The sequence below is a fragment of the Nostoc sp. PA-18-2419 genome, from assembly GCF_005869855.1.
In the GTDB taxonomy this organism is placed as follows: domain Bacteria; phylum Cyanobacteriota; class Cyanobacteriia; order Cyanobacteriales; family Nostocaceae; genus Nostoc.
The window spans coordinates 230,686-288,356 of record NZ_SZNH01000005.1 but is presented as its reverse complement, the minus strand read 5'-3'; the positions used below and the strand labels follow the sequence as shown (position 1 = coordinate 288,356).

Sequence of the window (57,671 nt, the reverse complement as noted above, 5' to 3'; positions counted from 1 at the left end):
TCAACCGGACATGATATTAAATGTTGTCTTCACATTAACCCTCAGTTGTAAATCTATAATCATTGACAATATTCTGATTTGTTAAAGCAAGTATAAAATTATGCTAAATTTTACAGACAAAATGTTATACCAAGTATTGTGTAACACTTTGAGGTAAAAACTAGTAGAGTACAATAACTGAATAATGCTCAGCTATTTTTGATATCAAAGCAGGGTTTTTATAAATGAGCAACTTAACTAGTTCGGAAAACACTATAGTTAGTAGCACAGCAGCTATTAAGAGGCTGGCAAGGGCGATGATGGTTTCTGCTGGAGAGTTTTCATTGATATTAGCATGTTGCAATTGTCTTGAAAGACAGCAACAGATGATAAATCTGTTAACAGAATTCTCCTCAGCAGACATCGAGCAAATCCTGCTTACGCCCGCAGCCGAATCATTGTATACAATTATTACAAATACAATTGGTGCTACTCAACCCGAAGCTTTGATAGTACGAGGTTTAGAATCTGTAGTGGCAATTAATCAACTAATCATCAGTACTAACATTATGCGAGATCAGTTTCGCAAACAGTTTCACTTTCCCTTTGTATTGTGGGTAAATGATGAAATTCTGTGCAAGCTAGTTTGGCTAGCACCTGATTTCAAAGACTGGGCGTCTACTACTATTAGATTTGATTTACCTAATAATCAATTAGTTGAACCGGAACAGCAAGCGATTAGCGCCTAAGCAAGACATTTTGGATTTTAGATTTTAGCTTAGAAATAGTTTGAATTTGTCTGGCTTAGTGTGAATGCAACTGTCACAATAATTTTTCAGCCTTGCTGATTGATCGAAGAATTTTGTCTGACGCGTAGGCGAAGTAATGTGCCCTTGGAGTTTTGTACCAATACGGTTTAGTTAAAGGCTGTACAAAATTGCGGGTTTTCGAGACGCCATAAATCGCCGTCTCTACAAGCGTTTTGGTCTTATGTGAACTGTATTGGATTTTGTAAGCTGTTGTCCCTACAAGTTGCACTAGGTAAAATCTAGCTCAGGAACAAACAATCATTACACTAGCGTCTGTCTTTATATCTGCTTCAAAAGACAAATACTAAACTTATCCCAACTTAGTGAAGTGTCTGGGATTATATAGTTTCTTGTCCTGAGTCGCTAGATATTATTTCTTAGTTTTATAACTATTGACTAATAGCACTGTATTAGTATGAAACTCATGGCAAAATTTTATGTTAGCACCAATCAAGCACGAATTTTCACGGCTTTGATTTTGACTGGGATTTTATCTGTGACTAGCGGTTTAACATTGAGCAAAGATGCCGCAGCGGCTTCTGCAAACTTGTTACTAGAAACAAGCACTGATGTTTCTAAAGACAACATTAAATCAAATCGCTTGCCGCGTCCAGTAGCTAACGCAGTGCTGCAAGATTTAGCCCGCAGACAGGGAATTTCGACTAGAGAACTGAAAATTACAAACTATAATCAGCAGACTTGGCGCAACGGTTGCTTGGAATTACCTCAAGCGGATGAAATCTGCACCGAAGCCTTAGTTCCTGGTTGGCGGGTTGTAGTATCTGATGGCAAACAAAATTGGATTTATCATACCAATAGCAACGGGCGATCGCTACGTTTAGCTTCGGCAAATACTCCCTCAGACAAATTACCTGCATCAGTAAAAAATGCTGTTTTGCAAGCTGCATCTAGACAGCTGCAACAACCGATTTCTCGGCTAACGATTGTTGAGTTTCAACAGCAAACTTGGAGAGATGGCTGTTTAGAATTACCTAACGCTGATGAATTCTGTACCCAAGCTTTGGTACCAGGCTGGCGGGTAGTGGTTGGTGGAGGCGAACAAACCTTGGTTTATCACACTAATCGAACAGGTTCGATAGTTAAGCTCAATCAAAAGCCGAACCAAAGTACACTGACACCTGTACCAATTCCAGTTAGCGAGTTACCACCGCCCTTGGATCGAGATATAGTATTTCGGCAAATCTCCACTGGTGGCTTTACTGGTAGAACCTACGAGACTGTTTTACTCAAAGATGGGCGATTGATTCGCGTGCGGATTGGTGATGCTAATGATTCCGAGCGTAGTGTTCGCCGTGTTTCTTTGCAACAGGTACAACGATTTTTGCGATCGCTAGAACGCTATAAATTTACTCAATTCCAGAATCTCAGTTACCCAGTACCCAGCGGTGCTGCTGACTATATCACCTACACTCTCACTAGCCAAAAGAATACGGTTCAGTACAACGATATTTCTCAAGATAACCTGCCAAACGATTTACAAGGAGTAGTTAAAGCCTGGAATCGGGTTACAGCTAGCGCTCAATGATGAATAGGGATTGGGGATTAGGGACTGGGGAACTTGAGTGCCTCAGTTCCTTTTACTAGCGATTGTTTTAGAGCATACAATCAAAACGATAATTCGATTGTACCTGTGGTAGATGATGAAAAGGTTAGTAAAGTGGTGTGTTGGGTTTGATTGTTGGTGGAATATTCGCCAAAGTCGAAAGTCGGGGTTATTTTTCGTCATGGTTACCTTGAGTGTGGTAACTACGCTGATATTATCGTTGCCCTTAAATGCTCAAACTATTTCTCAGAGATTACCTGCGTCTGAGTTAAGGGGAGTGTGGTTAACAAATATTGATAGTGATGTGTTATTTGAGCGCGATCGCCTCAAGGGATCTTTGCAACGCCTTGATGAACTCAATTTTAACACCGTGTATCCGGCAGTTTGGAATTGGGGGTATACATTGTATCCTAGCAAAGTTGCAGCCAAAGTAATTGGGCGAGCGATCGACCCTACACCTGGACTGCAAGGGCGAGATATTCTCAAAGAAATTGTCAATGTGGGGCATCAACAAGGGTTAACAGTGATTCCCTGGCTTGAATTTGGCTTTATGGCTCCAGCTGATTCTTTATTAGCTAAAAATCGTCCTCAGTGGCTCACCAGTCGCAGCGATGGGACGCGGATTGTTAAAGAAGGCATACATAACCGCGTTTGGCTAAATCCTTTTCGCCCAGAAGTACAACAATTCATTCAAGATTTAATCATTGAAATCATCAGAAACTACGATATTGACGGCATTCAATTTGATGACCATTTCGGTTTACCATCTATATTGGGATACGATACTTACACAGTGGCACTTTATAAAAAAGAACATCGAGGCAAAGCGCCCCCAAAAAATCCACAAGATCCAGAATGGGTAAGCTGGAGAGCAAACAAAATCACCGACTTTACAAAGCGGGTATTTAAAGCTATCAAAGCCACTAAAAAAGATTGCCTCGTTTCTGTGGCACCAAATCCTCAGCGTTTCTCCTACGACTTCTTTTTAGCAGACTGGCAGAAATGGGAACGGCTAGGAATCATCGAAGACTTGGTATTGCAGATATATCGAGATGATTTGAATGTTTTTATTAGTGAATTAGAGTATCCAGAAGTCAAAGCTGCTAAAAAACATATTCCAGTAAGTATTGGTATTATGGTTGGTTTGAAAAACAAATTTGTGCCGATGCAAAAAATACAGACACAAGTGCAAAAAGTACGCGATCGCAATTTTGCCGGAGTCTCTTTCTTTTTCTACGAAACCCTCTGGAATATGAGCAAAGAAAAGCCCCAACAACGCCAGATTGGGTTACAGGAACTCTTCCCTACACCAACAACTTACCCGAATTTGCTAGCTGGCTGGAAACCCTCCAGTTGATTTTTCTAATAACTGCTAATTTCAAACTTTAGCTTGTTCAAAGTCCATCTATCTTTTGTTAAGAACCACTCTATTGCTGAAAACGTTCGACAGTGTGCTGAAATAGTTTAAAATATGCTTGCTGTAAAATAGTGATAGTCATCCTGGCACTTTAATTCAGATACAAAGCTTCTATTTTTAATAAGAAATTATCTTATTAAGCTCTGCTCATCCGAATCTTAGTACCATTCGACTCAGAGTACTATCCTATACCCAAACGTCCAGCCAAGCCGGGAGTTAGGGGTAACAGTGTAGTAATCATTAAGAATAAAGCCAAAAGACCTAAAGCGGCTCTGGCATCATCAGGTTCACTTATTTCATTCAAGCTGGGGCGTTCTAAATCTCGTTGCAACAAGAAAATCACGATCGCCCAGTACATAGCCAGAACATTACCAAGAGACACTAACACTAGTAAAATTAAAGTTGCCACAGTTGCGCGTCCAGCGGTTTTGCGTCCATAAATTGCTTGGACAATGCGACCACCATCTAGTTGTCCTGCGGGCATTAAGTTCAAAGCGGTAATTACTAACCCCAACCAACCAATTACCACTAAGGGATGAACACTTACCAAAGATGACTGCAAGGCAGAACCAAGCACAACTCGCGCCAAGCTTCCCACTAAAATCGACCCTTGGAAAAACTGATTTGGCAATTGAAATAAACTACCTGGGTGGGAAAGTAACAAGCCTGCAATCAGCATTACCAGAGAAACAATACCACCTGCGGCTGGGCCTGCCAAGGCGATATCAAATAATACCTTGCGGTTGGGTAATAGAGATTCAAAGCGAGTAATTGCACCAAAGGAGCCAATTTGCACAGCGGGTAGAAAGAACGGCCAGCTAAGGCGGATTTGGTGACGGCGAGCCAGTAACCAATGACCTATTTCGTGAGCTAGTAATATTGCAAATATGCCAGCACCTATGGGCAAAGCTTCTGTAAACCGTCCGGGATTGGCAAAGAAATCAAAATTCAGCAGTAATCCCCCAGCTTCTAAGTTTGTGGCAATTGTCGCTAGCAACAGAATACCTGCAAAAGCTTTTTGCGATAACCGCATCGGCTGCGGATCGTTGCGACTGGGTAGAACAATGACTACAGGCCTACCATCAGTATTTTCAACTAAAAACAAACGATAGCGATCGCTAAGCCGTTCTCGCAAACTTGCACTCAAACGGTTGTGAATTTCTTCTGGTTCTCCTCGCAAATTGCCTTTAAAAATCGCTCCATCTTGGTAGGGAATGGTTTCTGTGGCGAAAAATGTATCAATACCGAAAATGCTTTTAATTGCATTCAAGTCATCTTCTGGTATCGGTGGGATCTGCGGTTTGAGTTCTATTACTGCTGTTTGTGGGGAATTTTCTTCATTTGCGGATTCAACAGCAAGTCTTTGAGTTGCCCGTTGCTTGAGTATGGCATCTTGCCCAGCTTTGCGTAACTGGCTACCCAAGTAGATGTACAATCCAGCTGAAGTTACGACTAAGAACAATATACCTGCGATGTTGATGTAAATCCCTGCGGCAAACAATCCAAAAAACAGTAGCCACGGAGTCATCAACACCACCGACTGTAACCAGGCTAAGATTCCTAACTTTCCTAAAGGTCTGGCGCGATAAAAGCCCCAACCCAAAATGCCTAAAGCTACCGCTAGGATTACCGCCAGGATAGAAGTTTCTGATAAAGTAGACATCTCCAAACCTTTGCTATTGAGACTAAGCCAGAACAAGTCCGGTATTGCAGATACACTTATTAATGTATAACGTCGCCCGTCTTCTGCCCAATCTATCTAGTTTGGCGATGCACTTCATAAAGCGATCGCAATTTTAGAATATCCTGCCATTCTCGCTCTGTGAATGCTTGCGTGACTAATTCTATACCAAAGTACTGTTTTGCGGTCTCTGTCAGTGTATCCACAATCTTGACAATCCAACTATCCTGTTCTTCTGTGTTACAAAGCGAGGTATTCCAAGGAGCCGATTGTTCAAAGATTTTCTCAAATAAACCTTTGTCTGTAGATAAAATCATTGAGCCGTGTTGAAGAATAGTATTTCTTCCCTTGCGTTGGGCACTACCAATAAATTTACTTCCATCAGCTGTAACCAAGTCTGCCGCTGTTGCTGTATTAAAACAACTAGGATTGTGAATGTAACCCCGTGCAGCAGAACCATAATCTAATTCAACACCTAACCTTTGCCAGCCTAGGATCAGAAAGTTACAGATGTTTTCATAAGTACCCCAACTTTTTGCAGTACTAGCTGAGGTAATCAGAGCGTAAGTTAAGTCTCCTTGGTGGAGAACGGCTCTACCTCCGGTTGGCCGACGAACTAAATCGAGTGTTTGTCCTTGGTAAGTCAGATTATGCCACTGGGCAGGCCATTGTTTTTGCAGATGTCCCAAGGAGAGAGTATACGGACACCAGGTATAAAAACGCAAGGTAGGCGGATGCTGTCCGTTTTCACATTGGTTGAACAACCAAGCGTCAATCGCCATTTGTACTCCTCCTGATGTGTGAAGCATTGGGATCAAACGCCAGGTGGATGGTGAGGTTGCTAGTTTCATTTTTCAGCGTTGACAGAAAGCGGAATGATTTTGCTGGTTTTTGAGGGTGTTGCTGCAAGATAAGCTGTAAAACATTTAGTTTGCATATTCAGGTTGATGGGAAGATGGGGAGATAAGGAGATGGGGAGAGGAATTGAGCGACAATCCAAAATATGCAGTTTTTATGTGGAACAGCTGAGCAATTTGTCTGACGCAGAGCTGCAAAGAGGCACAAACTAATACCAATTTAAAAAAATAATGTGACAAATAGACGATTTGTAAAGACGCGATGCGTCGCGTCTTGAACTTGAAACAAGGATGTGTTGCAATCATTAATTTAATTGGTATAAGAGTTTAACAGGGCTTTATTTGAACTTTCATATTTCAATCCAAAATCTGTCTTGGAAAGTTTTCATATACGGAAGCCTGAGTTTTTGACTTTCGGCAAAATTGAAAATCTAAAATTCGCTAATCACAAAATCAAATAATTGATGCGCCATTTCTAATTTAGAACAAAGTGCAATTTCTACTTGATGTCCTTGGTTATCTAAAAATATCGCTTGATTACGATCGCTGCCAAAACCACTATCAGCCCGATCAATGGGATTAGCAACGATCGCATCTAATTTTTTATTCTGTAATTTTTCTAACGCTGAATTGACAATATTACCAGTTTGTGCAGCAAACCCAATTAATATCTGATGTGACTGTTTAAGTTCTGCTAATTGGGCAATTATATCGGGTACGGGTTCCAAGGGTAAAGCTTGGGGAAGCGATCGCTTGGATAATTTCTCTGTACTATAATCTCTGGGCTTAACATCTGCCACCGCTGCTGACATGACAATAATATCAGCGTTGGCTAGATATTCCAGCAGAGCGTGGTGCATTTGGTCTGCACTAATGACGGAAATTGCTTGCACTCCCAATGGTGCTTCCCAATTAGCTGGAGTGTGTACCAGAGTCACCCTTGCCCCTCGGTGGAGTGCTGCCTGGGATAACGCCAATCCCATTTTACCTGTGGAAGGATTGCCAATAAATCTCACCGGATCAAGATGCTCTCGCGTCCCGCCTGCACTAATTAGCACTCGTTTACCTACTAAATCTCGTTTGCCTTGGGTGTGTAACAGGGATTGGATATAAGCCAAAATTTCTGGAGGTTCTGCCATCCTACCAGCACCGACGCGATCACACGCTAATAAACCTGATGCTGTATTCATGCCATGATATCGGCTATCGATTGATAGTTGTTGCCAATTTCGTTGCACTGATAATTGTTCCCACATGTCCGTATTCATTGCTGGTGCTAACAGCACTGGACAAGTAGAAGCCAGCACAGTGTTTGTAAGTAAATTATCAGCCATACCGTAGGCTAACTTTGCTAATGTATTAGCCGTTAAGGGAGCAATTACTATAACGTCTGCCCATTCACCCAACTCAATATGCAAGGGGCGAGAGTAAGTTGGTTGCCAGAAATCATCATCTGTATATGCTTGATGACGAGACAGGGTTGCTACAGTTAGAGGCGTGATAAATTCTTGCGCCGAACGGGTGAGGATGACTCGCACTTCCACACCCGTTTGAAACAGCTTTGAAATCAGATCGCAGATTTTGTAGGCGGCGATACCGCCACCTATAGCAACTAAAACCCTGTTGAATTTTGGATTAGTCATAGTAAAAAGTTAGGAGGAAGTAGTAACTTAAGAGCAATTAGTTACTAATATTAATATCCAACTCCTAACGGACAAGGGTTAATCGCATCTCTACTGTCAACTACGCTTCATCGTAGGGTTCCAAGTCTAACAGATAAATATAGGGTTCCACTAACTCTGGACGCTGAAATGCGATCGCTCGCAGTAGATGCCAATCATTTAAACCCTCAAAAGCATTACTGTAGTTATCTAGTTCTAAACGTGTAGCTAACTGTTCTACATCTGCCGTAGTCATGGCAGCAATTTCTTTCCTGGAAATGCTTAGAGTTGTCATAATGCTTGCCCCTCCCTTATGCAGCATTCGCCTTCAGCATGGGTTAAGTTGCACTTAACGCAGCCACCCAATATATATTAATCATTAGAGGTCATTGATTTCGTAAAATTTTCCCGCATTTATACCATAATTTATAAAAAAATCGTAATCTTGACTAACTAATTGTATTCACTACGAAGTTGCGTAGCACCTTTAACGTTTGTGGATCTATTGCATGTCCAGTGTCAAATTCGTGATATTCTACTGCCACTCCTAAAGACTCTACAGTATCTCGCGCTTTCCACGCGGCTTTTAGGGGCACAACTTCATCATATCTACCGTGAGTAATTAAAATTGGGGGAATTCCACCTTTAACTGCTGTTAGTGCATCAGGATGTAAATACCCGCTCATGACAACTAAACCTGCTAGAGGCAATTTCGAACCGACATCTAAAGTCATTGCCCCACCTTGAGAAAATCCGCTCAAAATAGTCCGTGACAAAGGCACGCCAGTACTGCTTTCTAAAGATTGCAAAAAGTCTGTTAGCAGTTGCCGACTTTGTTTTAACCCTTGATACATATTCTCTCCCCTCAACTCATACCATGCCCTCCCTACAGAGGAATAGGGATGAGGAAAAGGTGCATTAGGTAATACAAACTGGTAATCACCTAAGTCGAGTAAAGGCAACAAAGATGCTACATCCTCAGCATTAGCACCCCAACCATGCAAAGTGACAATTAAACCTGCGGGCGGTTGAGAATTAGCTGTGGGGACACTAATAAATTGTAAAGACAGAGGTCTACTCCTAAAATTTTACTCTTTTAGTAGATCCTATCTCTTGAAGTAGACTTAAGTATTAGCAAGCAGATGCCACTTTGCCAGAAACATCCACCTTATTAGTTAAAGTTTTTACCAGGGTACTGGTTGACCAAGATGAAAAAAGCCACCACTAGGGCCATCGTCAGGGAGTATCGCTAACTCAACACCAGTTTTTGCTCCTTCTGCGATATCTATCATTGCGCCTTCACCGCCCAATTCAGTTTTCACCCAACCCGGATGAGCGCTATTAATTTTTACAGGAGTATTGCGTAACTCATGGGCTAGATGGATGGTGAAGGCGTTGACTGCTGCCTTAGAAGCATTGTAAGCAAATGGTTTAGAGTCATAAATTGGTGAACTGGGAGTAGCATGAAGTGTCAATGAGCCTTCGATACTAGACATATTGACAATTCGACCACTAGGACTTTTCAAAATTAACGGTAGCAGTACTTGAGTTAATTCCACTAAGCCAAAAAAGTTGGTGTTGAATGTCTGTCGAATAATGTCTATTGAAACAGAACTAGCATTACTGGTTAACCAGTCGCCATCCAAAAACACACCTGCATTATTAATCAAGATATCGAGTTTCCCAAAAGAGTCGCTAATCTGTTGAAAAGCAGACTGGATTTGAGTACTGTTAGTTACATCAACAGCGATCGCTTCAGCTGAAACTCCTTCATTATGCAAGTTACTGGCTGCCATTTTTGCTGCTTCTAAATTTCGGGCTGCGATCAAAATCGTCAATCCATGTTGTCCGAGTTGACGACTCATTTCCAATCCTATTCCCTTATTTGCCCCAGTAATCAAGGCTACTTTATTTTTGAGTTCGCTATTTCCCATCTTAGCCACTCCTATTGCTTTGACGATTTATGATGTATTTAAAAACACTATGTTTAAGCTTTGTTTAAATACTGGGCCAATCTTCACATGAAGTTCTAAGCAAGAAAACCTAGAAAAAGGCTAGGTTTTATTTATTAAACAGAGAAAAAAGGATGAACATGAGCGTCTTGACGTCTCAATCGAGTGATTAAAACTTTTATCTTTACGTCTTTGTGCCTCAGAAAGCGAGAATGTCTAAAAGCGAATGTATAAGACTAAATTTATACTTTTAATCTTTCTGTATATTTAGAGAATATACAAAAAGGACTGAAATGACTAAACAAATTTGGAATCCGACAATTCTCAATCAATAAGTTAGGCTACGTAGAAATCCTTGACCTTAATAGTTGAAGTGAATCAAGGCTTATGCAAAACTTGAGATCCTTTGCTTCACAATTTAGCATCTAAGGAATTGATTCATGGCGCATCTAGCACTGCTGAGTGTATCTAATAAAACTGGTTTAATTGACCTAGCCCGTAGCTTGGTTGAAGAATTCGACTTTGATTTAATCAGCAGTGGGGGAACAGCCCAAGCACTCAAAGATGCTGGACTCCCAGTTACCAAGGTTGCCGACTATACAGGTTCGCCAGAAATTTTAGGTGGTCGAGTTAAAACGCTGCATCCCCGAATTCACGGCGGAATTTTGGCACGGCGGGATGTTCCCCAAGATATTACAGATTTAGAAAATAACCAAATTCGCCCGATTGATTTAGTGGTAGTGAATCTTTATCCTTTTGAAGAGACTATTGCTAAACCAGGGGTGACATTACCTGAAGCCGTTGAACAGATTGATATTGGCGGCCCGGCAATGTTGCGTGCATCATCAAAAAACTTTACTCATTTGACTGTATTATGCGACCCGGCACAATATAACGAGTATTTAGAGGAATTGCGGCAAAATAACGGCGAAGCATCTTTAGAATTTCGCCAAAAGGCAGCTTTAAAAGGATTTTTGCACACTGCTAGCTATGACCAAGCGATCGCATCTTACCTCGCAGGCACACAAAACTACAACCTCAGCGGTACACAATTACAATCTCTGCGTTACGGTGAAAACCCCCACCAACCCGCCGCTTGGTATCAAACTGGTGCTACGCCAACGGGGTGGGCAGCAGCTACGAAACTCCAAGGCAAAGAACTGAGTTACAATAACTTGGTTGATTTAGAAGCTGCACGCCAAATTATTGCAGAATTTACTGATACACCAGCAGCGACGATTATTAAACATACAAATCCCTGTGGTACGGCGCTGGGAAGTACTATTTCACAAGCATATCAAAAAGCTTTTAACGCTGATTCTACTTCTGCCTTTGGTGGAATTGTGGCACTCAACCGTCCCATAGATGCACCTACAGCCAGTGAGTTGACTAAAACATTTCTAGAATGTGTGGTTGCACCAGGTTGTGAAGCGGATGCCCAAGAAATTTTAGGCAAAAAATCTAACGTGCGAGTTTTGATTTTACCAGATTTGAGCAGTGGAGCCAAAGAAACAGTAAAAGCGATCGCAGGTGGTTTCCTTGTGCAAACTAGCGATGACATAATCGCTGACACTAGTCAATGGCAAGTAGTCACTGAACGTCAACCCACTACTGACGAGTTAGCAGAATTGCTATTTGCTTGGAAGGTTTGCAAACATGTAAAATCGAATGCCATTGTTGTAACAAGCGATCGCACTACACTAGGAGTAGGTGCTGGTCAAATGAACCGCGTCGGCTCAGTGAAAATTGCCCTAGAACAAGCTGGGGAAAAAGCTAAAGGCGCAACTCTCGCCAGCGATGGATTCTTCCCCTTCGATGATTCAGTCAAAACAGCCGCAGCAGCCGGAATTACAGCTATTGTGCAACCAGGGGGAAGTGTGCGCGATCAAGATTCCATCAAAGCTGCTAATGACCTGGGTTTAGTTATGGTGTTGACTGGTGTACGTCACTTTTTACACTAACTTACTGGCTCTAATCTGGTGCAGTTTTAAAAGTGTCACTTAAAATACTTGCTCTTTGATGGAAGTAGTGATATCCTTCTTGTTGTGTGAGGAGCAAGTTAAAAGTAAAAAGCGCTTGAGGTGGCAACACGGCAACACTTCGGAGCGCTTTTTAATTTCCATCTAGAAATTGCATTGATTGTAGAATTTCAAAATTGTTATTCAATATACTTGCCTTTTTTTTGAAGTAGTGATATCTTTTAGTTGTGTGTGAGGAGCAAGTTAAGAATAAAAAGCGTTTGGGGTGGAAACACGGCAACACTCCCAAACGCTTTTTAATTTGTGTATAAAAATTAGATATTGGTGCAGTTTTGAAAGTGTCACTCACTACATTCGCTTTTTAATTCAGCAGTGATATCTTTTAGTTGTGTGAGGAGCAAGTTAAGAATGAAAGGCGTCTGGGGTGGAAACACGGCAACACTCCCAGGCGCTTTTTAATTAGTGATAGTCAACAATTAGTCATCAACTCCAAACGAAATAATTTATTTGTTGGAATTTCCTAACCCAAACTTACGTTTGTTAATCTTGCTGATTAGGTTAAAGTAAAGAGATATTTCCTAAGTAATTTACTAAATCATTTTGACTAAACAAATCTAACAGCGCCTCAGCTAACTCCTCTAGCTAAGCGATGGATAATCTACAAATCTGCTGTTCTTCTATCTCTGGCTCAATTGCATCTAACTGACGTGTTAGCTGACCCAAAATTATTTGTAACGCCTCCTGTTTCTTTCCTCATTGTTCTGTTTGTTGCAATTGTTTTTGTAGAATAAACTTCTTGCATAAATCAAAAAAGAACCCCAAAAAGCCTTTGAGTTAGGTCAAATATCTGGCTCTTAGAGGCTGGGGGAGGGTGTTAAGGGACTTTTGCAATAGGTCTATTATCTTAGTAAATCAGAGATTCTTGCATAATTTACTCGATGCAAATAACCATCTAGCAAAATCGGCTGGGCAGTTTTCGGCAAGATATTTACAGGTGTTATCGTAGAATAAAGTTTAATTATTTCTAAGTGGCTTAATTTATATATTGTTTGATAATATACTAATTGTGAAGTTTTGATTGAGAATGGTGTAAGATATCAGTTAATAAAAAAAGTTTCAAATTAATTACTATTGATTAATAACTAAATTATTATGCCAAACACTATTTCAATTACCGATTCTCTAGTTCCTAATCCTGTTCCGAAATCAGATATTATTCGTTTAGAAAATATATATAAAGTCTATGGCATTGGTGAAACTGAAGTCAAAGCACTGAACAATGTAAATTTAACTATCCACGAAGGCGAATATTGTTCGATTATGGGACCTTCGGGTTCTGGTAAATCCACAGCCATGAATATTATCGGCTGTTTAGACCGACCCACAGCCGGACATTATTACTTAGATAATATTGATGTAGCGCAAATGGATGATAAATCATTAGCACATATCCGCAACAAAAAGCTGGGGTTTGTCTTCCAACAATTCCATTTATTGTCCCAACTAACAGCGCTAGAAAATGTGATACTGCCGATGGTGTATGCTAATGTAAACCCAAAAGAAAGGCGCGATCGCGCTACAGAAGCGTTGATACGAGTCGGTTTAGCAAATCGCCTCAATAACAAACCAACTCAACTATCTGGGGGACAACAACAAAGAGTAGCGATCGCCCGTGCCATTGTCAACCGTCCTGTAGTACTTTTAGCCGATGAACCCACTGGCGCACTTGATTCGCGCACAACCCAAGAAGTCTTAGATATCTTTGGCGAACTTAATGCTACTGGAATCACTGTTGTTATGGTAACCCACGAACCAGAAGTTGCCCGTCAAACTCAGCGGATTATTTGGTTCCGTGATGGTCAAGTGGTAAACTCAAATCTGACTCCATCTGAATTAAGCCAGTTGGCTGTATCATAAATTTTTAATTTGCTGATTGCAAGATCTATCAATTTGTGTGCTGCAATGGTCGGTATGTCTGTTTGTTTAAAAATGATTCTACTGAATTTTATAAAAAACTTAGCTTTACTCAAACAGAAACTTGTATGGAGCAGGTACTTAGTAAATGGCTGGTGAATACATCATTAATAGATGGCTAAATAGCAAGCCTTATTGATTCGTAAAATATTGAAAAATAACATCCTGCACTTATTTAACAAGTGCAGGATGTTATTTTTCAAGGTTATAGATATGGATTTAGTCTAATTACAAACTTGAAGTTTTACCAGTTTGTGCTTGTGTCTCAATTGGCTTAACATCGGTATAACCCATTTCATCAGCTATTGTTCGGAACACCGAAATTTGCTCGTCAAAATCTAGTGCTTCAGTTTGCGAAAGCAAATCATTAATCGCTTGACTTGGCTTGTAGGTACCTGGTAAATCAACCACTTTATCACCCATAGCTACTGCCCAAGCATACCAAACTAATAGCTGGTTATTTTCTTTTATCGCCCCATAGGCACGAGAATATTCCGTATCTTTACGGTTAACAATATCCCGCATAATATTCAATTGCTCCTCATCGGATAAATCATAATATTTTCCTAGCAGAAGTGGTGCTAATTCAGGATCGGTAGCAGCAGGAGCAGCTGGAGTAACCGAATCACCCATTTTTTTATAAATCAAATAGAACCAAGCTAATTTTGCATCGGTATCTAAAGCGTTAAACTCATCTACCACTTTTTGAGTTTCACTACTTTGAGCTTGAGCAGTATTTTTATCGTAACTTGCACTCATAACTTGTCTCTAAATGTAGTTTAATAGACCAAATATAAGAGTTACCAAAGTCCTAGAATAAAATTCTACTATCGATAGAAAGAGTTATTATTTTTTGATAATTAAGTATTAATCTATCCTTTAATAGAGGTAAAAATCTCTCGTAAGGAAGTAATCAAATAGCAAATTACTTAGTTATACTTACCTCAAACAGCAAAAAAATTTACCTTAGGTTTTAATTATGCCAGATGAAATAAAAACCAATGTTAATGAAGCTCCTACCCATGATGCCCAATTAGCTGCGGACAGCATAGATAGTGGTGAAGAAGCAGCACCAAAGGTGGATTTTGACGCTGATTACGCAGCTGCTCAAAAATTGAGTGTTAGTGAAGTTGATCGCACAGGTAAGGGAGCAGCAGCAGCCGAAGCCGCAACTGGTCCTCAAAATAAAGTCCCTGAGGCAAAAGAAGTAAAAACCCAAGCGACGCAGTCAACTGGTAATCCAGATGATTACAAAGAGTTAGCTAAAGATGTTAAAAATTCTCAAACTGAGGGTGTGGCTAATGTCGATGATGAGTTAGTAGAACAGGCTTTAGAAAAAGGTCAATCAAAATAAATTTTCTCCAGCTTTTGAGAGTCGATAGTCAATAGTAAAATTTATACTATGGACTTTTGACATAAAAATTCAGCAATCAGGAGCGGAGCCGGAGACGCCGCACGGCTAGGCGTCAGAATTAGGTATTAATAGACAGTTTAGTAGAACTAATGTATTTATTAATCACAAGTTTTCCTAATTCTTCAACTATTCTGGCTCCTGAATTTCACCTTTTAATTATTAATTAAGTATACTAGTTTGAGATTTTTGAGTAAGAATCTAATCCTGTAAAAATTGCAAATTATTATATATATTACGAAGTTCATACAAAAGGAATAAGTTGCAATTGCATGTAATTTGCACGTATTTTGGTGTTGGCTGTTAGTAGTTGACAATTAAGAGCAGGGTCAAGAAAGTTAGAAAGTGACTATGCAATTTATCAAAAATTTACCACTGTTCTAGAGCGATCGCTATTGCTTGTTGCAAATCTGGAGTTAGTGCAAAGTTATATGCTAACTGCCGCAATTGTTGATGTGCAGCTTCTTTATCCAGATTTTTCAGTGCGGCGATCGCATGTAGTCTCACTGATGCATTAGAATCAGCTAGCAGCCAAATTAATGGTTGAATTGCCTGGATTTTTCCTAACTGTCCTAAAGATAGGGCGATCGCACTTTTAATATTGGCAATTTTTGTAGCTGGATGCGGCGATCGCAATATTTGTAATAAAATTTCTGCGGCTAGTGTTGTTAGTTGCGGCTTTTGCACTCGCCCTAAAACTGTGACAATTTCTTGCCACACTGTTTGCAATCTACTTTGATGAAATATTGTTTGTAAATATGCCAAACTCGATGGTGTCTCCATCCAACTTAAAGCCCGGATAGTTTCTAATTGCAACTTTATTGGTATCTGGGATGACAACAAATCAAATAAGTGTTTGGCAGCTTCATCGCAACCCATTCGAGAAAGGCTGACGACTGCTGCACAACAAACATCTAGGTTAATGTCGTATAACTTGGGTTGCAGTCTGGTGACTAAATCTAATGTTTGGCACAAGTCCGGGCGAAAGCCTAAACCAACTACTGCTGCACGTCTAACTATAGCAGCTAGATCATCCAAAGCATTTAACAACACTAGTGGTACGCGTTCGTCCTGAAAACTGCTTAGGGCTTCTATTGCAGCGGTGCGAATTTCAGCTTGCGGATCTTGGACTACACTCAACAACGGTAGAATAATTTCTGTTTGGGAAATATAACAAAGCGATCGCACTGCTAAAAGTCGTGTCTCTGGATCTGCTAAAAGTTGAGTTAGCGAACTAATAGCAACACTACCCATTTGACCCAATGCTGTAGTTGCGATCGCTTTGAGTTCTTCATCCTCATCGGTTTTCAATAATTCTACTAAAGCTACGATGGCATCTGGGTGCTGAAATTCCCCCAAACTCCGTGCTGCATACCAACGTAATTCTTCCTCTGTATCTTCATCTTTTAATATTTCAATCAGTGGTGGGATAGCAATATTTCCCAAATGAGTTAATATTTTAGTCATTTCCCAGCGTTGCTGAAAATCCCCCATCTTTAACATTGAAAGGGTTAATTTCAGCAGATATTCTCGATTTTTAATTATCTCTGGATGCTCAAGGTCTGCCCCGGAAATTAATTGTTGTAAATATTGAATTAGTGATGACCAATCAGCTGCATCATGTGCTGTTTGGGCTTGCGCCAAAAGCTGGTTGATATGATTCACGATTCTTTAAATTGTTTAACTTGGCTTGACTTCAACTGAACTATTCTCTATTTTGACGGCATAAGTTTTCAGCGCTTCTGTTGCTGGGCCTTTTTGCACTTTCCCATCAATACTATATTCCGAACCATGACAGGGACAGACGAATTTTTTGGCATCAGCTTTCCATCCCACCGTACAACCTGCGTGAGTACAAGTAGGGTTAACAGCAGTCAGATTTGCAGATTTAGATGTGCCGATTACCAACACAGGACCAGCAGGTGAGTTTTTCGCCAGCAATTGACCTGTTTTATCTAAATCTGCTGATGTACCTATTGTTTGCCAATCGGTTGATGCTGACTTGGTGCCAGCAGAACAAGCTGCGATCGCTACAGGTAGAGAACTCGCTAGCCAACCTAAACCTACCCAATTAATAAAATCACGACGTTTCATAACTGTTGAAATAATATCTAACGCTCAAAGCTTTTGAAAACAGATTTTTGACTCTGAATTAAACTATACCAGTCCTAAATAACCCCCAAGGACGACCACTAGGAAAATTTTTACAACTCAAATCGGATTGCTATATCGTAATCCAAAATCGCTTCAGTTATCTCAAATACCCTTTATGCAAGGGCTTGGCGTTACTTACTGGGAAATTTGATGCAAAACATGCATATATTTAATACATTTTCTGCATTTTTACTGAAAAACCGTAACATATTATACGATTTTAACAAAAATCTCACCTTAAGTTATGAGAATCGAAATTGTTACACGAACAATATCTAAACCTACTTGACAAATTCCCAAGATATCAATGACGACAAATTTGCCCGAACTAACCACGGATTTTAGGTTTTGCGTTGGATTGCTTTGGAGTATAAATAATCAGTCATAACCAAATATTAAGTTTTTCATCTCTAATCCTTGTAGACACAGCAAATGTTCAGACTACAAGTTGATTCATATTGGGCAATTAGCACAAATTTTCACGCTTATTAGTAATTTGCAACGAGAGTCAGCCTGATGACAGACATACCAACTACCACCAGCCTGAATAAATTCGAGAAATTCAAGGCAGAAAAAGATGGACTCGCCGTTAAGGCCGAGATAGAGAAATTTGCCGCCTTGGGCTGGGAAGCAATGGACGAAACAGACCGAGATCATCGACTCAAATGGCTGGGTGTATTTTTTCGCCCAGTCACCCCAGGCAAATTTATGATGCGGTTGCGGATGCCCAACGGTATTCTCACCAGTACTCAGATGCGTGTTTTAGCCCAAGTAGTGCAGCGTTACGGTGATGACGGTAATGCTGATATTACTACCAGACAGAATATTCAATTGCGGGGAATCAGAATTGGAGATTTACCAGATATCTTTAATAGATTTGACGCAGTTGGTTTAACCAGCGTCCAGTCAGGGATGGATAACGTCCGCAATATCACAGGTGACCCTGTGGCGGGGTTAGATGCAGACGAGTTATACGACACACGAGAGTTGGTACAGCAAATTCAAGATATGCTCACCAACAAAGGCCAAGGAAACCCGGAGTTTACCAATCTACCAAGGAAGTTTAACATTGCGATCGCTGGTGGAAGAGACAATTCAGTTCATGCAGAGATTAATGATTTAGCTTTCGTGCCAGCATTTAAGGAAGCAGGGGAGCAGGGGAGCAGGGGAGCAGGGGAGGAAAATTTCTCTCCTGCCCCTCCGCTCCTCTACTCCTGTGCCCATTCCGATCAAAAAATTTTTGGATTTAACGTTTTAGTCGGTGGCTTTTTCTCAGCCAAACGTTGTGAAGCGGCGATTCCTCTGAATGCTTGGGTAGCCCCAGAAGATGTGGTAGCTGTATGTAGAGCTGTTTTGCAAATTTATCGCGATCGCGGCTTACGTGCTAATCGGCAAAAATCCCGGATAATGTGGCTGATTGATGAATGGGGTTTAGAAAAGTTTCGGACTGAAGTAGAAAGCCGTTTGGGTAAATCATTGTTACTCGCAGCTGCAAAAGACGAAATCGACTGGGAAAAACGCGACCACATCGGGTTGTATAAACAAAAGCAACCAGGATTAAATTACGCAGGTTTGCATATTCCTGTTGGTCGGCTGTATGCCGATGATATGTTTGAAATTGCACGCTTAGCAGAAGTTTATGGTAGTGGCGAAATCCGTTTTACTGTCGAACAAAACATCGTTATCCCCAACATTGCCGACTCGCAATTAGCAATATTTTTAACAGAACCAATACTAGAAAGGTTTTCCATTAATCCAGATTTGTTAACGCGATCGCTAGTATCTTGCACAGGCGCACAATTTTGCAACTTTGCCCTCATCGAAACCAAAAACCGTGCCCTGGCAATGATTAAAGCCTTAGAATCAGAGTTAACCTTTAGCCATCCCGTGCGAATTCATTGGACTGGTTGCCCTAATTCCTGCGGACAACCCCAAGTTGCAGACATCGGTTTGATGGGAACTAAAACTCGCAAAAATGGCAAAACCCTCGAAGGCGTTGACATATATATGGGCGGCAAAGTTGGTAAAGATGCCCATCTTGGAACTTGCATTATTAAAGGCATACCCTGCGAAGACTTACAGCCAATATTGCAAGATTTACTCATCAAAAACTTTGGGGCAAAACTCAAGCAAGAAGCTTTAGTAGTTGGTAGTTAACTGGAGACACTTCGGGTAAGCTTCAGTGCATTGCTGGGGACTAGGAAATAAATATTTAAGAATACTTTGTTAGTGCCTAATACCCAATCCCCAATACCCAATAACTAAAGCTTTAAACTCCGTTAATGAGGCTTTGAACTGCATTAATGAGGCTTTGAACTGCATTAATGAGGCTTTGAACTGCATTAATGAGGCTTTGAACTGCATTAATGAGTATTTGAACTCCATTAATGAGTATTTGAACTCCGTTAATGAGGCTTTGAACTCTGTTAATGAGGCTTTGAACTCCATTAATGAGTATTTGAACTCCGTTTATGGAGTTAGGAATCTTCTCAGTCCCTAATCCCATCTCTCCTAGAAAGATAAATGCTAAAAAAATTATTTTCATTCAGCGATCGCTATCGCATCTTACATCAGACTTGGTTTGCTTTTTTTCTGACTTTTGTCTGTTGGTTTAATTTTGCTCCCTTCGCTACAACTATTGGTAAACAGCTTGATTTAGCGCCCGAACAAATCAAAACTTTGGCTATCTGTAACCTTGCTTTGACAATTCCGGCGCGGCTAATTATTGGGATGCTTTTGGATCGTTTCGGCCCGAGAATCACCTATGCAATGCTGCTGATGTTTGCGGCTGTTCCTTGTTTAGCGACAGCGCTAGCACAAGATTTTAATCAATTAGTCATCAGTCGTTTGCTGATGGGAATTGTCGGATCTGGGTTTGTCGTCGGTATTCGGATGGTGGCGGAATGGTTCCAGCCGAAGGAGATGGGAATTGCTCAAGGTATTTACGGCGGTTGGGGTAACTTTGGAGCTTTTGGTGCCGAGTTTGCTTTACCAATGATTGCAGTTTCTACTAGCTTTTTGGCTGGTGGTGCTTCTAATTGGCGATTAGCGATCGCTTTTACAGGAATTGTTGCCGCCATCTATGGTGTTATTTATTACAATAGCGTCCAAGATACACCCACTGGTAAAGTTTATAAGAAACCTCAGAAAAATGGAGCTTTAGAAGTAACCAGCATTAAAAGTTTTTGGGCGATGATTATCTCGAATTTCGGTTTAATTTTCGCCTTAAGTTTATTAGCTTGGCGTTTGGAACAAAAGAATATTCACTTCTTAACCTTGAGTCAAATGTATCTTGCTTGGTTGCTATTAGCAGGATTATTTATTTACCAAAGTTACAGAGCTTGGCAGGTAAACCAGGAACTTTTAACTGGCAAGAAAATTTACCCCCCAGCAGAACGCTTTCAATTTGGTCAAGTAGCGTTACTCGAATTTACTTACACAACTAACTTTGGTTCCGAACTTGCTGCCGTTTCCATGCTCCCAGCATTTTTTGAAAAAACCTTTGGTTTAGAACATGTTATAGCAGGCATGATTGCCGCAACCTATCCCTTTTTAAATTTAATTTCTCGCCCCAGTGGTGGCTTAATTTCTGATAAATTCGGCTCACGTAAATGGACAATGACAATTATCAGTGCAGGCATTGGTGTTGGCTACTTGATGGCACATTTTATTAGTAGTAACTGGCCAATTCCGCTGGCGATCGCAGTTACAATGTTCGCCGCTTACTTTGCCCAAGCCGGCTGCGGTGCAACCTATAGCATCGTACCCTTAATTAAGAAAGAAGCCACCGGACAAATTGCCGGCAATGTCGGAGCTTACGGTAATTTTGGCGGCGTACTTTACCTGACAATTTTTAGCTTAACTGACGCGCCAACGCTATTTAGCACAATGGGCTTAGCTGCTTTAGTCTGCGCTTTTATGTGTGCCTTTTTCCTCAAAGAACCGAAAAACTCCTTTGCTAATAATGAAAGTGAAATATCAGACACTTCGGCTACTATCTTCTTAACTGAAGAATAATCAACATCACCCAGAGACGCAGAGTCGCACAGAGTAAGAATAGCAATTATCAATTGTTCCTCAATACTCTCTTCATCTCTTCTCTGCGTCCACCGAAGTTCAGATGCCTCCGGCAAGCCCTACAGGTTCGGGGGATCGCAATCGACGGAAACCGCCAAGACTGCGACCCCCTCACCACAAAGCGTCTACGGCGCAAGCTGCCGCTCCGACTTCTCTGTGCGACTCTGCGTGAACTTATTCATTAAAAATTGCCATGAGTGAATTTACCAAAACCCTCTGTCCTTACTGCGGTGTCGGTTGTGGATTAGAAGTTTCGCCCCCAGCCCAACTTGGCAAAGCAACTAATCGAGATAACCAAGGAAATCCAATTTGGCGGGTGCGGGGTGATAAAACTCATCCATCAAGTCAGGGCATGGTTTGCGTCAAAGGCGCAACTATCACCGAATCTTTAGATAAAAATAGATTACATTACCCAATGGTGCGAGACTCTTTAGATGGAGAGTTTCGGCACATTAGTTGGGATGAAGCTTTAGATCTCATCACCCAACGCATTCAAACTGTGCGTTTCACTCAAGGGCCAGAAGCTATATGTATGTATGGTTCTGGTCAGTTCCAAACCGAGGATTATTACATAGCCCAAAAATTGATCAAAGGGTGTTTGGGGAGTAATAATTTTGATGCTAACTCCCGTTTATGTATGTCTAGCGCTGTGGCTGGATATATTCAAAGCTTTGGCTCAGATGGCCCTCCTTGCTGTTACGAAGACCTGGAGTTGACCGACTGTGCATTTTTAATTGGTACCAATACAGCCGAATGTCACCCAATCGTTTTTAATCGACTGGCAAAATATCATAAAAAGAATCGCAAAGTGAAAATGATTGTGGTCGATCCCCGTTGCACACCAACCGCAGAAGCCGCAGATTTGCATTTAGCGATTCGTCCGGGTACAGATATCGACTTGTTGAACGGTATTGCTCATTTGTTGATGCGTTGGAACTACGTTGATACGATGTTTATGGACGAGTGTACCAGTAACTTTCCGGCATACGCTGAGGTAATTCGTCACTATCCCCCAGAAGTGGTAGCTCATGAATGTGGAATCAGTATTGAAGATTTAGAAACAGCAGCTCGCTATTGGGGTCAATCAGAACGGGTGTTGTCGTTGTGGTCAATGGGTGTGAATCAATCTTCAGAAGGAACGGCTAAGGTGAGAACCATCATTAACCTGCACCTGATGACCGGACAAGTTGGCAAACCTGGGGCTGGGCCTTTTTCACTCACAGGTCAGCCAAACGCAATGGGAGGACGGGAAGCTGGGGGTTTGGCGCATCTATTACCGGGTTATCGGCTAATCAAGAATCCCCAGCACCGTGCAGAAGTTGAGGAGTTTTGGGGACTCAAACCAGGACAGATTTCGCCCCATCCTGGTTTGAATGCTTGGGAAATGATTACTGGGCTAGAAAATAATGCTGTCGGCTTACTATGGATTGCTGCAACTAATCCAGCTGTGAGTATGCCAGATTTAGATCGGACGAAGAAGGCATTGTTGCGATCGCCTTTCACCATCTACCAAGACGCTTATTATCCCACAGAAACCTCTGCCTATGCCCATCTTCTGCTACCAGCAGCCCAATGGGGCGAAAAAACTGGCGTGATGACTAACTCCGAACGAACGGTGACTCTGTGTCAAGCCTTCCGCCAACCGCCACCAGAAGCGAAAGCAGATTGGGAAATCTTTGCTGAAGTTGGTCGCCGACTCGGTTTTGCAAGAGAATTTAACTTTGCTAACTCGGCTGAAGTTTACGCAGAGTTTGCCCAACTAACTAAAAATCGCCCCTGCGAGATGACGGGTATCTCTCATGCACAATTACAAGCACAAGGCCCGACTCAATGGCCTCACCTGGAAGAGAGCAGAGGGAGCAAAAAAGCAGGGGAAGCAGGGGGAGAAACCTCTGGAAAGCGGCTCTACACTAACTTGTGCTTCCACACCCCTGACGGACGCGCTCGATTTGGGGCATATTACTCCAAAGGATTGGCAGAACCACCAAACCCTGATTATCCTTTTGTATTAACTACTGGACGAGTTTACGGCCATTGGCACACCCAGACACGCACTGGGCGGATTGAAAAAATTTGCAAAATGCATCCCGAACCATTTATCGAAATTCATCCGCGTGATGCTGCTGGCTTAGGTATTGTAGATAATCAGTGTGTAGAAGTGCGATCGCGTCGAGGTAAAGCTAAGTTTCCTGCTAAAGTGACAAAGGCGATCGCACCTGGTACAGTTTTTGTCCCCATGCACTGGGGTTATTTGTGGGCAGATAATGCCGAAGCTAATGCCCTCACCCATCCCGAATCTTGCCCTGATTCCCTACAACCAGAATTAAAAGCCTGTGCGGTGCAATTAATACCAATTTCTGTGGAAGTTACAGTTAAAAATTATCAACTCCAATCCTCACAATTGTAAGTTCTTAAGTATAACTCTCAATAAGGAATTGGCAATCAGCAATAGGTAATTTAGTCAATCATCAATAGTCGATAGTTATTATTATATTTTCTGTATTTCAATTCTTGACTGTTACCAATTACCATATCTAAAGAAGTAAAGTTTTTTATAACTAAAAGTTTTACTAGTCCCAAATTGAATCTAGAAAATAAAAATAGATAAGCAAAACCAACATTGGCCAGTTATCTTTTTGAATCCTCTAGGTTTCTCTATGGGATTTTATTTTTTAATTGGGTACAGCAGATGAAAAGGTTACTGAAGCTAATTTCAATAATTACCAAAGACCAGAACTTCATGTATATCATCGAAAACATTGAAGTGATAGTTTCTAAAGTTCTATCTATTTTAATGGTAATTGTAATTTTAGTGGCGATCGCTGATTTAGGAGTATTTATTTTTAAAGAATTATTCACTGTACCTTACGGCACATTTAACACAACACTATTTAAAATATTTGGCTTATTTTTAAATATTTTAATTGCTTTAGAAATCTTAGAAAATATTACAGCTTATTTACGAAAACACGTTTTTCAGGTAGAATTAGTTATTGTTACTTCTTTAATTGCTGTCGCCAGAAAAATTATTATTCTTGACTTAGAAAAAGTTCCTGGTATTGATATAATAGGCTTAGGCATTGCAATTCTCGCTCTATCGATTAGTTATTTAATAATTCGTCTGAGTAATTCCAAAGATACACCTTGAAGAAGAATTAAGAATCACACAGCAAAGCCAAAGAAACTCTAACAAGGCATTAGACTCAATCAGTTAAAATTAGCACTTACCAATTTTAAGTACTACTAACTTGAAAAGTTGTTAGTGGTCTTAAACCTGCTTATTCATTGGCTTGCAGATACGCCTTAGGTGCGCTATCCGCCAGTTGGACTTAAATACCCAACTGAATTTTGAATTCTATTTTGATAAATTTAGGTTAGTCGAAAACATTCTAATCAGCTAAATTTAAATATTTTATGACGATAGATTTCTTTCAATTTGAAGCAGATTTTGTTGATTCGCTGCGCTGTATTCCCATGCAGGTGCGCTATAAATTAGATACTTGTGGCATTAAACTAAAACTGTTTGATTGGAATCAAATGACTACAAAAGAGCGTCAAGCTTTAGTCGAATTACCTTGCGCTACAGAAACCGAAATTCAGTCTTACCGCGAGTATATCGAGCAGTTAATTTTACAACGTACAGGCATAGCAGTTGCCAAATTGCCTATAGAATCCCATCCTGCATGGCTGGACTCTGCTACTGTATCACCCAGCGTCCAGAAAAAAGCTCAAGAAATAGGGGTAGTCCTGACACAGCAAAAATGGGCAGCTTTAAGACCATTACAGCGTTTTGCCTTAATCAAACTTAGTCATTCAGCGCATGAAAACAAGAATTTTCCTAGAGCGATCGCAGAATTTAATCTGCTTTAATTAAGCTAAGTTGCTAATTATATAGTTGAGGCTATTAATGGGCAATAAGTAATAGGTAATAGTTTCTCTTGCCTTTTCTCAGAAAACCGTTGCCTTTCCCTGAGTAACAAATAACATACAAAGATGCGTTAAACTTTGTTAACTCGCAGCCTCCAGATAGTCCATTATGGCACAGTTAATGCTGTAATATATCGATAAATTCGCCCATAAGCGGATTAGCCGATGCGCGTCTATGCTGCACATTTTTGTATTAAGACTGTGATTAATCTTTGGTTATTCGTCATTTGTTCTCTATTTTTTATCCTTCCTTAAATAACAAGTCCTAACTTAATAACCAATGCCCATGCCCCATACCCAATTACAAATGACAAATGACCAATGACAAATGGCAAATAACTAATAACTGAGGATAGTAAAAACATGGCTGCAAAGAAACTTTTGATGTTGGTTGGGGACTATGTAGAAGACTATGAAGTAATGGTTCCTTTCCAGGCGTTGCAAATGGTGGGACACACTGTTCATGCAGTTTGCCCCAATAAAAAAGCTGGGGACAAGGTGCGAACAGCAGTTCACGACTTTGAAGGAGACCAAACTTACAGTGAAAAACCGGGGCACAATTTTACTTTAAATGCTACGTTTGCAGAAGTGAAAGCCGAAAACTATGATGCTCTAATAATTCCTGGAGGACGGGCACCAGAATATATCCGTCTCAATCAGCAAGTGTTAGAAGTTACCCGTCACTTTGCTCAAGCAAATAAACCTATTGCTGCTATTTGCCACGGCTTGCAGTTATTGGCGGCTGCTGATGTATTACAAAGTAAAAGATGTACTGGTTACCCTGCTTGTAGCCCAGATGTCAAGAGTGCTGGAGGCATTTATGTCGATATCCCTGTTGATGAAGCCATAGTTGACGGTAATTTGGTGACAGCACCAGCTTGGCCTGCTCATCCCCATTGGCTGGCAGAATTTCTCAGAGTACTGGGAACAAAGATTGAACATCCAGAATTAGCTAAAATTCTTTAAAGGCAAGATACTATAAATCTTTTAATTCAATCTTTGGGGTCGTTTCTTCCACTACTGCCTACTCCTGCGCCCCAAAGGTTAGTCAATCATTAATACATCACGGCGTAAATCAAGCAATCATTAAAAATTCCTAAAAAACCCATCTGATAGTACTTTTAACTTTTGAGTTTTGACTTTTGTGTTGCAATACTAGTGGCAAAAATAACTACCAATAAATAACTGGTAATTATATATTTTTTAGATGAAATTAAATGCAGTAAAAATTACTTTTTTAATACATTGCAGTAGATTGAATTTGCAGCTACGATGTCAAGAGTAGATAACCTATAAAATCTCAATTTATGCACCTAATAATCAAGGTTTGAGAGAAAACCTGAGTAAATGAAATACTTATTAACATTTAAATGAATGAAAAAGTTAAAATTTTGCATTTATAAATTTAAATTTATTAGCAGTAAGTGAAGCTATAGTGGATTTAGCAATGCTGCTGTTGATGTGGCTAAGGTTAGTCCTGCTACCAAATTATTTAAAGAATCAGTTTAGAAACGCACTTCTTATCAATGACAGGCAAAAACGCAAGACATAATGCATTTCTGCGGCTAGTGTCTGGAAATGGAGCAGCTTTGGGAGCGGAATCTCGCTTCTCGCTGTCCCCCAGTAAAGAGATAGTAATTGGACGCGACCCCAGTTGCCAAGTTGTCTTGGATGCCATGACGTACCGAATGGTATCTCGTCGTCATGCAGTGGTTCGCCCCCTGTCTTTATCTCCAGATAGCAAATTTAGCTGGGTACTTTGTGATTTGAATAGTGCTAATGGCACTTATTTGAATGGACAACGCCTGTATGAATGTCAAGAATTGCACCCAGGCGATCGCATTTCTTTAGGTTCTGATGGGCCGCAATACGTTTTTGAGTATGAGTTGACCTCTCAAGCTCCGGTGACAACTGTTAACCAGCTGACACCACTGCCTTCTGCAACGAACTACCACAACCACACGCAATTAAAGCAGCCTGATTCTGTTAGCTTCACTCAGCTTTTTCCGATTATTTCCACTGGTAAAGATTTAACTCGCAAAGCATACCTCGTACCAGGAATACTGACTGTAATTTTTGTAGTACTAATGTTTGCTACAGTCGGTCGTCCCCAAGCGAATCAAGTGATCGTCGCCACTTACATCGCCTTCGCTGCCTATTATTTTGTTTATCAACTTTGCGGAAAACAAAAGCCGTGGTGGGTGCTAATGGCTACGGCAATGGGTACGACGCTGATTTTGCTTAGTCCGCTGTTGGATTTCTTCATCTTCGTGTTTCGGGGTCTATTGCCTGGAAACTTGCCCTCACCTCAAGAATCTACCACCTTCACAGAGTTGCTGGTACGAATGTTTTTTGGTGCTGGTTTAATGGAAGAATTGCTTAAAGCATTGCCTGTACTTGGAGCATTTGCCATCGGGAGAATTTTGTCTTCACCTTGGCGCGAACGCGTAGGCGTTTGGGAACCTCTAGATGGTATTCTCTTGGGAACAGCTTCTGCTGTGGGCTTCACTTTATTGGAAACTCTTGGTCAATATGTGCCGGATATCACTCAAAATGTCACGCAACAAGTAGGTATCGGCGCTGCTGGTCAACTGGCGGGGTTGCAGCTGCTAATTCCGCGAATTTTAGGCTCTGTAGCTGGACACATGGCTTACAGTGGCTATTTGGGCTATTTTATCGGTTTGGCTGTCCTCAAGCCTAGTAGAAGCTGGCAAATTCTTTCTATTGGTTATCTGAGTGCTGCTGCACTCCACGCTCTTTGGAATGCTACCGGCTCGATTAATGCCTTGCTGTTAGTTATTGTTGGAGTGTTATCTTACGCCTTTTTGATGGCGGCAATTCTCAAGGCACGGGCGCTTTCACCGACGCGATCGCAAAACTTTGCTACGCGATTTCTTGGTCCCAAATAATTAATGGGGAGAATGGGGGATGAGGGAGTTCTGGAAGCTTTTGAAGTGGAAGTAGAGTAACTCCTAACTTACCACTGGCATGCCCAATTCCCAATTTCTAATCACTATTAAATATGTATGTCTTGGGATAGATGGTTTAATTTTCTAACTAGCCTATCCTTAGTCTAATTAGTATTTTTATACTTAAAAACTAAGAATCTGGGAGTGTTTAAAAGGCAATATAATACTAGCAGATAAATATACCTGTTAGAAACATTTGATTATTATAGACAAGAATAGCAACCTAAAATTACGATTCAGATTTGTATTTATCAACTTGACTCAAAGCATAATCAGCAATCGCCAAGCTGACCTTAGCTTGCTCTATCTCTGATAAAGCTGTCCATTCGCTATCATTAATATTACTAATGGTATTTGTTGGGTTATGTGATTCGCTACTTCGCATAGCATAAGCAAAAGGACGAGCTAAGACTAAAAGATCCTCTGCTCCCCAAGTCGGTAGTACTGTTTGAACGCACTCAACAAGTTGCTCGCCCCTAAATTGCTGAGGTGAAAATATCTCGGCAGCTTTAGCAGCAATGGTGTTGAGTAATGTTTGGGGAACGCAACTACAAAAATTATTACGCAATTTTTCTTGGAGATTAAGGACTAGAGACTGTTGTGGATGGTGATTATGGCTCTCATTAAAGGAGACACCAGACCAAAGTGTGTCTAGACGGTTATAAAAATTTTGCGAGCGCCTTGTCAGTTCTTCATCTATTAAATCTTGCATCCCAAAATCTTGTTCGAGTTCCTGAAAATAAGCTTCTGACTCTTCATCAGCCAGATTCCAAGGATAAGTAGCATCGTCTGGTTCTAGCAAGCCTTCTAAAAATTCTAGATCTACTTGAGACTCGAAAGAAAAACTGTCTGAGCCATTAATTTTATTAGTCATTTTTTTGCCTCATGATTATTTGGTAGTATTGACAGCTACAACCGCCCAGAAGAGATTTCCGCAAAAAACTTGATTTTATCTAAAGTAAAAACAGATTTTTAAAATTGACACTAAAGACCAAAATTCATTTGTGCAATAGCTGTACTAGGAGTCTTCAATAATAAACTCCCACGTCTCACCTCTAGCACTTCCAAACTTTAACTGCATACCCGATTTCAAGGGGACTTCCTCTCGGAGGATTTGTTGCCAGCCATTAGGGCCTAAAAACCACGTTGTCCCATAGGTAGAAAAATCTTGCAAATAATAAGTTCGCACTAGTGTAGCATCTGTCAAAGTATTGCGGCAGAAGATTTCAGCGTGGCGCTTAGAAACCGAGGGTTCGGGAATGACAATATCATTGTCTTTAGTGCGACCGATGCGAGTGACTCCATAACGTAATAACCAGGTTTTATCTTTTGAAGAGAGCGATCGCAAACTTGCACTAGGAACCACCGAATCTATATCAGGAATGGCTGTGTCTGGTAATTCGGTAATTCCTTCATCTAGGTTCTTAATCAGTTCGCCATCAAAATCTGGGTGTAAATAAAGAACGGGCAAAGTCCAAGCAGGTTGATTGAATCTATATAGCGTTAATAATTCTTTTCTAGCTAGGGTCACAGCTTCATCAATTGGCTGATACAATCGCAAAGCTTCAGCAAAGGCTTGAATAAAACTGTGGCTTTCGTGGTCAGCGATTTCATCGCGCATCCCCAAAACCGCTGGTAGACCATGCCTAATTAATACTTCTGCCAAACTGCTGGCAGGTATAGCTTGATGATTGCTAGCAGCTGGTTGCGCTCCCCAACAGGCGTTGAAAACTGCTAGCTTCACACCTGTACGGGTCAATGCTTGAGCTAATTCTATACCATTGAGTGTCATGTCTGGCTGCAAAAACAGTAACCCACCGTCCGGGTCTGGCAAACCATGACCGGCATAAAAGAAAACATTATATGCTTTGGTTTCTAGTTCTTGAATCAACTCCTCTGGAGTTGGTTGTAGGAGTTGATTAACCATGCAGGGTGCATATCTTTGGGAATTACTATCCACTGGGGTATCAACAAGAGTTTGCTGTAAAATCAGCGCTTCTTGTTCTAGTTGTAGGTTGTCATCATAACCTAAAACCAATAGGATATTTAAAGTCTGGTCAGTTCGTAAATATGGTAAGGGATCGACTTCACTACTGGTGCGACTAAATAGCAAATCTTGGGAAAGGGACATAGCCGATTGACCAGGCTCGCGCTGCATAATTTCCCAAGGTAGAGCAATCAGATCTGGATCGCGAATTTCCAATCGAAAGCGTAAGCGTGTATGCTGACCCATAGCGATGCCGCGACTACGTTCTAGACTGCCAAGAATTTGTCCATCGAATACCCAACGCCACAAATTCATTCCTAAGTATTGCATCAGACGACTGGTGTAAGGGCCAGTCGTCTGACCTGAAGACAATGAAATCGCATCAATGGGCAATGGGTTGCTATTTTGAGGTGTTGAGTTTGGGGGAAGATCTAAACGACTATGACCAGTAAACATCTGCTGCCATTCTTGCCACACTTGGGTGAGTTCAACAGGCCACATACAGTCACGTAAAACATAGCCACTGGGATAGGGAGCCTTGACCACCCAAATTGCGAAGTTGTCAGTGCCAGTATTTATGAGACGGGCGATCGCCAAATTCAGGGATGGCATGGATTCATAAAACTAAAAGCTAAAAATAAATAATTTCAAATAACAGTTCTCTAAAGTAAAAATTTTGACTTTTTTATCTTGTCAGTTTTTGACTCTGGTTATTACCTGTTATTATTCCAGGTTTTTACTAGTTTATCGATTATTTGATTAAGTTGGACTGATATCAGATGGTTGAGTAACTGGGGGTTGGGTGACAGTTTTACATGGATTTGGTGCGGATGATGGCAAAACAAAGACTCCAAAACGGTTGAGTTGTTGAAATTGAATCGATACTGTTTTTTGGGCGTTCAATCCAGGATTTGATGGAGATGGTGCTTGGGAGGATGCTGAAGTTGGCGTCTCTTTATTGGTACAAACTCGCATAACTACTGAAAAATCTCCAGATGCTGGTTTTGGACTTGGTTTGGTATCGATAACTTCTAAAAAACTTTTAGCAGGAAGCAGTTGGTTGTTTCCTAAAGAGATTTGATTGTTGGTTTGGATTACCCAGCCAGGAGCAACGTTATTAAGGGTTCGCGGTGGTTGTGTAGTTGCAATAGGACTTTGAGTTGGCGTAGGATTGGATGATACAACTGGAAGTCCTGATTGCGATCGCCATTGTTGGACGAACAATCCCACACAACCTGCTGCTAGTAAAAATAATAAGGGAACTATCCACTGTAGCGGTAATTGACGAGTTTTGGCTGGTTGATTTTCCTCAATCACCTGAGTTTTGTGGTTTGGGCTACTTAAAACTGATGTATCTGTACCTCTGGATGCCAAATCAACAGTTTTTGCAGAGTAGCTTTCTGGAACGACTGCTTTGATGACGATTTCTGGTTCCCAGTATTGGACTTGATAGTGTACTAAAGCGACGGTGACATTATCGTGTCCATTCTTCGTATTAGCAATTTCTATTAATCTATCGGCAACATTGATGATGTTTGTCTCTCCAAGCAAAATCGGCAAGATTTCTGTTTCCCAGTACTCTTCTACGCGATCAAAATCACTTAAACCATCGGAGGTGAGCAGAAAAACTGCATCTTCATCGAGCATAAACCGTGCAGATGTGGGATGCAGTGAAGTGCTAGGGCCCATCCCTAAAGCTTGGACCAGAGAGCCTGCGGAACTTTGTTGCACAGCCTCGCGGTAAATAGCATAACCCAGCCGCACTTCCCGCGAAGCAACATCGTCATCAAGGGTAACTTGATAACAGCCCTGGCGTGTAATCCAGTAAGCACGACTATCACCTACGTGGGTAATATACATTTCGTGAGCCACAGGCAATGCCATGACTAAAGTTGTGCCCATGCGCTGACGCCCTTGGCGATTTTCAGCGTCATTGCGCTGACTAATCTTGTCATTAGCCATTGCCACTGCTTTTTCTAAGTCATTGAGCAGTAATGAGGGGTCTATGTGGTCGTAGGGAACTTTGGTGAGTTGCTGTACCTGCTGTTGGATTGTTTCAATGGCTAAATTTGATGCCACATTGCCACCCTCATGTCCGCCAATACCGTCACAGACAATTGCTAAGCCTGTGGGCTGGGGGGGTTTGCTCACCAGAGTGCCACTGGGTGGGCTACAGGCGTCTTCATTACGTTGGCGACTAGGACCAGTATCGGTTTTAGTGATAATTTTGATTGTAGGTGTTTGCGATCGCCCTAACCCAGCTAGTCCGCGGTCTAAAACTGCGATTAATTGTTCCGGTGAGTGAATCTCTCCCTGGATCAGGGAAAGGCTAATCCGATCAACAAATTCGGCTACGGCTGGTTTAGCGTTAGCAATCAACTGCTGCCAGAATTTACCTAATTCGGGCAATTCTGGTGATGTAGCTTTGTCGAAGCGCAATTCTAACAAACGTACTAACGATCCTTCTACTCGTAATACATAGGAGTCAAGCAAGCTAGAGGCGACACCTTCACTGGCTAAAGGTTGCCATAAATGAGCTATTTGCCACAACCAATTGAGTTGGCGCATTGATGTAGCATCACGCCAAGCGGCGATCGCCATTTGGGCTAGATGCACTTGTTGGGTTGTCTCATCAAGCAATAGTGGCGGTTTTTCTAAAAGTAATATGTCTTGTCCTGAAGAGTCACTAGCTAGGCGAAGGACTCCATATACTTGCGGTACGTGTAAGCGGTAGGGAATGAGTCTCAAGTATGCTCTGGGAATCTGTAAATTCTCTAACTCCGGCGTTAGGGTTAATAAACCAGGTTTCGTATCTAATAGAACATATTTATCAACTATTAAATAGCGCTCGGCTAATATTTTTCCAGGGTTACCCAAATTCTGACTATCCATCGCAGCCCAGAGGTAATTTTTGGGTAGGGGCGTGGAACATCGCTGGCAAAACTTATGAGTCAGGGGGTTGGCAGCCTGACAATTTTCATGTGGACAGTAGAGCGTTGCCGCGTCATTTTCCATAGTTTTCCCACCGATCGGCGATTGGCAATTTCTTTAACAGCATTTGTAGGGACAATCTAGACCGCTCATCTTGCTTAAACTTGATATATCCAGACTTTAAATGATGATTTTAGCTGGCGATTATCAGCAGGTGCTAATACTTAACTTATCTAAAGAATATGCTCCCAAGTTAACCCTACAGCCTCATCATAGCTTCTATTGCTCTGTGACTCTCCATCACAAAAGCAACTAACTCCAACCTGTCACCAAAGCATAACTCAAGCATAACTGTGCTATTTGCTTTTGCTAAATTATTCCATGTTCAATAGGCAGATAATATTGGTATTTATCTAGTTTATAAGTAGGATAGCAATAATTAACTTTAATTAAGAATTAAGATATAGTAATCGGCTTTGAATTTTGAACTTAATTTGCATGACTAGGGAGCAAGGAATAGGGCGTCAGCCTTTTCGAGTTAAGAGCGAGTTTTTTAGTGCAATCAAATATAAGTAAGCTATTGGGCGTTTAAATTACAAAATCAGTTCTAAGTTGGTTGACTGCTGAGAGTTAACAATCAACAGTCAACAGGAGGCAGTGCGTTGCACGGGTTAAGAGGCTTGTTCGCGTAGCGTCTTTGACAAGAGAAGCAACTGGCTCTCAACACGAAAAAATGTGCTGCGTTAGATCCAAGGGCGGCTTAGTTCTCTACCTTATTGCTTGTCGTCAATTGCAACTTGGGGGATTCCCATGCTGTAGTTGGTAACACGCGCAGAGAGATTGTAGCTGATTTCACCCAGTTGCAGGAGCGATCGCAGATAATGCTCCAAGTCAGACCCGACGCGGCGTAAGTTATAGTCTGTGAGGTCTGCGCCACTAGATGCTTCTACTAGTTCATCAAATTTTCGATAAACCTTTTGCAGCGCATCTTCATTCCAGTTGAATTCGTTGTCTGGGTCAATATCTAACGTTAAAACTTGATCGCTCGAAACTAGTTCGCCATCTTGGTCAATTTCAGCCGCAAAAATGCGGATGTGCCGAGTTGTGGACTTGAGCAGCATCGGGTTATCCATAAAAAGGTGTAAGATTTGGGTGAATTACACTGAAATTATTGTAAACGCTTTATTCAAGCTTGAATGCTCTTAATTTACAAGCTTTCAGAGCAGTTTCAATACAGTATATTGAATTGACATAAGTAAAAATATTGTTTGTACTGATTACTGTTTGACTTGTTGTTAGTAGTTGAAGTTGCAATTAGCTACTAGTACTGACAGTACCTCATAATTTTCACACCACAATTAATGAGTAGAGAATTTTTCTTTAAGGAAGACAAACGTTGTCTGAGTAGTATGCTGTTGTTGCCTACTGCTAAGGTTTTTGTATTTATTAAGTCTAAAAGACACTAGGATAAGGTCTTTTGCTGGAATAATTTGATCTGTGTACATTTTTGTTCGAGAAGAAAAATTTTTACTTTAATAGCTATATTGCTCAATTTCTCATAAATTTACTCTGGAAAAAAAACGTACATCTAGTAATTTTACGGAATAACGCTAGACTGACCTCTGGCATTAATAAAAATCAAAAAAATCAGCGCTTTTACTTACGTACAAACACCAAAAATTAAGTAACAAGTCAAACTGTTATTGACGTTCAGATAAAGTTGATGTAAAAAGCTTTAAAAAGCTCGGACAACTTCTTACAGAAACTTTATTGTGTAGAATCTTAAAAACTGAATAATAGTTATGGCTTACCATAAGCTACATCTGGCACAGTGACATCAAAATCTAGACAATGAAAATTGAGCTTGAAAACAAAACACAGGAGAGTGAAATGGAATACATTGGTGTTTGATGAAGAAAAATTCTTAATTCAAGCACTTTGGATTCAAAAAAGATATAAAGAACTTTTTGCTGGACATCTACCTCCTTAACCTCATGACTACTAAGTAAAGGAATCTCAATAGCTATGAACTCCAAAGCATTACCACGCCAGATTAATAATCTCGAAGTAGGTGTTTATGAGTGCGAAATACATCTCAAATTTCGGTTGATTGAAGAAAAGAGTCTGTTGGGCGATCGCGAGCAACTCTTACAAGTGCTGCTCGATGCTTTGACCGAAGGTTCTGATGATTTTCTGGAGACGCTACAAGCGTCCGTTAAAGCGCAGGAAGTATCAGAGTTCAAAGCCTCACCTCAAATGCGACGCCAGCTAATGCGCTTGCGTAATGCTGCTGAAAACCCCCAAACTTAAAGGTGTAATTTAAATAGTGAAAAGTTGGGAATTAGGTATCAAATCAAATAGCGATCTCACACCTCCGTTGCCATAAAAACTAAGCAGTAAGTAGAATTAATCAAATAATTTTGATTTCTACATTTGTAAAAGTCTTTAGCAGCATGAAATCCCAGGAACAGTTTCCTTGATAAAAAAGTTTGTAGCAAAGGTTACTGGTAGAATCTCAAAGCAAATTCAGCCGGGTGCATTTTACTGAGTTAACATCAAAACATAGGGGCAAAAACAAAACCCTGTGTCTTTACAGATGGAGCGTTGGACAATAGGTGTAAATAAAATGAAAATCTAAAAGACCAAAGTAAAAATAAATAACCTTTCTTTTGGCTTTTTGCTTTAGCTTAAGTGTCCGATTTGCTGAAATACTTATGTTTTATCTCTTACTGGTAATAAGTTATGGTTTAGCAGCTAGTTACCTGTTACCAATTACACTTTAAGGAAGTGTGAGAAGATTATAAAAAAGCTTCTCACCCTTCCTTGACTACCCTTCCCTACACCCAATGTCTATTTAGCAAGACCGTGTTCTAGAGCAAAACGAACTAACTCTGTACGGCTATTGGTGCCGGTTTTACTAAACAAACGGCTAACATACTTTTCTACGTTGCGGACACTGGTTTCCAAACGACGGGCAATTTCTTTGTTCATTAACCCTTCAGCAACCAAGTTTAAAACACTTTGTTCTCTGGGGGTCAAATCAATTTTGAAAGGGGCTGGAGATTGGGAAATGGCATTTCTTTGAGTTAACAAGGCCTTGATTTGGGCAATCTGGTTGGCTAGTTCAGCAATATCAGGGGTTTCAGGGTCATCTGTTGTAGTTGCAGCTTTAGCAGTGCGGCGGGCGATCAAATTTTCGACTATGGCGACTAACTCATCTGGGTCGAAGGGTTTGGGAAGATAAGCATCAACACCAGCTTGATAGCCTTGGATGCGATCGCCTGTCATTCCTTTAGCGGTTAAAAATACTACTGGAAGTGCTTGAAAGCGGGGGTCTTCCCGCAGTTGTTTGAGGAACTGATACCCATCCACCTGGGGCATCATAACATCAGAAATGACTAAATCAGGTGTATTGAGTTGCATCCATTCCCAACCTTCGAGGGCGTTACTGGCGACTTGAACGCTGAAACCGCTCTCTTGCAAATAATCTTTCACGGCTTCCCGTATCCCTGGTTCATCATCCACCAGTAACAATTGTGCTGACATTGAAAATTTCCTTGAGTTTACCTTTTTCCAATTTAGCGAAAGTTGGCAAGCATTGAACAAAAGGATAGCAGGGAAGATACTGCCATCCTTTAGAGGGAATTCTTTAATTCAACTTCAACTGCGCCTAGTAGCCTTAATGAAGCTTTCTGTGCATCAGTTAACCCTCTGGCTTTGGTAATATTCATTCCTTCATAAGGTCGTGGGGCTTGAAGTGTTTTGCAGCATTCGCCAGTTTTGACATTCCACAATTTAATCGTTTCGTCGTGGCTTGCACTCCCAAGTATTTCACCGTTGGGACTAAACTTCACTGACCACACCCGATTTGTATGTCCTGTTAAAATTTTGAGACATTCTCCAGTATTTACGTCCCATATCCGCACTGTTTGGTCATCGCTAGATGTAGCAAGTAGCCAACCATCAGGGCTAAATGTCACAAAATAAACTCCGCTGGTATGCCCCTCTAGGGTTTTGATACATTCASCAGATGGTAGCCGATCGCTATTATTTGTTGTTAAATCCCACAATTTGATCGTACGGTCATCGCTGGCGGTAGCAGCAAATTTAGCATCAGGACTAAAAGCAATTGATAATACGCCATTGTCATGTCCTTTAAGAGTTATTAAACATAGACCTGTATTGGCATCCCAGATTTTGGCACTATAGTCTCCACTTGCACTTGCTAAAGTTTGACCATCAGGACTAAAAACACTAAACCAAATCCAGCCACTATGGCCGTGTAATGTTTTTAAACATTCACCTGTCTGCACATCCCACAATTTCAAACTGTGGTCAGCGCTACCAGTCAATAAAGTTTTGCTATCAGGACTAAAATTCACCGACCAAACCCAATTACTGTGTCCGTGCAAAGTTTTCAGACATTCACCTGTGCTAGCGTCCCATAAATTTACTACCGTACTGCCACTTGCTAAGGTCTTACCGTTAGGGCTAAAAGCAACCGATACAACTAAACTGGTGTGTCCGTGTAAGGTTTTGAAACACACACCTGCCTTCAAATCCCATAATCGCACCTGAGAGTCACTACTACCACTGACTAAGGTTTTGCCATCAGGACTAAAGGCAATTAATCGAAATCCATTCGTGTATCCTTTGAAAGTTCTTACACATTGCCCAGTCGCGGTATCCCATAGCTTAACGGTATGGTCCTCACTGCTGCTAGCGATCGTTCGCCCATCAGGACTAAAAGCAATTGACCAAACTTGACTAGTATGTCCTTGCAAAGTTTTCTTACAGATACCCGCAGCTAAATCCCACAACTTTACACTTTGGTCATAACTGCTACTGGCAAGGGTTTGACTGTCAGGGCTAAAAGCGATTGATTGCACAAAACAAGCATGTCCTTGCAAAGTATTAAGTAATTCCCACGTTCTGACGTTCCATAACTGAATAATATAGTCATCGCTTACACTGGCAAAAGTTTGACCATCGGGGCTAAAAGCAACAGCCTGCATAAAATTGCTTCGTCCTGGAAAAGTCTTGAGTAGCTCACCTGTATGTGCATTCCACAACCTAATATTGATATCATTTGCACTACTAGCTACTATTTGACCATCAGGACTGAAGGCGATCGAGTAGGGTTGAGCGCTATGTCCTCTAAAAGTTCTTAAAAGTTGACCGTTAGAGACATTCCATAATTTAACAGTGTATTCATCACTAATGCTTGCAAGTGATTGGCTATCCGGACTGAAGACCACATCAAATACCCAACTGTTATGCCCTTGAAATGTTTTTAAACAAATGCCTGTGTTGACATCCCATAGCTTGGCGCTTTTATCATCACTACCAGTAGCAAGCATTTGACCATTGGGACTAAAAGCTAGTGAAATAATCCAATGAGTGTGTGCATTCCATTTCAAAAGTAGTTTTCCGTCAGTTACTTGCCATATTTGAATGTCACCTGCAATACCACCAGTTGCTAAAACTTTTCCATCGGGACTAAATGCTACTTTCAAAATACTACCAAAAGTTTCTGTAAAAACTGACTTTGATAAATCAGCATTTTGAAAATTAATATGATTTAAAGTGATATTTTTCAGATATGCCTGCCAAACGGTAAGGTTTGAAAAATCTGCATTTGTTAAATTTGCCCTGATGTGGCGGAGTATGTTAAGAATATTTCCTCCAACATAGCCAGGTTGAATTTGGCAAGAATTTTGTAAATTTTTAATTATTTGATATAAATAATCTTCTAATGTATTTTCATTGAGAAAATATATTAATAGTTTATCGACCAATGGTTTTAAAAATAAGCATATTTGTGACTCTCGAATATAATCTTTAGCAGTTGCTTTAATTAGGGGATAAGAGTTCAAAATCGAAATTACATTTATGGCAATTTCATCAAATACAGCAGTACCTAGTTTTTCTGTAACGTATTCCATAACAACAGGTTGTTGCGTAAAGGTTACACTATGGTTAGCAACATGATAACTTGTTTCAATTAGTGACCTTCCTTTTAAAGACTCTAGTGATTGAATGAGTTCTCGTGTCGATATATGTGGTACAATATCCTCTTTTAATTCAGCTATAGAAACTGCTTCTCGATTAATTGCTAACCAGTATATCACTTGTTTTTCTAAAGGAGATAAGCGTTTATACTGTTGTTCTAAAAGTTCCCAAATATCACCAAAAACAGAGTTATCATACTCTAAAAATTGCAAAATATTTCCAGTAAATAATTCTTGGATTGTGTTGGCAACTATCCTTAAAGCTAATGGATTACCGTTATAACGTGCAGTTAGTAATTTCTCTTGTTCTAATGAAGCAGAAAAACCTTTATCTTGAAAAATTTCGTGTATATCTAAGTTACTTAATCCTGTAACCTTTAGAGAACGAATAGGTAAATATTTTCCCTCTTTCAATCCTAAGCATTTTGGTTTTTCACGGCTAGTTAGTAATAAGCAGCTTTGGTGCGATAGTTCAGCAATATACCGAAATAGCTGTCCATAGCTTTCATAACCTTCTCGATAATTTCCAGTAACTATACCACTAATGAAAACTGTTTCAACGTTATCTAAGATAATTAAACAGCGTGAAAGGCTTAAATATTTCATTAATAACGCTAGTAGTGCTTCGTTGTTGCTGAGTAAATTTGTTTCCTGCTGATGAGATAAAAATTTAATTAAGTCTGACAATATATTCTGTATAGGTGGTGCATTGCGTAGAGAACGCCAAAAAATATATTCAAATGCATGTTGGTTATCTTCTGCAACCTTAACTGCAAGCGTGGTTTTACCAATACCACCCATCCCTAGTAAGGTTATCAGCCGACAGCGATCGCCCACAATCCACTGGCTTAAGGTTTCTAATTCACTAGTACGTCCATAGAAGCGCGAAACGTCGGTTGCTTCTCCCCAATCGATATGAGGCGTTAAGCTTGAGGATATCTTCACGCGATTGTGCTGTTGTGCAACTCGCTTCAGGACACCGTGCAAATTATTTTTGGTAACTTTTTCACCCAAAGCTTGAGAAAGCGATCGCCATAGTTGCGAACCAACATCCTTGATGTGTCCTGGGTCGTATGTGGCTTGTTTGGCCATTTCTAAGTAAGTTTTTCCTTCCCAGGTGTAGCGAAATACAAGCTGTTGCGCTTTTGTTAAGCTTCCTCGTTCTAATAATTGCTCAACGAGTGCGATCGCTTCTTCAACCGTCATTTATTCCGTAGTAATACAGCTAACTACAATATTCTCACGAGCAACTTGATTTTTTCGCAAAAGTTTACGTAAATCTACCAAAAATACCCGACTTTTTTCCGACCTTTTCCGACCGCCAAAATTTATACCTGGCTGTAGAGTATTTAGAAAAGTAGTTTTAGGAAGAAGTCTGCACAATAATTAAACGCTTACAGGACTTACGCATTACTAAAGTATTCAGGTGTGTTTTTTTTAGTCAACTTAGAGAAATATTATTAACGTTATGTTTAATGGAAACGAGTCTGGTTTTGGTACAGAAATTGCTAATAATCTTGAAGTATCTCTACAAAGTGCTCACAGCAATCTGATCGCTGCCTCAAAAAGTGACGATTTTCTGCCTAAAATGGCATCAATCTTTGGTGGAAGTAGAGATTTAAATAGACTGCAAGCATTATCTTCTAGTTGGGCAATAGGTGATTTCAGCCAATTACCGACTATTGAGGTTCTACCAAGCAATTCGATGCATGGTGCAAATGGCGCATTTTCAGAAGTGACCCGCACAATTTATTTATCTTCAGACTATCTTTCCCAAGGTTTAAGCAATCCCGATCCGCTCACAGGCGGTATTACCGGGGTCTTATTAGAAGAGATTGGACACTTTGTAGATACCTTGATTAATCCAGGGAGTGATACTACTGGAGATGAGGGAGAATTATTCGCCGCAACTGTGATGGGATTACCTCTAAGTAATGCAGAGAAGCTGCTGATCAATTCAGAGGACGATCGTGGCTTCGTTACTATTAATGGTAAAGCGATCGCGGTTGAACAGTCATTCACAGATATAGCTCTTAATAGCCTGAGTCAAGCACCGAACCTGCGTGCAAGTGTCACGATTACTGAAACTCCCGTTATTACTATTGCCGCTACCGATGCCAATGCAGCCGAAACCGCTACAGGTGTAACTCCGAATCCGGGAACCTTCACCCTGACTCGCACTGGCAATTTAACTAAAGCCTTAACCGTTAATTACACCTTGGCAGGAACCGCTACCAAGGGTACAGACTACAGCAACTTAACTGGCATTGTCAGCTTTGCCGCTGGAGCCAGTACTGCGACTGTAAAAGTTACTCCAACCGATGACACCCTTGCTGAGAATAGTGAAACCGCCATTCTCACCTTAAAAACAGGGACAGGCTATACCCTGGGAACAACAACCACTGCTAGCGTCACCATTGCTGATAATGAAACTCCCGTTATTACTATTGCCGCTACCGATGCCAATGCAGCCGAAACCGCTACAGGTGTAACTCCGAATCCGGGAACCTTCACCCTGACTCGCATCGGCAATTTAACTAAAGCCTTAACTGTTAATTACACCTTGGCAGGAACCGCTACCAAGGGTACAGACTACAGCAACTTAACTGGCATTGTCAGCTTTGCCGCTGGAGCCAGTACTGCGACTGTAAAAGTTACTCCAACCGATGACACCCTTGCTGAGAATAGTGAAACCGCCATTCTCACCTTAAAAACAGGGACAGGTTATACCCTGGGAACAACAACCACTGCCATCGTCACCATTGCTGATAACGAAACCCCGGTGATTAGCGTGGCTGCTACCGATGCAAGTGCAGCGGAAACAATCAGTGGACAAACTGCAAATCCAGGAAGATTTACCCTAACTCGTACTGGGAATTTAACCCAAGCTCTGACAGTCAATTACACCTTACTAGGGACGGCAACAAAGGGAACAGATTATACAAACCTGACGGGAACGGTTAATTTTGCAGCGGGTTCGGCCACAGCAGTAGTAAATATCACGCCGATTGATGACAATCTTCTGGAAGCAAGTGAAACCGTTATTTTTACTATCACATCTGGTACAAATTATAAACTAGGTACAGCGATCGCTGGCACAGTTACGATTGATAATACAGATCCTACAAAACTGGCTGACTTTCTCTGGGATAAAGGGAAAACAGTCAGTGAAATCGGATTAAATCTCAAAAATCGAGGTTTCGATTTACCAACTATTGCTGATAGCGTCAAATGGGGAGTTACCAAAAGTGATGGAACTAATCTTAATTACACTGATGTAGCGAGCGCTCTTTGGAATAGTGGTCACATTATTGACGCGAGAAAACTAGCGGACTTGCTCTGGGATCGAGGAGCCAGCCAGCAACAAATTGGTCAGGCAATGAAATATCTTGGCTTGAGTTTAGAAACCATTGCTGATGGCGTTAAACGAGGTGTTACCAAGAGTGATGGAACTGGACTTAATGATATTGACGTAGCGATCGCCCTGTGGAATAGTGGCTATAGTGGTGCGGATGGTCTTAATCCAAGAAAACTCGCAGATTTGCTTTGGGATGTCGGTGCTAATCCAATAGCAATTGGTCAGGCGATGAAGTATCTTGGATTAAACTTACAAACTATTGCCGATGCCATAAATGATGGAGTTACCAAAAAAGATGGCACTCATCTTAATGTAATTAAGGGCGATGGAATTGTTCGTAATGACATTTCTGTAGGTTATATTTATGTAGCCGAAGCTTTGTGGAATAGTGGCTATGGTGGTGTGAATGGTCTTGATCCAAGAAAACTCGCAGATTTGCTTTGGGATGAAGGAGCTAGTCAACAACAAATAGGTCAAGCTTTCAATTATCTTGGCTTAAGTTTAGAAACTATTGCTAATAGTGTTAAATGGGGGGTTGTGAATCAGGATGGAACTTATACTCTTAATTTCAATGATGTAGCTGTAGCTATCTGGAATAGTGGTTACGGTTTAAACTCAAGGAAACTTGCAGATTTGCTGTGGGATGATGGAGCCAGTCAAGGAGAAATTGGTCAGGCATTCAGAGTGTTAGGCTTTAGCTTAGAAACAATTGCTGATAGCGTTAAATGGGGAGTTGTGAATCAGGATGGAACTTATACTTTTGGTTTCATCGATACAGCCTTAGCTATCTGGAATAGTGGTTACAGTCTTAATACGGGAGATCTTGCAGGATTTCTCTGGAATAAAGGAGCTAGTCAAGGAGATATTGGTAATGCATTGAGGTATCTTGGATTTAATTTGTCACAGATTGCTTATGCCATAAAGAATGCACCAGGTATTGGTTTTAATTATTTTGATGTAGCTGTAGGCCTATGGAATAGTGGTCTTCAGCCTACTAAAGAACAAATTGCGGCTACTCTGTGGAATCAAGGAGGAATTAGCCAAGGAGATATTGGTAATGCATTGAGGTATCTTGGATTTAATTTGTCACAGATTGCCGATGCCATAAAGAATGCACCAGGTATTGGTTTTAATTATATTGATGTAGCTTTAGCCCTATGGAATAGTGGTCTTAGGGTTAATGGCGGACAAATTGCGGCTACTCTGTGGAATCAAGGAGGAATTAGCCAAGGAGATATTGGTAATGCATTGAGGAATCTTGGATTTAATTTGTCAGAGATTGCCTATGCCATAAAGAATGCACCAGGTATTGGTTTTAATTATGTTGATGTAGCTGTAGCCCTATGGAATAGTGGTTTTAGGGTTAATGGCGAACAAATTGCGGCTACTCTGTGGAATCAAGGAGGAATTAGCCAAGGAGATATTGGTAATGCATTGAGGTCTCTTGGATTTAATTTGTCACAGATTGCCTATGCCATAAAGAATGCACCAGGTATTGGTTTTAATTATGTTGATGTAGCTGTAGCCCTATGGAATAGTGGTCTTCAGCCTACTGGCGAACAAATTGCGGCTACTCTGTGGAATCAAGGAGGAATTAGCCAAGGAGATATTGGTAATGCATTGAGGTCTCTTGGATTTAATTTGTCACAGATTGCCTATGCCATAAAATATGCACCAGGTATTGGTTTTAATTATGTTGATGTAGCTTTAGCCCTATGGAATAGTGGTCTTCAGCCTACTGGCGAACAAATTGCGGCTATTCTCTGGAATCAAGGAGGAACTAGCCAAGGAAATATTGGTCAAGCATTGAGGTCTCTTGGATTTGATTTGTCACAGATTGCCGATGCCATAAAATATGCACCAGGTATTGGTTTTGATTATATTGATGTAGCTTTAGCCCTATGGAATAGTGGTTTTAGGGTTAATGGCGGACAAATTGCGGCTATTCTCTGGAATCAAGGAGGAACTAGCCAAGGAGATATTGGTCAAGCATTGAGGTCTCTTGTATTCAGTAACGAAGAGATTGGTTATGCAGTAAAAAATGCACCAGGTATTGGTTTTAACTATAATGATGTCGCTCTAGCGCTACGGGATAGTGGTCTTCAGCCAAGTTATCAAACAATCGCTGTTATAGTGCATTCATTGGGAGCGTCCAGTAGTCAAGTATATGGGGCGCTCAAAGCCGCTGGGGCTAACGATTTTACAGCCGGGTATTATTACCTAACAACAGCGTGGGCAACCTTGGTAGACAAGGTTTTCGATGTTGCTGACAAGGCAGGTACGCAAGCCAAAGGAGTTTTTGATGATATTAAAGAATCTGTCGAAGATAGTCCTGTCACTAAAATTGTTCTGTCGCCATACACCCTTCCTACCTCAATCATTATCAGTACTGCCGAGGCTGTCAAAGCAGGAGATATTCAAGTCATAGTTAGTGGATTGGAAAAAGTTCCCTTTCTTGGTACTGCTGTGGGCGTGATAGCTGGGGTGATTGAAGCAGCTAAAGGGAATGAAAAAGGCGTTCTTAAGCAGTCAATCATTTCAGGCTTGGCTGTTTATGGGGCATCAAGCGCGATTACTCCCAAGATGGTAGATTTTGCGGTTGATATATTCTGGGAACTTAAAGACTTAAATTATCAAGGGGCTATTTCAGCATCTCTTCAAGACCTTGGGATGCAAAAAACAATAGCCGATCTTTTTGTCACTGTATCTTGGTCGGCGCTAGTTGATCCCAATTGGGAAAAGGTTATTAACGCTGCTTTAACTAAAGTTGGTTTTAATAATGCCAGTTCCCTCGTTAATATAGCATGGGATATTATTGACCAAAACTACAAAGAGGCGCTCAAAACTGGACTACAACTGGTAGGTTTTACCAACCTTGGGATTAATCAAGCTAAGGCGGATGCTTTTCTTAATCTGACTGCGGCAATTCGAGATGGAAATCCTAATAAAGCCGCAGACATTCTCATCGCCCTCTCTGGAAATAATCAACAGGTTATTCAGAGCAGTTGGATCAAGGATTTGAAAGATGGAAATCTAGCTAACGATCGTCAAGCTATTCAATTGGGACTCTCCAACTTAGGTTTTCAGGATGTCACGCAATGGGTAAATACCATTTGGTCTGTTAAGGATGGAAAATATCTTGATGCCGTATCTGGTGTTCTGACTCTAGGAAAGTTTGCACAAAGTCAAGATTGGGTAAAAATTATCGATAATTTGCAAAAGGAGAACTATGTAGATGCCTTATCCACTGCCTTTAAATTGGCTAAATTCCAAGATGGTCAATCTTTAGCTGATGCAGTCCTTGCAGTTAAAAAAGGAGATTATGTAACAGCATTTTATGAAAGCCTCAATTTAATTGAAGGCGGGCGTGATTTGGCTGATGCCTTCAAATACCTAATTGAATTCGATCTTCAGGAGTTTATAACCTCAATGATTCATGCTGCTCCTCTTCTGTTAAAAGTCTTAATTTAAGTTAGGAAAACAATCTGCTCATATTGGGGTTGGCCTGCGATATATACAAAAGTGTGATTCGTTCGCTCGAACATACATTCCACAGATATTAAAGCAGATTGAAGAATTATGAATTTGTAAAAACTAAAGCCTGAAATCTATGCCATACAATTATTTCAGGCTTTTTACAGTAAAATAATTTACTTAAGTCAAGAAAGAGAAAAATCATTAATGAGACAAAAGTGCTAGTTTCGCGCTGACAAGAGTGTTTGCTGTCTAGTAGCATGTAATACTTATGGATATTGTACAAATAGAATTGGAGCTATCTGGGCAAGCTTTTTAGTATTGTTACAGGCGAGCAATAATCTTGGCATTTTCTGGCAGTTTGGCGTCTCTTTGTCCAGCCGCACGCGCCCTAGCCGTGAACAAACCAATGGGAGTATTTAATAAATCTACCAAAGTCGCTTTACCTGCGATCGCCTTCATACTATCTCTTGGTACTTCTTTCAATAACCAACGTACCAAACGATAGCCGCATTCTTTAAGTGTAATATCTCGCATTAAATCTATACCATGCAGTTCGTGTAAATAGCGATTGGAGCGACCATAACGCCGCCATTGACTTTGCAGTTCCAAAAGTGTAGTGCGGTGGCGGTGCTGAACGATGGCATTGGGGGCAAATTCTAAACGTCCAATGTTTTCGGTCAAAATCCGCCAGCAAATGTCTGCATCGCCACCAGTGGTAAGATAAGGACGAAATAATCCTGCTTTTTCTAAGGCGATGCGGCGAATTGCCAAATTAGCAGTTTGTCCATAGGGACGAAAGCAATGGGCAAGGGTGTGTTTTTGCGACAGCGTTTCTTCGCGGTCTGCGTGTTGTTCTAACAAACTTTTGCCCGGTAGTGCCAAAATTTCCCCAGCAACAATTACCACTTCTAAGTTGACAAAAGGCTGAATTAATGAATTTATCCATTGGGATTGGGGACGGCAATCTGCATCAGTAAAAACTATAATTTCGCTAACAGCTTTGCGAATTCCAGTATTACGAGCAGCGTAGGAGCTTTGAATTTGATTTTCACTCAAGGGGCGAATTGTAATTGGGCTATTTTTGGCAGCTGTTTTGAGTAAACTGAGAGTGCGATCGCTACTGTTATTGTCCACCAATAAGTACTCTACCCGGTCTTGGGGATAAGTTTGAGATAATAAACAATCGAGCAAATCTGGTAAATCTGCCTCACCGTTATAAATAGGAACAACCACCGATACCATTGGCAAAAAGTTGGTATCGGTGGTTGCATCAACTGGCTGATAATTCATAAATTTGAGATTTTGGAGATGGAATTACTAGCTAGTATTCCCAATCCCAAATCGACAGAATGGGAACAAGGAGTCAGAATTCAGGAGCAAAGCTGAAGACACTCCGCTAAAGCGTCAGAATTAATTCTCCTGAGTTCTGACTTTTAAGTTCTGTTCAATCTAAAATTTCAGGTCACCAGCGCGGACACTCATAGGTTGACTGGGTTGATTGCTCGACGATTGGGCGAAGTTGCTACCTGATAAAATTGCGATCGCTCGCGCATATTGCGGATCGCTGCGAGTTCCGATTAAATCTGGATTAGAAGCCAACTGCCGCTCTTGTGCCTCTGTCAAGTCTAACTTGATATCTGGCGTAATTCCTTTATGGTTGATATCTGTTCCCAAAGGTGTGTAGTAGTGAGCAATCGTGACTGCTAAGCCTGAACCATCAGCGAGTTCGTGAACTGATTGCACTAAAGCTTTACCAAAGGTTTGACCGCCAACGACTACCGCTCGCTTATTATCCTTGAGTGCGCCTGTGAGAATCTCGCTAGCACTAGCTGAATTTCCATCTACCAATACTGCCAACGGACGATTTGTCAAGGCAGTGTGATTGGCTTTAGTTTCCTCAGAATTTCCTACACGGTCAACTGTCTTCACAATGCCGCCGTTATCGTACCACATCCGAGCAATTTCAATGCTGGCTTGTAACAAACCGCCAGGGTTTCCCCGCAAATCCAACACATAAGAATCAACTTTCTTATTGCTCAAATCGCGGATGGCTCGTTGCATTTGCTCTGCGGCGTGGGCACTAAATTCCCGCAAACGGATATAGCCAATGCGTCGATTTCCTTCTTGCTTAAGGGTATAACGCACCGTTGGCACTTCTATATTAGCTCTGTTGAGCTTCAATTCAAAGGGATTTTGTCCTGAACGTTTGAGCCGTAGGCTGATGGGAGTACCAGCTTTGCCACGAATTAGTTTGGAAGCGTCATCCACTTTCATTTTTAAAGTGGGTTTGCCGTCAATGGCTAAAATTTCATCGCCTGCTTTAATTCCAGCTTTCAGGGCTGGAGAATTCTCTATGGCTTCGACAACAGTTAGGCGCTGAGTTTTGTCGTTGACTTCCATGCGAATGCCAATACCAGAGACTTCTCCAGAGGTTTGGCTAGTCAGGGCTTCAAACTGCTTGGGGTCCATAAAACGAGTATAAGGATCTCCCAAGGTTTGTAAAGCTTCGCGGATGGCAGCATAAGCTTCTTCACGAGAAGAATAGTCTCTGTTTAACAAGCTTTGCCTGGTTGCTCGCCAATCTTGTTGATTAAATTTACCATCAACATATTCATGATTTACCAGTTGCCAAACTTGGTCAACTATCGTTTTCGGGCTGTCTTGTAGACTTAGGGCTGCGCGTACACCGCGAGTCCAAGCAAAACCGAACACAGACATGGTAGCAGTTGTAGCGATCGCCCCACCAATCAAGGCTACTTGGAGCGGCGAGTAACTTTTCGCAGATTGGTTCATGTATATTGGCTGGAATAATTGTGTTTTTGACAGTTTAGCAATCAGGCTTTCTAGAAATTTTTAAGTTTTTATACCCCAAACTCAGCTATGCTTTCTTAAGCCTTTGGCATTGAATAATGCCAAAATACTGCATTAGATTATTAATAACCATTTCTGAGTTTGTTAGCCTTCTCCGGAAGGCTATACTAGCGATGTGACACTTCAATCGCCGTCATCTTTGTACTTTAGATTACTTTTATAAGATAGCACTTCAATCTCTCAATCGGAGTATTGTTGGATAGTCATCAAATCAGCTTTTTTATATTAGTCATGAAACATAAATTTATTATCAAATCATTAATTTACATTAAAAAAACTTTGGTTAATCTGTGGCAATTGTTACAAAAACTAACTGTTGGATTGTACTTTGTTTTGGGTGCTTGGTTGATTTTTTCTACTATAACCTTAGTTTCTGCTTCTTTGCAGCCAGTAGACACCTTTTTTGTGCTTGGTGGCAGTATTCGTCGAGAAACTTACATTGTCCAACAAGCAAAACAATACCCGCAAATCCCAATTTTAATTTCTCATGGTTCGCCAGATCCTTGTATATGGTTAATTTTTCAACGGGAATTCGCAAGCTTAGAAAACGTTTGGTTAGAAAAGTGTGCAAATTCTACCTTTGAAAATTTTTACTATAGTATTCCCCTACTGCGTAAATGGGGCGTACATAAAGTAAAACTGATTACCTCAGCTAGTCATTTGCCAAGAGCTAAATGGATGGCACAGATTCTTTTGGGTGCTCATGGTATTTGGGTAGAGCCAGAAATCGTTCCAGAGTTAGGTGTTCCTGGTAATCATGAATCTTGGGTCAAAACAGGACTAGATTTAACTCGCAGCTTATTTTGGGCGATTTTAAGTCAAATTATTGACCCGCAATGCCCAAACATCATCAAACTTAACGAAGTAAATATGCCATATTGGCAGAATCAAGGTTTTAAGTGCGAACATCAAGGGGGAGTGGGGAGATAGCGAGCAGGGGAGAGAATAACTAATGACTAATGACATTTAGAGCTAACTTTTCACGGGAAGTACCAAAACCCTCATCAAGCCAGGGGGTAGGGTGTAGAGAAGAACAAGAAAGTCTTACTACACCCCACACCCCACACCCCACACCCCACACCCTTGCTCAGAAGTCCACATACCGTGAAAAGTTAGCATTTAAAGCCATCGCTGCAAATCACTGCTGGTAACTTCTTTACTTATCTCCCCCTCCTCTTTGCTTAGTATTAAGATATACCAAATCCACCGCCTCCAGGAGTTTCAATTGCGAAAACATCCCCAATATTCATCTCTACCGTTGCAGTGCTATCTAAACTTTCTTCAGTTCCATTTTGACGTTGTATCCAATTGCGCCCGACTTTTCCGGCTTCCCCACCATTTAATCCAAAGGGAGGAACCAGGCGATGTCCAGAGAGAATATTAGCTGTCATCGGTTCTAAAAACCGGATCCGACGAACAACTCCATTACCACCAGAATATTTACCTCTACCACCGCTATCAGGACGCAGACTAAAGCTTTCTAAAAGTACCGGATAACGCGTTTCTAAAACTTCTGGATCGGTCAAACGGGAGTTAGTCATGTGGGAATGAATGCTATCAGTTCCATCAAAATTAATCCCGGCTCCAGAGCCGCCGCAAATAGTTTCATAGTATTGATATCGCTCATTACCAAAAGTAAAATTATTCATTGTTCCTTGAGAAGCAGCCATTACACCCAAAGCACCATATAAAGCATCAACAATAGTTTGAGAAGTTTCTACATTACCTGCTACTACCGCTGCTGGATAAGTTGGGTTTAACATACAGCCCACCGGGATAATAATTTCTAGAGGATTAAGACACCCAGCATTTAGAGGAATGTTATCGTCAACCAAAGTCCGAAATACATATAAAACTGCTGCTTGAGTTACAGCTTTGGGAGCATTAAAATTACTATTTAATTGTCCAGAAGTTCCAGTAAAATCAATAGTAGCACTGCGATTTTCTGGGTGAATTGTCACTTTCACCTGAATTTGTGCGCCATTGTCCATTTGATAAATAAATGAACCATCCTTGAGAACTGCGATCGCCTTTCTCACTGACTCCTCAGCATTAGCTTGTACGAATTTCATATAAGCTTGAATAGTCTCCAGCTTGTATTGCGAAACCATTTTGTGAAGTTCTTGAACTCCCCTTTCATTGGCAGCGATTTGGGCTTGAAAATCTGCTATATTTTGGTCAGGATTCCGAGCTGGATAAGTATGATTTGAAAGGTAATATCTGACTGCGGTTTCTCGAAAATTTCCTTCTTCAATCAAAAGAAAGTTATCAAAAAGAATTCCTTCTTCTTCTACTGTCGTACTGTGGGGAGGCATAGAACCGGGAGTAATTCCGCCGATATCGGCTTGATGTCCGCGAGAAGCAACGTAAAAGAGCGGAGTAGAGAATAAAATATTTTCACTACTTTGCAAAAATACAGGAGTAATTGCAGTTACATCAGGGAGATGTGTTCCACCGTTATAGGGGTTATTTGATAAATAGACATTTCCTGGTTTTATAGTGTCGCCTTTATCATTAATTAAACTGCGGACACTTTCACTCATTGAGCCTAAATGTACGGGAATGTGGGGAGCATTCGCTACTAATAATCCAGAAGAGTCAAAGATAGCGCAGGAAAAATCTAGTCTTTCTTTGATATTTACTGATGTTGCCGTGTTTTGTAACACAATTCCCATTTGTTCGGCAATAAATTGATAGAGGTTTTTGAATATTTCTAAGCGAACGGGATCGGGTTTAGATGTTGTATACATTTTTAATTTATTAAAAAATTGTGTCCTAAGTGCTTAAATATTTTTTTATGCATTGAAGTATTTACTGTCTACTTGCACGAAAGCGAAATGTGCAAAATTTCGCCGATTGTAGAGAATCCTGAACGAGTGTAAATTCGCACTTCCTCTTGATGTGCAGCCATCAGAAATGCCATCGTAATACCTGCATCGAAAGCTTCTTGCACTAGGCGGGTTGTTAAGGCTCCTGCTATACCGCGTCGGCGAAAAGCTACACGCACACCGATACCAGCGATTTCTGTTGTCTGATTTATCGGCACGGAACATACTCCAACTCCCACAGGCTCGCCTGTTGTAACAACACGAGCAAGTACAGCAATTCCACCTGCTGCTAGGCTATTGCTAAGACGTTTAATATCTTCAGGGCTTGGTGCGGACTCTCCATAAGCCTCGTTTTGCACTGTAACTGTAGCAAGTATTTCAGCATCCGAAACAGGTACAATTAATTCGATGTCCGAGGGAACAGGAAGCAATTGCTCTAAACCAGGAGTGCAAATCATCAGTGGCAGGCGTCCCTCAACAGTGAAAGCAGCAGTTACTAGTGCCTCCTCGACAGCAGGCGCTAGGGAAGCAATGTATTCCAAACGCGGTTTTCGTCCGCGACTTTCATAAGCAGCGATTAGTGCCTTAATCTCGGTAAGTGAGGGTGTGGCTGCATCGTTAGGGATGGCATAGTTAAGAAAAGGATTGGCGCTATAACGGTTAAAACTAGCGAGGAAAGATCCAATCTGCTGCGTATCGCGTTGCTTGCTCGCCGCGAAGCGTAAATATGACTGAATGCGAGACTCCATAAATGAATAGCCTTTTGATTAGAAAACCGTGTTGAGGTTAGTGTAACGAGAGTGAGTTTTTTATAGCAAAACAGCCAGTTTATAGACGTTCTAAAATTAGATGGTTCCCTTGAGTTAATCTGGCTTGCCATAATGGTTCAACTACAATCGTGCTAATTTTTTCGACAATAATTGCAGTTCCAATAATCTTATCTTCTGGCTGTAAATCTTCACGTCGATAAACAGGTGTATCATGCCATGTATTAGCAGTAAACATCTTGACTATCTCAACAGATTTAGGAGCTTCATCTATCAAACGGGTACGAGTAATTAAAGGTTCTTCTGGTGTATCCATCTTCTGAATTACTTCCACTAATACAGATTCGACAATTAAGGCTTTCTCTGATTGAATGAAACCATAACGAGATTGATGCTCAGTTTCAAATTTTTGTTGCATTACTGCTACTTCATCGGCAAAATCTACGGTCAAGATAGAGTTAGTACCTTCATATTTTAAATTAGCTTTGCAGACTACTTCTATTTCAGGGGGTGCTTGATTTATTTTACTTATAGCTTGGGTCAACAAATATTCTATTAACTGTTGTAATTTAGGAATTAATGTTTGAGTTAAAGGTTGTTCAACTCCTGCTTCTCTAATTGCTCTGACATCAGCTAAGCCCATTCCATAAGCAGAGAGAACGCCAGCATAAGGATGTAGAAATATTTTTTTAATTCCCAAAGTATCCGCAATTAAGCAAGCAACTTGCCCACCCGCACCACCAAAACAACACAGTACATATTTAGTGACATCATAACCACGTTGGAGGCTGATTTTTTTAATTGCATTTGCCATATTATCGACTGCGATCGCTATAAATCCAGCCGCTACTTGTTCTGGTGTACAATTATTTCTTGTAGCAGAGATAATTTCTTGGGTTAATTGTGTAAATTTCTGAATAACAATATCTTTATCTAAAGGTAAATTACCATCAATTCCAAAAACTGAGGGAAAATATTGCGGGTGGATTTTGCCTAACATCACATTAGCATCAGTAACTGTTAATGGCCCCCCACGACGAGAACAAGCAGGGCCAGGAATTGAACCAGCAGATTTAGGACCGACACGATAACTAGAACCATCAAAAAACAGAATTGAACCACCGCCAGCCGCAATAGTATTAATTGCTAATACCGGAACTCGCATCCGCGCCCCAGCAATTTCTGAATCTAATTGTCGTTCGTACTCTCCTTGAAAATGAGCAACATCTGTACTTGTTCCTCCCATATCAAAGGTAATTATTAACTCAAATCCTGCTCTTTTACTAGTTTTAACTGCACCAACAATACCCCCAGCAGGGCCACTTAAAATACTATCTTTTCCTTGAAATTGTTCGGCTGCAACCAAACCACCATCAGATTTCATGAACATTAATTTTACTTGCGGTAACTGACTCGCTACTTGGTTAACGTAACGACGTAAAATAGGAGTTAAATAAGCATCGACTACTGTTGTATCGCCGCGGCTGACTAATTTCATTAACGGACTAACTTGATGAGATATAGATATTTGATTAAAGCCGATTTCTTGGGCGATTGCTGCTACTTGTTGTTCGTGCTTGGGATAGCGATCGCTGTGCATAAAAACAATAGCACAACTCCTAATTCCTGTGTGATAAACTGCTTGTAAGTCACTTTTTACTTGTTCGATATCGACTACGATTAATTCATTTCCTTTGGCATCGTAACGTTCATCTACTTCAATTACCTGTTCGTAAAGCATAGTTGGTAAAACTATCTGACGAGCAAAGATGTGAGGACGATTTTGGTAGCCAATTCGTAGCGCATCTTTAAACCCTTTAGTAATTATAAGAAGGACGCGATCGCCTTTTCTTTCCAACAGTGCATTTGTCGCTACTGTTGTCCCCATTTTTATGACTTCTATTGCTTTATCAGAAATAGGTTCTTCAGTTGAAATACCGATAATATCTCGAATACCTTGAATAGCGGCATCTTGATATTGTTCGGGATTTTCTGAAAGTAGTTTGTAAACTATAATCCATTGCCGATTAGGCAGCGGAACAATTAAAAATCGTTCAAGATGTTTTGATAGTCTGTCTATAATTTCTTGGTTGTTAGTAACAGCAACAATATCTGTAAATGTACCACCTCTGTCTGCAAAAACTTTCAACATCGCTCTGTTTCCTCAATGCCTATAAGTAGATTAACAATAGGATGTAGCGTGTTTCTACTTCGGGCGCACAAAAATTTAAAGACAACTGTCGAAAATTAAGCTTAAGAAAAACAAGTAAATAATAACTCATCGCTTGAATTTAACAATGAGCGCATTAATATGATATTGGTAACGTGGGGCGATCGCTTTATCAAAAACTTCGTATCGATTGAGGTAAATTTATAGCAGTCAGATTGCTTATACATCTACTGCAATGATTGATTAGGTCTTTTGAGCAATGATATAAACATGATTTTCTGGATATTGGTCATATTCTAGATGGCGGCATGTACAGTGATGCTCATTAAGAATTCGCACCAAAGCATCTACCCCCAAAGTGCTATACTCAAAGTTCTGACCTTGAAATGTCCCGGAAATTTCGCTGTTTATATGTCCACCACCACAAGTGAACAGCAGTACTCCATCAGGTTCAAGAGCATCGCATAACTTTTTCATAACAGGCTCTTGCATATTTAGCGGCAGATGAAAAGTGCTGTCCCAAGCAGAAATTAAGCTGTAAAGTTTCGGAGGAATCCAACAACAGATGTCTTCGGTGTAAAACTTGATATTTCGATGCAGTTGCTTGGCTAAATTTATCATTTCTGTGGAAATATCAAGTCCTTCAGTCTGAAATCCATGCTTGGATAAGATGTTAATAAAACGTCCACTACTTCCACACCCTACGTCAATAGCTGAGTACCGCTTAGAAGTAAATTTGATAGCCCGCTCCAATTGTGCGATCCCGTATGGCGAATCTTGATGCTTAATCTGCCACCATTGGGCAATTTGATCGTATTGAGTGGCTGTAGCATTCGGGTTCATGATGATCTGATACCTAACTCAATTAATTGAAATTCGTTTTAAATCTTGTAAAACTGTGGCGGCTGATTGATAGCGATCGCTAAAATGATAACAAACCATTTTATCTAAAATTACTGCTAATTCTTGGCTAACTCGTGCTGTTTGTCGCCACATCACATTACCCGTTTCTGGATCTGGATGGAGTTCCTGTGGTGGTATTCCAGTTATCGCTTGAATAGCAATCATTCCTAAAGCGTAAATATCACTGCACAAGCGGGGATGACCGGCAAATTGTTCTGGAGGTGCATAACCCCGCGTCCCAATGGCTACTGTTGCTAATTCTGTTTGCTCGCTACTCGGTGGGTGCATCAATTTTACAGCCCCAAAGTCAATCAATACTAACTGATTATCTTCAGTGCGTCTAATAATATTAGTCGGTTTAATATCACGATGAATCACTCGATGTTGATGAACAAATACCAAAATTTCCAAAACTTCTTTGAGCATTTCAATCACAAATAACTCGTTTTTTAAGTGATGCACAGGTGGCAATTCTTCACTTAAAGTATGTCCTTCAATATATTCTTGAATTAAATAAAATTCTTGGTTATCTTCAAAATAAGCAAGTAGTTCTGGGATTTGATGATATTTACCCAAAGTTTCTAAAATTTCTGCTTCACTGTGAAATAACCTGCGAGCAACTTGTAAAAATCTACTATCTTGGCGAGCTGGCATTAATTTTTTCACAACACAAGTCGGATTACCTGGTCGTTGAGTATCTCGTGCTAAATAAGTGCGACCAAATCCACCTGCACCCAAGACTTTTGAGATTTGGTAACGTCCACTCAAAAGTAAATCTCCAGATTTTGTTTGTGGTGAATCGATTGTGGGAGGAAAATCTAGCTCTGAATCTGGAAGTGCTGTTTTGTCTTCTAAGAGTAGATTTAATTGGGCGATCGCTGCTTGTTGTTTTTCAACTTGGAGAATAATTACCTGAGTCTGCCGCTGATTTTGATAATTAGTATAAGCCATGACGCTGATAATACTAATTGTGAAAGCCAAGCCAGAGGGAATTAACGGTATCCATCCGGCTTGCAGAAACAAAATCATGCAGATTCCCACTAATACAACTAGGGTTACCCCTCCCACGATTAGCAAAAGTAACGGATTTCGCCACCGCCATGCTAAAGTACTACCTAAAACCGCCCAGCCCCACACCCAAATTAGTTCTACCCAGTCAGACCAGTACCAAATTAAAGGTCGCCCATCCAAGACTGTACCAATCAATTGACTCGCTATCTGGGCATGAATAAACAGAGCAGGCATTCTCGCTGGTTGATCTGGTAAACTGCTGTAAGGTGTGTAAAAGCTACCTGGAACCAAGCTAGCTGAGGTAGTGCCGATAATTACCAGACGGTCTTTAAATAAACTGGGATTAACGCGATCGCTCAGAACTTCCGTTAGAGTTACTTGAGAGGCGAGGTTATTGGGGTGACGGTAATTTAATAATATTTGATAACCATCTGCATCCAAATCTTGATAACCACCAGAATTAGATTTTAGACGTGGAAAAATAATTTTACCTAACTGAAAATCTCCTTTATCTGTAAATTTATATTCAATGCCTTGTTTTTCCAAATAATTAATTGCAATTAACGCTCCAAATGCAAATGATGTTGTACATTTATCATCTGTAGAATGAGCAAATAGCAAACTGCGGCGGAGAATTTGGTCGTTTTCATTATCAGCAACTACATCGCTAAACCCAACATTATCTATGGAAAAATTTGGCGGTGGGGGAATTTCAGATCTACCGACGCTGCTAAACAAGCAAGTGCCAATAATATTGTCTTGATTTTGCTTTGTTGCTAAATTTTTATCTTCTGGACGAAAAAGATATAAACCAACAATACGCGGTTGATAAGACTCGATTTTTTGTAAAAGTTGATTAATTTTAGTATCTGACAGCTGCCATTTTTCTCGTTGCAGATCCTCGTCAGTGATTTTGACCAGCAAAATCCGCCCATCGGGCGCTTCC

41 protein-coding genes and 1 pseudogene (1 of these 42 running past the window's edge) are annotated in these 57,671 nt (G+C 40.8%); 19 read left to right on the top strand and 23 right to left on the bottom strand.

The window, feature by feature from the left end; genetic code table 11:
* The first annotated feature begins 224 nt into the window (after positions 1–224).
* The 3 genes from FCR06_RS08125 (at position 225) to FCR06_RS08115 (ending at position 3,709) form a co-directional block, all read left to right on the top strand.
* Complete coding sequence (locus tag FCR06_RS08125) at positions 225–728, top strand: hypothetical protein (RefSeq protein WP_138498400.1); 504 nt, start codon at positions 225–227, stop codon at positions 726–728.
* A 475-nt stretch (positions 729–1,203) separates the two neighbouring features.
* The gene (locus tag FCR06_RS08120; RefSeq protein WP_138498398.1) at positions 1,204–2,334 is read left to right on the top strand and encodes a hypothetical protein; all 1,131 of its coding nucleotides are present in this window, start codon (positions 1,204–1,206) and stop codon (positions 2,332–2,334) included.
* 115 nt (positions 2,335–2,449) lie between these two features.
* Positions 2,450–3,709 (top strand): glycoside hydrolase family 10 protein, encoded by a 1,260-nt coding sequence (locus tag FCR06_RS08115; protein WP_138498434.1) that lies wholly within the window; start codon positions 2,450–2,452, stop codon positions 3,707–3,709.
* 241 nt (positions 3,710–3,950) lie between these two features.
* Here FCR06_RS08115 and FCR06_RS08110 read toward each other — a convergent pair whose 3' ends face one another.
* The 6 genes from FCR06_RS08110 to FCR06_RS08085 all read right to left on the bottom strand — a co-directional run bounded on the left by FCR06_RS08110 (position 3,951) and on the right by FCR06_RS08085 (position 9,902).
* Positions 3,951–5,432 carry a site-2 protease family protein gene (locus tag FCR06_RS08110; RefSeq protein ID WP_138498396.1) on the bottom strand — a complete coding sequence of 494 codons (1,482 nt, stop codon included), beginning with the start codon at positions 5,430–5,432 and terminating at the stop codon, positions 3,951–3,953.
* A gap of 92 nt (positions 5,433–5,524) precedes the next feature.
* Complete coding sequence (locus FCR06_RS08105; RefSeq protein ID WP_138498394.1) at positions 5,525–6,232, bottom strand: lipoyl protein ligase domain-containing protein; 708 nt, start codon at positions 6,230–6,232, stop codon at positions 5,525–5,527.
* A 506-nt stretch (positions 6,233–6,738) separates the two neighbouring features.
* Positions 6,739–7,950, bottom strand: a complete 1,212-nt coding sequence (gene coaBC / locus FCR06_RS08100) for a bifunctional phosphopantothenoylcysteine decarboxylase/phosphopantothenate--cysteine ligase CoaBC (protein WP_138498392.1) — start codon at positions 7,948–7,950, stop codon at positions 6,739–6,741.
* A gap of 100 nt (positions 7,951–8,050) precedes the next feature.
* A complete protein-coding gene (locus FCR06_RS08095) occupies positions 8,051–8,263 on the bottom strand; it encodes a DUF2555 domain-containing protein (protein ID WP_138498390.1) in 213 nt (70 codons plus the stop codon).
* Positions 8,264–8,417: 154 nt separating this feature from the next.
* Positions 8,418–9,038, bottom strand: a complete 621-nt coding sequence (locus tag FCR06_RS08090) for an alpha/beta hydrolase (RefSeq protein ID WP_138498388.1) — start codon at positions 9,036–9,038, stop codon at positions 8,418–8,420.
* A 114-nt stretch (positions 9,039–9,152) separates the two neighbouring features.
* Complete coding sequence (locus tag FCR06_RS08085; RefSeq protein ID WP_138498386.1) at positions 9,153–9,902, bottom strand: SDR family oxidoreductase; 750 nt, start codon at positions 9,900–9,902, stop codon at positions 9,153–9,155.
* Positions 9,903–10,360: 458 nt separating this feature from the next.
* Here FCR06_RS08085 and purH point away from each other — a divergent pair, with 458 nt between their 5' ends.
* Positions 10,361–11,881 carry a bifunctional phosphoribosylaminoimidazolecarboxamide formyltransferase/IMP cyclohydrolase gene (gene purH / locus FCR06_RS08080; protein WP_138498383.1) on the top strand — a complete coding sequence of 507 codons (1,521 nt, stop codon included), beginning with the start codon at positions 10,361–10,363 and terminating at the stop codon, positions 11,879–11,881.
* Between the two features lie 660 nt (positions 11,882–12,541).
* On the opposite strand, the pseudogene FCR06_RS34575 reads toward purH, so the two are convergent.
* Positions 12,542–12,640 (bottom strand): annotated as a pseudogene (locus tag FCR06_RS34575) (hypothetical protein); the annotation flags it as partial.
* Positions 12,641–13,051: 411 nt separating this feature from the next.
* Between FCR06_RS34575 and FCR06_RS08070 the strand changes: the two are divergent.
* The gene (locus FCR06_RS08070) at positions 13,052–13,816 is read left to right on the top strand and encodes an ABC transporter ATP-binding protein (protein ID WP_138498381.1); all 765 of its coding nucleotides are present in this window, start codon (positions 13,052–13,054) and stop codon (positions 13,814–13,816) included.
* A gap of 285 nt (positions 13,817–14,101) precedes the next feature.
* On the opposite strand, the gene FCR06_RS08065 is transcribed toward FCR06_RS08070, so the two are convergent.
* Positions 14,102–14,632, bottom strand: coding sequence for an orange carotenoid protein N-terminal domain-containing protein (locus FCR06_RS08065; protein WP_138498379.1), 531 nt, complete (start codon positions 14,630–14,632; stop codon positions 14,102–14,104).
* A 220-nt stretch (positions 14,633–14,852) separates the two neighbouring features.
* Here FCR06_RS08065 and FCR06_RS08060 point away from each other — a divergent pair, with 220 nt between their 5' ends.
* On the top strand, positions 14,853–15,227 hold the full coding sequence (locus FCR06_RS08060; protein WP_138498377.1) for a hypothetical protein: 375 nt from the start codon (positions 14,853–14,855) through the stop codon (positions 15,225–15,227).
* 426 nt (positions 15,228–15,653) lie between these two features.
* On the opposite strand, the gene FCR06_RS08055 is transcribed toward FCR06_RS08060, so the two are convergent.
* Both FCR06_RS08055 and FCR06_RS08050 read right to left on the bottom strand, forming a co-directional pair.
* Entirely contained in the window at positions 15,654–16,952 is a 1,299-nt protein-coding gene (locus FCR06_RS08055) for a HEAT repeat domain-containing protein (RefSeq protein ID WP_138498375.1), read from the bottom strand.
* 12 nt (positions 16,953–16,964) lie between these two features.
* Entirely contained in the window at positions 16,965–17,378 is a 414-nt protein-coding gene (locus FCR06_RS08050; protein WP_138498373.1) for a ubiquinol-cytochrome c reductase iron-sulfur subunit, read from the bottom strand.
* A gap of 576 nt (positions 17,379–17,954) precedes the next feature.
* On the opposite strand from FCR06_RS08050, the gene FCR06_RS08045 reads away from it, so the two are divergent.
* The 8 genes from FCR06_RS08045 to FCR06_RS08010 all read left to right on the top strand — a co-directional run bounded on the left by FCR06_RS08045 (position 17,955) and on the right by FCR06_RS08010 (position 28,351).
* Complete coding sequence (locus tag FCR06_RS08045) at positions 17,955–19,595, top strand: ferredoxin--nitrite reductase (protein WP_138498371.1); 1,641 nt, start codon at positions 17,955–17,957, stop codon at positions 19,593–19,595.
* Between the two features lie 366 nt (positions 19,596–19,961).
* Entirely contained in the window at positions 19,962–21,455 is a 1,494-nt protein-coding gene (locus tag FCR06_RS08035) for a NarK family nitrate/nitrite MFS transporter (RefSeq protein ID WP_138498366.1), read from the top strand.
* A 103-nt stretch (positions 21,456–21,558) separates the two neighbouring features.
* A complete protein-coding gene (locus tag FCR06_RS34215) occupies positions 21,559–21,687 on the top strand; it encodes a hypothetical protein (protein WP_262984659.1) in 129 nt (42 codons plus the stop codon).
* 21 nt (positions 21,688–21,708) lie between these two features.
* On the top strand, positions 21,709–23,922 hold the full coding sequence (locus FCR06_RS08030; protein WP_138498365.1) for a molybdopterin oxidoreductase family protein: 2,214 nt from the start codon (positions 21,709–21,711) through the stop codon (positions 23,920–23,922).
* Between the two features lie 282 nt (positions 23,923–24,204).
* Positions 24,205–24,663, top strand: coding sequence for a phosphate-starvation-inducible PsiE family protein (locus FCR06_RS08025; protein ID WP_138498363.1), 459 nt, complete (start codon positions 24,205–24,207; stop codon positions 24,661–24,663).
* 266 nt (positions 24,664–24,929) lie between these two features.
* Complete coding sequence (locus tag FCR06_RS08020; protein WP_138498361.1) at positions 24,930–25,385, top strand: nitrate reductase associated protein; 456 nt, start codon at positions 24,930–24,932, stop codon at positions 25,383–25,385.
* A 420-nt stretch (positions 25,386–25,805) separates the two neighbouring features.
* A complete protein-coding gene (locus tag FCR06_RS08015; RefSeq protein ID WP_138498359.1) occupies positions 25,806–26,408 on the top strand; it encodes a DJ-1/PfpI family protein in 603 nt (200 codons plus the stop codon).
* Between the two features lie 560 nt (positions 26,409–26,968).
* Complete coding sequence (locus FCR06_RS08010) at positions 26,969–28,351, top strand: PrsW family glutamic-type intramembrane protease (RefSeq protein ID WP_138498356.1); 1,383 nt, start codon at positions 26,969–26,971, stop codon at positions 28,349–28,351.
* Between the two features lie 289 nt (positions 28,352–28,640).
* Here the strand turns inward: FCR06_RS08010 and FCR06_RS08005 are convergent, their stop codons facing one another.
* The 3 genes from FCR06_RS08005 to FCR06_RS07995 all read right to left on the bottom strand — a co-directional run bounded on the left by FCR06_RS08005 (position 28,641) and on the right by FCR06_RS07995 (position 33,290).
* Positions 28,641–29,285, bottom strand: a complete 645-nt coding sequence (locus FCR06_RS08005; protein ID WP_138498354.1) for a hypothetical protein — start codon at positions 29,283–29,285, stop codon at positions 28,641–28,643.
* A 144-nt stretch (positions 29,286–29,429) separates the two neighbouring features.
* Positions 29,430–31,010 (bottom strand): CHAT domain-containing protein, encoded by a 1,581-nt coding sequence (locus FCR06_RS08000; protein ID WP_138498352.1) that lies wholly within the window; start codon positions 31,008–31,010, stop codon positions 29,430–29,432.
* 147 nt (positions 31,011–31,157) lie between these two features.
* Complete coding sequence (locus FCR06_RS07995) at positions 31,158–33,290, bottom strand: PP2C family protein-serine/threonine phosphatase (RefSeq protein WP_223280074.1); 2,133 nt, start codon at positions 33,288–33,290, stop codon at positions 31,158–31,160.
* Between the two features lie 54 nt (positions 33,291–33,344).
* On the opposite strand from FCR06_RS07995, the gene FCR06_RS34210 reads away from it, so the two are divergent.
* A complete protein-coding gene (locus tag FCR06_RS34210) occupies positions 33,345–33,473 on the top strand; it encodes a hypothetical protein (RefSeq protein WP_262984658.1) in 129 nt (42 codons plus the stop codon).
* A gap of 629 nt (positions 33,474–34,102) precedes the next feature.
* Here FCR06_RS34210 and FCR06_RS07990 read toward each other — a convergent pair.
* Positions 34,103–34,462 carry an NAD(P)H-quinone oxidoreductase subunit M gene (locus FCR06_RS07990; protein ID WP_138498348.1) on the bottom strand — a complete coding sequence of 120 codons (360 nt, stop codon included), beginning with the start codon at positions 34,460–34,462 and terminating at the stop codon, positions 34,103–34,105.
* A gap of 892 nt (positions 34,463–35,354) precedes the next feature.
* Between FCR06_RS07990 and FCR06_RS07985 the strand changes: the two genes are divergently transcribed.
* Positions 35,355–35,639, top strand: a complete 285-nt coding sequence (locus tag FCR06_RS07985) for an Npun_R1517 family heterocyst differentiation transcriptional regulator (protein WP_138498346.1) — start codon at positions 35,355–35,357, stop codon at positions 35,637–35,639.
* Between the two features lie 540 nt (positions 35,640–36,179).
* Here the strand turns inward: FCR06_RS07985 and FCR06_RS07980 are convergent.
* Together FCR06_RS07980 and FCR06_RS07975 are read right to left on the bottom strand one after the other, a co-directional pair.
* On the bottom strand, positions 36,180–36,875 hold the full coding sequence (locus FCR06_RS07980; protein ID WP_138498344.1) for a response regulator transcription factor: 696 nt from the start codon (positions 36,873–36,875) through the stop codon (positions 36,180–36,182).
* An 89-nt stretch (positions 36,876–36,964) separates the two neighbouring features.
* Positions 36,965–40,546 (bottom strand): NB-ARC domain-containing protein, encoded by a 3,582-nt coding sequence (locus tag FCR06_RS07975; RefSeq protein ID WP_138498342.1) that lies wholly within the window; start codon positions 40,544–40,546, stop codon positions 36,965–36,967.
* Positions 40,547–40,808: 262 nt separating this feature from the next.
* On the opposite strand from FCR06_RS07975, the gene FCR06_RS07970 reads away from it, so the two are divergent.
* Entirely contained in the window at positions 40,809–46,169 is a 5,361-nt protein-coding gene (locus FCR06_RS07970; protein ID WP_138498340.1) for a Calx-beta domain-containing protein, read from the top strand.
* Between the two features lie 327 nt (positions 46,170–46,496).
* Here the strand turns inward: FCR06_RS07970 and FCR06_RS07965 are convergent, their stop codons facing one another.
* Positions 46,497–47,465 (bottom strand): glycosyltransferase, encoded by a 969-nt coding sequence (locus tag FCR06_RS07965; RefSeq protein ID WP_138498338.1) that lies wholly within the window; start codon positions 47,463–47,465, stop codon positions 46,497–46,499.
* Between the two features lie 159 nt (positions 47,466–47,624).
* Positions 47,625–48,968 carry a carboxyl-terminal processing protease CtpB gene (gene ctpB / locus FCR06_RS07960; RefSeq protein WP_138498336.1) on the bottom strand — a complete coding sequence of 448 codons (1,344 nt, stop codon included), beginning with the start codon at positions 48,966–48,968 and terminating at the stop codon, positions 47,625–47,627.
* 309 nt (positions 48,969–49,277) lie between these two features.
* Here ctpB and FCR06_RS07955 point away from each other — a divergent pair, with 309 nt between their 5' ends.
* Entirely contained in the window at positions 49,278–49,976 is a 699-nt protein-coding gene (locus FCR06_RS07955) for a YdcF family protein (RefSeq protein WP_138498335.1), read from the top strand.
* Between the two features lie 29 nt (positions 49,977–50,005).
* On the top strand, positions 50,006–50,197 hold the full coding sequence (locus tag FCR06_RS07950; protein WP_138498333.1) for a hypothetical protein: 192 nt from the start codon (positions 50,006–50,008) through the stop codon (positions 50,195–50,197).
* A gap of 36 nt (positions 50,198–50,233) precedes the next feature.
* On the opposite strand, the gene FCR06_RS07945 is transcribed toward FCR06_RS07950, so the two are convergent.
* The 5 genes from FCR06_RS07945 to FCR06_RS07925 form a co-directional block, all read right to left on the bottom strand.
* Positions 50,234–51,796, bottom strand: coding sequence for a hydantoinase B/oxoprolinase family protein (locus FCR06_RS07945; RefSeq protein WP_138498331.1), 1,563 nt, complete (start codon positions 51,794–51,796; stop codon positions 50,234–50,236).
* Between the two features lie 68 nt (positions 51,797–51,864).
* Positions 51,865–52,623 (bottom strand): GNAT family N-acetyltransferase, encoded by a 759-nt coding sequence (locus FCR06_RS07940; RefSeq protein WP_138498329.1) that lies wholly within the window; start codon positions 52,621–52,623, stop codon positions 51,865–51,867.
* Between the two features lie 79 nt (positions 52,624–52,702).
* On the bottom strand, positions 52,703–54,793 hold the full coding sequence (locus FCR06_RS07935) for a hydantoinase/oxoprolinase family protein (RefSeq protein ID WP_138498327.1): 2,091 nt from the start codon (positions 54,791–54,793) through the stop codon (positions 52,703–52,705).
* Positions 54,794–55,054: 261 nt separating this feature from the next.
* Positions 55,055–55,654, bottom strand: coding sequence for a class I SAM-dependent DNA methyltransferase (locus FCR06_RS07930; RefSeq protein ID WP_138498325.1), 600 nt, complete (start codon positions 55,652–55,654; stop codon positions 55,055–55,057).
* Positions 55,655–55,672: 18 nt separating this feature from the next.
* A protein-coding gene (locus tag FCR06_RS07925; RefSeq protein WP_138498323.1) for a CHASE2 domain-containing protein crosses the window boundary here: on the bottom strand, positions 55,673–57,671 show its 3' portion. 206 nt of this gene lie beyond the right edge of the window; 1,999 of the gene's 2,205 nt are visible here — the last part of the coding sequence; its start codon lies off the right edge, out of view; its stop codon occupies positions 55,673–55,675.

Bases quoted from the DNA above. Each gene is read 5' to 3' on its own strand.
- FCR06_RS08085 (WP_138498386.1), bottom strand. From the start codon at position 9,902: ATGGGAAATAGCGAACTCAAAAATAAAGTAGCCTTGATTACTGGGGCA.
- FCR06_RS07930 (WP_138498325.1), bottom strand. From the start codon at position 55,654: ATGAACCCGAATGCTACAGCCACTCAATACGATCAAATTGCCCAATGG.
- FCR06_RS07980 (WP_138498344.1), bottom strand. From the start codon at position 36,875: ATGTCAGCACAATTGTTACTGGTGGATGATGAACCAGGGATACGGGAA.
- FCR06_RS07935 (WP_138498327.1), bottom strand. From the start codon at position 54,793: ATGTTGAAAGTTTTTGCAGACAGAGGTGGTACATTTACAGATATTGTT.
- ctpB (WP_138498336.1), bottom strand. From the start codon at position 48,968: ATGAACCAATCTGCGAAAAGTTACTCGCCGCTCCAAGTAGCCTTGATT.
- FCR06_RS34210 (WP_262984658.1), top strand. From the start codon at position 33,345: ATGAGTCAGGGGGTTGGCAGCCTGACAATTTTCATGTGGACAGTAGAG.
- purH (WP_138498383.1), top strand. From the start codon at position 10,361: ATGGCGCATCTAGCACTGCTGAGTGTATCTAATAAAACTGGTTTAATT.
- FCR06_RS07985 (WP_138498346.1), top strand. From the start codon at position 35,355: ATGAACTCCAAAGCATTACCACGCCAGATTAATAATCTCGAAGTAGGT.
- FCR06_RS07940 (WP_138498329.1), bottom strand. From the start codon at position 52,623: ATGGAGTCTCGCATTCAGTCATATTTACGCTTCGCGGCGAGCAAGCAA.
- FCR06_RS08035 (WP_138498366.1), top strand. From the start codon at position 19,962: ATGCTAAAAAAATTATTTTCATTCAGCGATCGCTATCGCATCTTACAT.
- FCR06_RS07950 (WP_138498333.1), top strand. From the start codon at position 50,006: ATGACATTTAGAGCTAACTTTTCACGGGAAGTACCAAAACCCTCATCA.
- FCR06_RS08005 (WP_138498354.1), bottom strand. From the start codon at position 29,285: ATGACTAATAAAATTAATGGCTCAGACAGTTTTTCTTTCGAGTCTCAA.
- FCR06_RS07990 (WP_138498348.1), bottom strand. From the start codon at position 34,462: ATGGATAACCCGATGCTGCTCAAGTCCACAACTCGGCACATCCGCATT.
- FCR06_RS08050 (WP_138498373.1), bottom strand. From the start codon at position 17,378: ATGAAACGTCGTGATTTTATTAATTGGGTAGGTTTAGGTTGGCTAGCG.
- FCR06_RS07965 (WP_138498338.1), bottom strand. From the start codon at position 47,465: ATGAATTATCAGCCAGTTGATGCAACCACCGATACCAACTTTTTGCCA.
- FCR06_RS07955 (WP_138498335.1), top strand. From the start codon at position 49,278: ATGAAACATAAATTTATTATCAAATCATTAATTTACATTAAAAAAACT.
- FCR06_RS08095 (WP_138498390.1), bottom strand. From the start codon at position 8,263: ATGACAACTCTAAGCATTTCCAGGAAAGAAATTGCTGCCATGACTACG.
- FCR06_RS08000 (WP_138498352.1), bottom strand. From the start codon at position 31,010: ATGCCATCCCTGAATTTGGCGATCGCCCGTCTCATAAATACTGGCACT.
- FCR06_RS08060 (WP_138498377.1), top strand. From the start codon at position 14,853: ATGCCAGATGAAATAAAAACCAATGTTAATGAAGCTCCTACCCATGAT.
- FCR06_RS08115 (WP_138498434.1), top strand. From the start codon at position 2,450: ATGAAAAGGTTAGTAAAGTGGTGTGTTGGGTTTGATTGTTGGTGGAAT.
- FCR06_RS08045 (WP_138498371.1), top strand. From the start codon at position 17,955: ATGACAGACATACCAACTACCACCAGCCTGAATAAATTCGAGAAATTC.
- FCR06_RS08065 (WP_138498379.1), bottom strand. From the start codon at position 14,632: ATGAGTGCAAGTTACGATAAAAATACTGCTCAAGCTCAAAGTAGTGAA.
- FCR06_RS07945 (WP_138498331.1), bottom strand. From the start codon at position 51,796: ATGTATACAACATCTAAACCCGATCCCGTTCGCTTAGAAATATTCAAA.
- FCR06_RS08070 (WP_138498381.1), top strand. From the start codon at position 13,052: ATGCCAAACACTATTTCAATTACCGATTCTCTAGTTCCTAATCCTGTT.
- FCR06_RS07970 (WP_138498340.1), top strand. From the start codon at position 40,809: ATGTTTAATGGAAACGAGTCTGGTTTTGGTACAGAAATTGCTAATAAT.
- coaBC (WP_138498392.1), bottom strand. From the start codon at position 7,950: ATGACTAATCCAAAATTCAACAGGGTTTTAGTTGCTATAGGTGGCGGT.
- FCR06_RS08020 (WP_138498361.1), top strand. From the start codon at position 24,930: ATGACGATAGATTTCTTTCAATTTGAAGCAGATTTTGTTGATTCGCTG.
- FCR06_RS08105 (WP_138498394.1), bottom strand. From the start codon at position 6,232: ATGGCGATTGACGCTTGGTTGTTCAACCAATGTGAAAACGGACAGCAT.
- FCR06_RS08125 (WP_138498400.1), top strand. From the start codon at position 225: ATGAGCAACTTAACTAGTTCGGAAAACACTATAGTTAGTAGCACAGCA.
- FCR06_RS08015 (WP_138498359.1), top strand. From the start codon at position 25,806: ATGGCTGCAAAGAAACTTTTGATGTTGGTTGGGGACTATGTAGAAGAC.
- FCR06_RS08010 (WP_138498356.1), top strand. From the start codon at position 26,969: ATGACAGGCAAAAACGCAAGACATAATGCATTTCTGCGGCTAGTGTCT.
- FCR06_RS08120 (WP_138498398.1), top strand. From the start codon at position 1,204: ATGAAACTCATGGCAAAATTTTATGTTAGCACCAATCAAGCACGAATT.
- FCR06_RS34215 (WP_262984659.1), top strand. From the start codon at position 21,559: ATGCCTCCGGCAAGCCCTACAGGTTCGGGGGATCGCAATCGACGGAAA.
- FCR06_RS08025 (WP_138498363.1), top strand. From the start codon at position 24,205: ATGAAAAGGTTACTGAAGCTAATTTCAATAATTACCAAAGACCAGAAC.
- FCR06_RS07995 (WP_223280074.1), bottom strand. From the start codon at position 33,290: ATGGATAGTCAGAATTTGGGTAACCCTGGAAAAATATTAGCCGAGCGC.
- FCR06_RS08110 (WP_138498396.1), bottom strand. From the start codon at position 5,432: ATGTCTACTTTATCAGAAACTTCTATCCTGGCGGTAATCCTAGCGGTA.
- FCR06_RS08030 (WP_138498365.1), top strand. From the start codon at position 21,709: ATGAGTGAATTTACCAAAACCCTCTGTCCTTACTGCGGTGTCGGTTGT.